Origin of the sequence: Mesoflavibacter zeaxanthinifaciens subsp. sabulilitoris (genome assembly GCF_014191595.1) — a bacterium.
Lineage (GTDB): Bacteria > Bacteroidota > Bacteroidia > Flavobacteriales > Flavobacteriaceae > Mesoflavibacter > Mesoflavibacter zeaxanthinifaciens.
Genome location: NZ_JACHWV010000007.1, coordinates 188,576 through 246,246 on the forward strand (window position 1 = coordinate 188,576; position 57,671 = coordinate 246,246).

Annotated in this window: 52 protein-coding genes, 1 other RNA gene and 1 pseudogene (1 of these 54 cut by a window edge); 26 read left to right on the top strand and 28 right to left on the bottom strand. The window is 31.8% G+C overall.

From position 1 onward, the window contains the following. From FHS04_RS11950 to acs, 7 genes are all read left to right on the top strand, one after another. Positions 1 to 671, top strand: the 3' end of a protein-coding gene (locus tag FHS04_RS11950) for a sodium:solute symporter family protein (protein WP_106678443.1). The gene continues 1,096 nt to the left of window position 1, outside the view; 671 of the gene's 1,767 nt are visible here — the last part of the coding sequence; its start codon lies off the left edge, out of view; it ends in the stop codon at positions 669 to 671. Positions 672 to 789: 118 nt separating this feature from the next. Further along, positions 790 to 984 carry a hypothetical protein gene (locus FHS04_RS11955; RefSeq protein ID WP_106678441.1) on the top strand — a complete coding sequence of 65 codons (195 nt, stop codon included), beginning with the start codon at positions 790 to 792 and terminating at the stop codon, positions 982 to 984. After that, positions 977 to 3,667 carry a sensor histidine kinase gene (locus tag FHS04_RS11960; protein WP_106678439.1) on the top strand — a complete coding sequence of 897 codons (2,691 nt, stop codon included), beginning with the start codon at positions 977 to 979 and terminating at the stop codon, positions 3,665 to 3,667. Before FHS04_RS11955 ends, FHS04_RS11960 begins: the two co-directional genes overlap by 8 nt. An 18-nt stretch (positions 3,668 to 3,685) precedes the next feature. Continuing rightward, positions 3,686 to 4,051: a response regulator transcription factor gene (locus FHS04_RS11965; RefSeq protein WP_027879892.1), complete on the top strand. Its 366-nt coding sequence runs from the start codon at positions 3,686 to 3,688 to the stop codon at positions 4,049 to 4,051. A gap of 85 nt (positions 4,052 to 4,136) precedes the next feature. Next, positions 4,137 to 4,355 carry a hypothetical protein gene (locus FHS04_RS11970; protein ID WP_106678437.1) on the top strand — a complete coding sequence of 73 codons (219 nt, stop codon included), beginning with the start codon at positions 4,137 to 4,139 and terminating at the stop codon, positions 4,353 to 4,355. A gap of 2 nt (positions 4,356 to 4,357) precedes the next feature. Further along, entirely contained in the window at positions 4,358 to 6,250 is a 1,893-nt protein-coding gene (locus tag FHS04_RS11975) for an acetate--CoA ligase (protein ID WP_106678435.1), read from the top strand. 199 nt (positions 6,251 to 6,449) lie between these two features. Continuing rightward, complete coding sequence (gene acs / locus FHS04_RS11980) at positions 6,450 to 8,357, top strand: acetate--CoA ligase (RefSeq protein WP_106678433.1); 1,908 nt, start codon at positions 6,450 to 6,452, stop codon at positions 8,355 to 8,357. Positions 8,358 to 8,911: 554 nt separating this feature from the next. Here the strand turns inward: acs and FHS04_RS11985 are convergent. Next, positions 8,912 to 9,106: a cold-shock protein gene (locus FHS04_RS11985; protein WP_027879896.1), complete on the bottom strand. Its 195-nt coding sequence runs from the start codon at positions 9,104 to 9,106 to the stop codon at positions 8,912 to 8,914. 1,030 nt (positions 9,107 to 10,136) lie between these two features. Here FHS04_RS11985 and FHS04_RS11990 point away from each other — a divergent pair. Then, a pseudogene (locus FHS04_RS11990) lies at positions 10,137 to 10,676 on the top strand (type I restriction endonuclease subunit R); the annotation flags it as partial. Between the two features lie 339 nt (positions 10,677 to 11,015). Next, positions 11,016 to 11,324: a GIY-YIG nuclease family protein gene (locus tag FHS04_RS11995; protein ID WP_106678431.1), complete on the top strand. Its 309-nt coding sequence runs from the start codon at positions 11,016 to 11,018 to the stop codon at positions 11,322 to 11,324. Between the two features lie 100 nt (positions 11,325 to 11,424). Here FHS04_RS11995 and FHS04_RS12000 read toward each other — a convergent pair whose 3' ends face one another. The 4 genes from FHS04_RS12000 to FHS04_RS12015 form a co-directional block, all read right to left on the bottom strand. After that, complete coding sequence (locus FHS04_RS12000; RefSeq protein WP_106678429.1) at positions 11,425 to 12,066, bottom strand: 3'-5' exonuclease; 642 nt, start codon at positions 12,064 to 12,066, stop codon at positions 11,425 to 11,427. Positions 12,067 to 12,068: 2 nt separating this feature from the next. Then, positions 12,069 to 13,985 (bottom strand): DUF294 nucleotidyltransferase-like domain-containing protein, encoded by a 1,917-nt coding sequence (locus FHS04_RS12005; protein WP_106678427.1) that lies wholly within the window; start codon positions 13,983 to 13,985, stop codon positions 12,069 to 12,071. Between the two features lie 245 nt (positions 13,986 to 14,230). Continuing rightward, positions 14,231 to 16,057, bottom strand: a complete 1,827-nt coding sequence (locus tag FHS04_RS12010) for a cytochrome-c peroxidase (protein ID WP_106678425.1) — start codon at positions 16,055 to 16,057, stop codon at positions 14,231 to 14,233. Positions 16,058 to 16,134: 77 nt separating this feature from the next. Beyond that, positions 16,135 to 17,631, bottom strand: a complete 1,497-nt coding sequence (locus FHS04_RS12015; RefSeq protein WP_106678423.1) for a PhoX family protein — start codon at positions 17,629 to 17,631, stop codon at positions 16,135 to 16,137. 261 nt (positions 17,632 to 17,892) lie between these two features. On the opposite strand from FHS04_RS12015, the gene FHS04_RS12020 reads away from it, so the two are divergent. Then, positions 17,893 to 18,525 (top strand): MarC family NAAT transporter, encoded by a 633-nt coding sequence (locus FHS04_RS12020; protein WP_106678421.1) that lies wholly within the window; start codon positions 17,893 to 17,895, stop codon positions 18,523 to 18,525. Here FHS04_RS12020 and FHS04_RS12025 read toward each other — a convergent pair. Beyond that, a complete protein-coding gene (locus FHS04_RS12025; protein WP_106678419.1) occupies positions 18,517 to 19,725 on the bottom strand; it encodes a multidrug effflux MFS transporter in 1,209 nt (402 codons plus the stop codon). The genes FHS04_RS12020 and FHS04_RS12025 overlap by 9 nt on opposite strands. Before the next feature lie 345 nt (positions 19,726 to 20,070). Here FHS04_RS12025 and FHS04_RS12030 point away from each other — a divergent pair, with 345 nt between their 5' ends. Together FHS04_RS12030 and FHS04_RS12035 are read left to right on the top strand one after the other, a co-directional pair. After that, positions 20,071 to 21,345: a ribonucleotide-diphosphate reductase subunit beta gene (locus tag FHS04_RS12030; RefSeq protein ID WP_027879903.1), complete on the top strand. Its 1,275-nt coding sequence runs from the start codon at positions 20,071 to 20,073 to the stop codon at positions 21,343 to 21,345. Then, entirely contained in the window at positions 21,346 to 23,142 is a 1,797-nt protein-coding gene (locus tag FHS04_RS12035; RefSeq protein ID WP_106678417.1) for a ribonucleoside-diphosphate reductase subunit alpha, read from the top strand. It abuts the gene before it with no gap. A 65-nt stretch (positions 23,143 to 23,207) separates the two neighbouring features. Here the strand turns inward: FHS04_RS12035 and FHS04_RS12040 are convergent, their stop codons facing one another. From FHS04_RS12040 to FHS04_RS12065, 6 genes are all read right to left on the bottom strand, one after another. Further along, positions 23,208 to 24,749 carry an acyl-CoA carboxylase subunit beta gene (locus FHS04_RS12040; protein WP_106678751.1) on the bottom strand — a complete coding sequence of 514 codons (1,542 nt, stop codon included), beginning with the start codon at positions 24,747 to 24,749 and terminating at the stop codon, positions 23,208 to 23,210. A gap of 124 nt (positions 24,750 to 24,873) precedes the next feature. Continuing rightward, on the bottom strand, positions 24,874 to 26,316 hold the full coding sequence (gene accC, locus FHS04_RS12045) for an acetyl-CoA carboxylase biotin carboxylase subunit (protein ID WP_106678415.1): 1,443 nt from the start codon (positions 26,314 to 26,316) through the stop codon (positions 24,874 to 24,876). Between the two features lies 1 nt (position 26,317). After that, positions 26,318 to 26,803 carry an acetyl-CoA carboxylase biotin carboxyl carrier protein subunit gene (locus FHS04_RS12050; protein ID WP_106678413.1) on the bottom strand — a complete coding sequence of 162 codons (486 nt, stop codon included), beginning with the start codon at positions 26,801 to 26,803 and terminating at the stop codon, positions 26,318 to 26,320. Positions 26,804 to 26,896: 93 nt separating this feature from the next. Then, positions 26,897 to 27,580 (bottom strand): PrsW family intramembrane metalloprotease, encoded by a 684-nt coding sequence (locus tag FHS04_RS12055; protein ID WP_221184984.1) that lies wholly within the window; start codon positions 27,578 to 27,580, stop codon positions 26,897 to 26,899. Next, on the bottom strand, positions 27,581 to 28,132 hold the full coding sequence (locus FHS04_RS12060) for an NUDIX hydrolase (RefSeq protein ID WP_106678411.1): 552 nt from the start codon (positions 28,130 to 28,132) through the stop codon (positions 27,581 to 27,583). Between the two features lie 32 nt (positions 28,133 to 28,164). Then, positions 28,165 to 29,253, bottom strand: coding sequence for a M42 family metallopeptidase (locus tag FHS04_RS12065; protein ID WP_106678409.1), 1,089 nt, complete (start codon positions 29,251 to 29,253; stop codon positions 28,165 to 28,167). 120 nt (positions 29,254 to 29,373) lie between these two features. Here FHS04_RS12065 and FHS04_RS12070 point away from each other — a divergent pair, with 120 nt between their 5' ends. Further along, positions 29,374 to 30,063: a DUF4294 domain-containing protein gene (locus FHS04_RS12070; RefSeq protein WP_027879913.1), complete on the top strand. Its 690-nt coding sequence runs from the start codon at positions 29,374 to 29,376 to the stop codon at positions 30,061 to 30,063. Then, positions 30,063 to 30,689, top strand: coding sequence for a PAQR family membrane homeostasis protein TrhA (trhA, locus tag FHS04_RS12075; RefSeq protein ID WP_027879914.1), 627 nt, complete (start codon positions 30,063 to 30,065; stop codon positions 30,687 to 30,689). The genes FHS04_RS12070 and trhA overlap by 1 nt, the downstream gene beginning before the upstream one ends. Before the next feature lie 47 nt (positions 30,690 to 30,736). Here the strand turns inward: trhA and FHS04_RS12080 are convergent, their stop codons facing one another. The 5 genes from FHS04_RS12080 to FHS04_RS12100 form a co-directional block, all read right to left on the bottom strand. After that, the gene (locus FHS04_RS12080) at positions 30,737 to 31,756 is read right to left on the bottom strand and encodes a TQO small subunit DoxD (RefSeq protein ID WP_027879915.1); all 1,020 of its coding nucleotides are present in this window, start codon (positions 31,754 to 31,756) and stop codon (positions 30,737 to 30,739) included. A 62-nt stretch (positions 31,757 to 31,818) separates the two neighbouring features. Then, positions 31,819 to 32,193: a hypothetical protein gene (locus tag FHS04_RS12085; protein WP_106678407.1), complete on the bottom strand. Its 375-nt coding sequence runs from the start codon at positions 32,191 to 32,193 to the stop codon at positions 31,819 to 31,821. Between the two features lie 70 nt (positions 32,194 to 32,263). After that, complete coding sequence (locus FHS04_RS12090; protein WP_027879917.1) at positions 32,264 to 32,692, bottom strand: DUF4268 domain-containing protein; 429 nt, start codon at positions 32,690 to 32,692, stop codon at positions 32,264 to 32,266. 15 nt (positions 32,693 to 32,707) lie between these two features. After that, complete coding sequence (locus FHS04_RS12095; protein WP_106678405.1) at positions 32,708 to 33,382, bottom strand: ZIP family metal transporter; 675 nt, start codon at positions 33,380 to 33,382, stop codon at positions 32,708 to 32,710. 27 nt (positions 33,383 to 33,409) lie between these two features. Next, the gene (locus tag FHS04_RS12100; protein WP_106678402.1) at positions 33,410 to 34,141 is read right to left on the bottom strand and encodes a class I SAM-dependent methyltransferase; all 732 of its coding nucleotides are present in this window, start codon (positions 34,139 to 34,141) and stop codon (positions 33,410 to 33,412) included. Positions 34,142 to 34,311: 170 nt separating this feature from the next. Here FHS04_RS12100 and FHS04_RS12105 point away from each other — a divergent pair, with 170 nt between their 5' ends. Continuing rightward, entirely contained in the window at positions 34,312 to 35,469 is a 1,158-nt protein-coding gene (locus tag FHS04_RS12105) for a THUMP domain-containing class I SAM-dependent RNA methyltransferase (protein WP_106678400.1), read from the top strand. On the opposite strand, the gene FHS04_RS12110 is transcribed toward FHS04_RS12105, so the two are convergent. Genes FHS04_RS12110 through rlmD form a run of 3 tightly spaced genes read right to left on the bottom strand, consistent with a single transcriptional unit; the run spans position 35,462 to position 38,219 of the window. After that, entirely contained in the window at positions 35,462 to 36,229 is a 768-nt protein-coding gene (locus tag FHS04_RS12110; RefSeq protein WP_219885245.1) for a DUF6048 family protein, read from the bottom strand. The two genes, FHS04_RS12105 and FHS04_RS12110, sit on opposite strands and share 8 nt — an antisense overlap. Next, the gene (locus tag FHS04_RS12115) at positions 36,195 to 36,764 is read right to left on the bottom strand and encodes a DUF6452 family protein (RefSeq protein ID WP_106678398.1); all 570 of its coding nucleotides are present in this window, start codon (positions 36,762 to 36,764) and stop codon (positions 36,195 to 36,197) included. The genes FHS04_RS12110 and FHS04_RS12115 overlap by 35 nt, the downstream gene beginning before the upstream one ends. A gap of 3 nt (positions 36,765 to 36,767) precedes the next feature. Beyond that, positions 36,768 to 38,219, bottom strand: a complete 1,452-nt coding sequence (gene rlmD / locus FHS04_RS12120) for a 23S rRNA (uracil(1939)-C(5))-methyltransferase RlmD (protein WP_106678396.1) — start codon at positions 38,217 to 38,219, stop codon at positions 36,768 to 36,770. A gap of 241 nt (positions 38,220 to 38,460) precedes the next feature. Between rlmD and rocD the strand changes: the two genes are divergently transcribed. Beyond that, positions 38,461 to 39,741 carry an ornithine--oxo-acid transaminase gene (gene rocD / locus FHS04_RS12125; protein WP_106678394.1) on the top strand — a complete coding sequence of 427 codons (1,281 nt, stop codon included), beginning with the start codon at positions 38,461 to 38,463 and terminating at the stop codon, positions 39,739 to 39,741. 64 nt (positions 39,742 to 39,805) lie between these two features. Here rocD and FHS04_RS12130 read toward each other — a convergent pair whose 3' ends face one another. The 3 genes from FHS04_RS12130 to FHS04_RS12140 form a co-directional block, all read right to left on the bottom strand. Beyond that, the gene (locus FHS04_RS12130; RefSeq protein WP_106678392.1) at positions 39,806 to 40,147 is read right to left on the bottom strand and encodes a CCC motif membrane protein; all 342 of its coding nucleotides are present in this window, start codon (positions 40,145 to 40,147) and stop codon (positions 39,806 to 39,808) included. 1 nt (position 40,148) lies between these two features. Next, positions 40,149 to 40,439, bottom strand: coding sequence for a DUF2752 domain-containing protein (locus tag FHS04_RS12135; RefSeq protein WP_106678390.1), 291 nt, complete (start codon positions 40,437 to 40,439; stop codon positions 40,149 to 40,151). A gap of 85 nt (positions 40,440 to 40,524) precedes the next feature. After that, entirely contained in the window at positions 40,525 to 42,303 is a 1,779-nt protein-coding gene (locus tag FHS04_RS12140) for a T9SS type A sorting domain-containing protein (protein WP_106678388.1), read from the bottom strand. 194 nt (positions 42,304 to 42,497) lie between these two features. On the opposite strand from FHS04_RS12140, the gene FHS04_RS12145 reads away from it, so the two are divergent. Beyond that, a complete protein-coding gene (locus FHS04_RS12145) occupies positions 42,498 to 42,698 on the top strand; it encodes a hypothetical protein (RefSeq protein WP_027879928.1) in 201 nt (66 codons plus the stop codon). Between the two features lie 2 nt (positions 42,699 to 42,700). Further along, entirely contained in the window at positions 42,701 to 43,252 is a 552-nt protein-coding gene (locus tag FHS04_RS12150; protein WP_106678386.1) for a Smr/MutS family protein, read from the top strand. Here FHS04_RS12150 and FHS04_RS12155 read toward each other — a convergent pair whose 3' ends face one another. Continuing rightward, positions 43,253 to 44,200, bottom strand: a complete 948-nt coding sequence (locus tag FHS04_RS12155; protein WP_106678384.1) for a hypothetical protein — start codon at positions 44,198 to 44,200, stop codon at positions 43,253 to 43,255. It abuts the gene before it with no gap. 109 nt (positions 44,201 to 44,309) lie between these two features. Here FHS04_RS12155 and FHS04_RS12160 point away from each other — a divergent pair, with 109 nt between their 5' ends. The 3 genes from FHS04_RS12160 (at position 44,310) to FHS04_RS12170 (ending at position 47,934) form a co-directional block, all read left to right on the top strand. Beyond that, positions 44,310 to 45,449: a cysteine desulfurase family protein gene (locus FHS04_RS12160; protein WP_106678382.1), complete on the top strand. Its 1,140-nt coding sequence runs from the start codon at positions 44,310 to 44,312 to the stop codon at positions 45,447 to 45,449. Positions 45,450 to 45,463: 14 nt separating this feature from the next. Continuing rightward, complete coding sequence (locus FHS04_RS12165) at positions 45,464 to 46,246, top strand: alpha/beta fold hydrolase (protein WP_106678379.1); 783 nt, start codon at positions 45,464 to 45,466, stop codon at positions 46,244 to 46,246. A gap of 251 nt (positions 46,247 to 46,497) precedes the next feature. Next, entirely contained in the window at positions 46,498 to 47,934 is a 1,437-nt protein-coding gene (locus FHS04_RS12170) for a hypothetical protein (protein ID WP_106678377.1), read from the top strand. Here FHS04_RS12170 and FHS04_RS12175 read toward each other — a convergent pair. After that, a complete protein-coding gene (locus tag FHS04_RS12175) occupies positions 47,931 to 50,396 on the bottom strand; it encodes a TonB-dependent receptor (RefSeq protein WP_106678374.1) in 2,466 nt (821 codons plus the stop codon). The genes FHS04_RS12170 and FHS04_RS12175 overlap by 4 nt on opposite strands. Before the next feature lie 12 nt (positions 50,397 to 50,408). Next, positions 50,409 to 52,040: a M23 family metallopeptidase gene (locus FHS04_RS12180; protein WP_244906274.1), complete on the bottom strand. Its 1,632-nt coding sequence runs from the start codon at positions 52,038 to 52,040 to the stop codon at positions 50,409 to 50,411. 232 nt (positions 52,041 to 52,272) lie between these two features. Here FHS04_RS12180 and FHS04_RS12185 point away from each other — a divergent pair, with 232 nt between their 5' ends. The 4 genes from FHS04_RS12185 to rny all read left to right on the top strand — a co-directional run bounded on the left by FHS04_RS12185 (position 52,273) and on the right by rny (position 54,674). Continuing rightward, the gene (locus FHS04_RS12185) at positions 52,273 to 52,563 is read left to right on the top strand and encodes a hypothetical protein (RefSeq protein WP_027879936.1); all 291 of its coding nucleotides are present in this window, start codon (positions 52,273 to 52,275) and stop codon (positions 52,561 to 52,563) included. Between the two features lie 13 nt (positions 52,564 to 52,576). After that, positions 52,577 to 52,870, top strand: a complete 294-nt coding sequence (locus FHS04_RS12190) for a cell division protein ZapA (RefSeq protein WP_027879937.1) — start codon at positions 52,577 to 52,579, stop codon at positions 52,868 to 52,870. A 63-nt stretch (positions 52,871 to 52,933) separates the two neighbouring features. Then, positions 52,934 to 53,052, top strand: a non-coding RNA gene (gene ssrS, locus FHS04_RS12195) — 6S RNA. A gap of 50 nt (positions 53,053 to 53,102) precedes the next feature. Next, complete coding sequence (rny, locus tag FHS04_RS12200) at positions 53,103 to 54,674, top strand: ribonuclease Y (protein ID WP_106678372.1); 1,572 nt, start codon at positions 53,103 to 53,105, stop codon at positions 54,672 to 54,674. 39 nt (positions 54,675 to 54,713) lie between these two features. Here the strand turns inward: rny and FHS04_RS12205 are convergent, their stop codons facing one another. Continuing rightward, the gene (locus tag FHS04_RS12205) at positions 54,714 to 55,865 is read right to left on the bottom strand and encodes a sensor histidine kinase (protein WP_106678370.1); all 1,152 of its coding nucleotides are present in this window, start codon (positions 55,863 to 55,865) and stop codon (positions 54,714 to 54,716) included. A 108-nt stretch (positions 55,866 to 55,973) separates the two neighbouring features. Next, entirely contained in the window at positions 55,974 to 56,870 is an 897-nt protein-coding gene (gene xerD, locus FHS04_RS12210) for a site-specific tyrosine recombinase XerD (RefSeq protein ID WP_106678368.1), read from the bottom strand. Positions 56,871 to 57,025: 155 nt separating this feature from the next. Between xerD and FHS04_RS12215 the strand changes: the two genes are divergently transcribed. Next, positions 57,026 to 57,571 (top strand): hypothetical protein, encoded by a 546-nt coding sequence (locus FHS04_RS12215; protein WP_106678366.1) that lies wholly within the window; start codon positions 57,026 to 57,028, stop codon positions 57,569 to 57,571. Positions 57,572 to 57,671: the final 100 nt, after the last annotated feature.

Consider the following 57,671-nt stretch of genomic DNA (forward strand, 5'->3'; position numbering starts at 1 on the left):
GTATGGTAGCTAATGTAAGTGATGCCTCTAACGAGCTATATGTTGATAGAGATATTATGGTATTAGCAAATCCTGAAATTGCAAACCTTCCAAACTGGGTAATTGGTTTAGTAGCAGCTGGTGGATTAGCAGCAGCTTTATCTACAGCAGCAGGTTTACTATTGGTAATTTCTACGTCAGTATCTCACGATTTAATTAAAAAGCAATTAAAACCAGATATCTCTGACAAAGGCGAATTAACTTGGGCTCGTGTATCTATTTTTGTAGCTATATTAATTGCTGGATACTTTGGTATTAATCCTCCAGGGTTTGTGGCAGCTGTCGTCGCACTAGCATTTGGTCTAGCAGCAGCGTCATTCTTTCCAGCGATTATCTTAGGTATTTTTGATAAGCGTATGAATAGCAAAGGTGCTATCTCAGGAATGGTTGTAGGTATCGTAATTATGTTATTCTACATGATGAAATTTAAATTAAATATGTTTGGTGGTGGTACTGCAGAAGACTGGTGGTTTGGGACATCTCCAGAAGGGTTTGGTACTATAGCAATGCTAATAAACGTAGTAGTTTCGGTAGTAGTATCAAGGTTAACACCTGCACCGCCTCAAGATGTACAAGATATGGTGGAAAACATTCGTATTCCATCGGGAGCTGGAGAAGCTTCTTCACATTAAAACATTGTTCTTTATCTTAAAATAATTAAGAGCATATTTTAATTTAGTTAGTTAAAATCAGCATTACAAACTGTAATGCTGATTTTTAATTATATTAGTATTCTATTTAAATATTTATATGAAAAAACGCCACGAGCAAAAACTAATCGTCCTCTCCATAGCATTATTTTTAATGTTTAATATACCTTTTGTACTTATTTTTAATGTTAATGGACATGTGTTTGGCGTGCCTTATTTTTATGTGTTTATATTTTCTACTTGGTTACTTTCAGTAGTAATTTCGTTTATAGTTTTAAAACGTCATTATGAGTAATTATGCGTTAGTAGTTATAATTGTATTGTATTTAGCAGTGTTGTTTTACATTGCTTTTATTGCTGAAAAAAAACGACAAAGCAAATGGGTTAACAACCCTTATGTCTATACGTTATCTTTAGCTGTTTATTGTTCTGCATGGACCTATTATGGTAGCGTTGGTATTGCTGCAAATTCTGGTATTAATTTTTTAACTATCTATTTAGGACCTGTTATTGCTGCGCCTTTATGGATTACGGTATTGCGCAAAATTATTCGTATTTCTAAGCAACATAAAATTTCGTCTATAGCAGATTTCATTTCTGTACGTTATGGTAATAATAGGTTTTTAGGCGCTTTAGTAACTGGTATTTGCTTAATTGGTACCTTGCCTTACATTTCTTTACAACTTAAAGCAGTATCTGAGACTTTTGAAATAATGTCTGATGATACAAGCTATATTTCTACGTCAATAATAGACGACTCTACGTTTTATGTCGCCTTGCTATTAGCCATTTTTGCTGCTTTTTTTGGGACACAAAACACCGATGCATCCGAAAAACATAAAGGGATTATTGCTTCGGTAGCTTTTGAGTCTATTATAAAACTCTTATTCTTTTTAATTATTGGTGTATATGTTACGTTTTACCTGTTTAATGGCACTACAGATATTTACAATAAAATATCCAAAATAGACAATTTAATACCGCTAACCACTATAGATAGCTTAGAAGAAGGTTTTAATTGGCTTTTTACTATGGGATTGTCATTTATGGCTATATTCTTGTTACCAAGACAATTTCAAGTAGCAGTACTAGAAAATAATAGAGAAAAACACCTTAAACATGCTATCTGGATGTTTCCGTTGTACTTATTACTGTTTAATGTATTTGTAATCTTTATTGCTTGGGCAGGAAAATTAAGTTTTGGTAATACTCAAAATGCCGAATATTACACACTGTTCTTGCCATTAGAGCAAGGTCATTCGTTTTTAGCAACGCTTGTTTTTTTAGGTGGTTTTTCAGCAGTAATTTCAATGGTTATTGTATCTACTTTAGCATTATCAACAATGGTTAGTAATAACTTAATTATACCTTATGGGTTTTTAGATAAATTCATTAAAAATCAACCTGAACGAAATTCTAAATACATTAAAAATATAAGACGCATATCAATATTCTCCATAATAATTGTAGCGTATTTTTTTTATATATCGTTTTCTAAAGAGCTTTCCTTATATTCTATAGGGTTAATATCCTTTACTATTATAGCACAATTAGCACCGTCATTTTTTATTGGTTTATATTGGAATCGTGGTTCTGCAAGAGCAGCTATTATAGGCATGGTTGTTGGGACTTTAACAGTATTGTATACCTTGGTATTACCTTTTACTTTGGATGCTTTTGTAGGTAAAGATTCTTTTACTCAGTTGGGGCTTTTTGGTGTAGAAGCATTGAAGCCTTATGCTTTATTTGGATTAGACTTTTTAAGTCCACCTGCACATGCATTTTTTTGGAGCATAACTTTTAATGTTATGTTTTACTTAGTATTTTCATTAATCTATAAAGGTAATTATAGAGAACGTAATTATGCCGAGATGTATGTAGATAGTAAAAACTTTACAACCTTACAAGACAGCGCTTTAGTATGGAAAGGAGAAGCGTACGTTAATGATATAAAAAATGTATTAATTCGTTTTTTAGGAGAATATAGAGCCAACCGTGCTTTAAATATCTTTTTTACTAAATATAAACTACCTCAAGACACACAGTTAGCAGATGCTAGATTAATTAATTTTTCAGAAAAACTACTAACCGGTAGCATTGGTGCTGCTTCAGCTAAAATATTAATAGCAAGTGTAGTCAAAGAAGAACAAATTAGTTTGGTAGAAGTGCTTAAAATTTTAGAAGAGTCTAAAGAAAATATTGTAAACAATAAAATGTTGCTAGAGCAATCTCAAGAGTTATCTCAGTTATCATCACAATTAAAACAAGCTAATAACGAGCTTATAGTAAAAGATAGACAAAAGGACGAGTTTTTAGACACTGTAGCACACGAGCTTAAAACACCAATAACAGGTATACGTGCAGCAACCGAGCTATTAATGGATGAAGACGATGATATGCCTAAAGAGATAAAACAACAGTTCTTAAAAAATATACTTCAGGATTCAGATCGTTTAGGACGCTTAATTAATAACATTTTAGATTTTGAAAAACTAGAAACCGGACGTCTAAATCTAGATGTTAATCGTAACGACATATGTAGTACTATATCAAAAGCAATTTCTAGTTTAAACCATATCGCAGCAAAAAAAGAGATACGTATAATTAATAAAAACAAAAGCCAACTGTATTTAGAGTATGATGAAGACCGCATCCTACAAGTACTTACAAACCTATTATCTAATGCGTTAAAATTTTGTGCTCCTAAAACAGGAGAAATAGTTGTAGATTACTCGGTTTTTAAGCAACATATAGAAGTCTCTGTAAGTGATAATGGTAAAGGGATACCGGAAGAAGATCATGATTATATCTTTGATAAATTTTATCAATCTCAACACCAAAACACAATAAAACCACAAGGAAGCGGATTAGGTTTGGCTATTACAAAACAAATCATAGAAAAACATCACGGAAAAATCTGGGCTAAAAAAGGGTTAAAAAATGGCGCAAGTCTTGTTTTTACGCTACCTTTTAAGTAAATTGTACAACATTTTTATATGAAGAAGAAGATTTTAATTGTAGATGATGAGCCTAACATTGTAATGTCTTTAGAGTATACCTTTAAAAAACAAGACTTTGAAGTGTATATAGCAAGAGATGGAAGTGAAGCGTTAGAGATATTAAAAACCCAAACGCCAGACGTTATATTGTTAGACATAATGATGCCTAATGTAGATGGTTACCAAACATTGTCATACATAAAATCAGATAAAAATTTAAAAGATATAAAAGTGGTTTTTTTAACCGCTAAAAATAAAGCGTCAGATATAGAAAAAGGACTAAATTTAGGTGCAGATAAGTATTTAACCAAACCCTTTTCAGTAAAAAAAATAGTTTCAGAAATTATGGAACTCGTCGCTTAAAAACATAAAAGTTAGTCTTAATATGACTAATTAAATATTGGTTTTGTGTGCAAACAAGCAAGTATTTAATTAAAATATAAAGACAATGAAACTTCGTATCAATCCACTAGCATCAGATATAATAATATGTATCTACGTTGTTGCTACGTTATACCTTAGATTTAAATGGCAAAGCCAAACTATTGTAACTCCAATGTTATCTATTGTTATTGGTTTATCTTTTGTAGCTATAATTTGGGCTTTAATTAAACTTAAAGTGCTTAACCCTAATTGGTTCGGTCTTTTTAACTCTAAAAAAGCTTAGTTATGCTGTATCAAGATTTCTATAAAAAAAGTATTAAATATCCAGAACAATTCTGGAAAGAACAAGCGCAACAATTAGACTGGTATAAACAACCAAATACTATTTTGTCTAAAGACCAACATGACTATTTTCAATGGTTTGAAGACGGTCAACTTAACTTAAGCTATTTGTGTATAGACAAACATATAAAAGATGGTTATGGTAATCAAAATGCAATAATTTATGACTCGCCAGTTACCAATACCAAACAGCATATAACCTATAATCAATTACACAAAGAAGTCTCTAAACTTGCTGGCGGATTACTAAGTTTAGGACTAAAAAAAGGCGATACTTGTATTATTTATATGCCTATGATACCGCAAGCCTTATATGCTATGCTAGCATGTGTAAGGATAGGAGTCATACATTCGGTAGTATTTGGTGGTTTTGCACCGCATGAGTTAGCCATTCGTATTGACGATTGCAAACCAAAAGCTGTCATTACCGCTTCAAATGGAATCGAAATACAGCGTATCATTCCATATAAACCTTATGTAGACGATGCTATTGCACAAGCCAAAAACAAACCAGAACATGTTATTGTGTTTGATAGAGATCAAGAAGTAGATATTCCTAAAAAAAGTTATGATGTAGACTATAAAACTTTAGTAGAAACATCGTTAGCAGTAGATGCAGTACCTTTACCAGCAACACATCCATCTTATATTTTATATACTTCCGGCACAACAGGAAAACCAAAAGGCATCATTAGAGATACTGGTGGCTATGCTACTGCGTTAAAATTCTCAATGAAAAACGTATATGGTGTTAATGAAGATGATGTTTATTGGGCAGCTAGTGATGTAGGTTGGGTTGTAGGTCATAGTTTTATTGTGTACGGACCGTTATTAAACCGAAACACAACTATTCTCTTTGAAGGTAAGCCTATAAAAACACCAGACGCTTCAACCTTTTGGCGTGTTATTAGCGAGCATAATGTAAAAGTCATGTTTACAGCACCAACAGCCATTAGAGCGATAAAAAAAGAAGATCCCGAAGGACAAATGATTAAAAACTATGATTTATCCTGTCTAAAATATCAATTCTTAGCTGGCGAACGTTGCGACGTAGCAACTTTAACTTGGACCCAAGAAAAATTACAAGTTCCGGTAATAGATCATTGGTGGCAAACAGAAAGCGGTTGGCCAATGCTAGCAAATATGGTTGGTGTACAATTACAAGAAGTAAGACCTGGATCGGCAAGCTTTCCGGTAAGTGGTTATGATATTCAAATTTTAAATGAAGAAGGTCACGAAGTAGAAGCAGGAGTAGAAGGATATGTTGCTGCCAAATTACCATTACCACCAGGAACATTAATGAATTTATGGGGAAACACAGAACGTTTTAAATCAGGATATTTAAACAAATTTCCAGGGTATTATTTTTCTGGCGATGGTGGTTATAAAGACGAAGATGGCTACATATTTATAACAGGTAGAGTAGACGATATTATAAACGTTGCTGGTCACAGATTATCTACTGCCGAAATGGAAGAAATTGTAGCCTCTCATAAATCTGTAGCCGAATGTGCTGTATTTGGAGTGCATTGCGATATAAAAGGACAAAAACCTCTAGGCTTAGTAGTTTTAAAGTCAGATAACACAAATGATAATGATACCATTCAAAATGAAATTATCAAAGATGTGCGTCATGAGATTGGCGCAGTCGCTTCCTTTAAAGACGTATTGGTAGTTAACCGATTACCAAAAACTAGAAGCGGTAAAATTCTTCGTAAATTGTTACGAAATATCGCAGACGAACAACAATACAACATTCCATCAACCATTGATGATGTTACAATTATAGACGAAATAAAAACAATTTATCAAACCCATCATATTGGGATTCATTAGTTCTCGATACAATACGCTTAGGCGCATCACTTGAACAGACGATAACTGTTACATCGAGTATAGTCAAAGAGTAATGGTCACTGAGCGTAGTCGAAGTGAGTCGAAGAAAATAAAAATAATAACATAAAATAAAATATCTGGTCGAGCGCAGTCGAGACCTATTATAATTAAAACAAAACTAAAATAACATATAAGCATTATGAGTAATTATCATATCAAACACTTAGAAGAATACTACCAAGTCTACCGTAAATCAGTCAGAAACCCTGAAGTGTTTTGGGAAGAAATAGCAGAAGAGCATTTTTTATGGCGAAAAAAATGGGACAATGTTTTAAGTTGGGATTTTTCCAAACCAGAAGTAAAATGGTTTGAAGGCGCTCAACTAAACATTACCGAAAATTGCATAGACAGACATCTATACACAAGAGGCGATAAAACCGCAATAATTTTCGAACCTAACGATCCTAAAGAAGAGGCAGAACATATCACATACCGCCAATTACACGACCGTGTGTGTCGTATGGCAAATGTATTAAAAGATAAAGGCATTGGTAAAGGCGATCGTGTTTGTATTTATTTACCAATGATTCCAGAATTAGCCATTTCAGTATTGGCTTGTGCGCGAATTGGTGCGATACATTCAGTAGTTTTTGCTGGGTTTTCTTCTACAGCATTAGCAACGCGTATTAACGACTCAGAATGTAAAATGGTTATTACCAGTGACGGATCGTATCGTGGTGCAAAAACCATAGACTTAAAAGGTATTGTAGACGAAGCTTTAGAAGAATGTAATTCCATAGAAAGCGTTTTGGTAGCAAAACGAATTAATAGTGATATTAACATGAAAGACGGTCGCGACCATTGGTTACAACCTTTATTAGATGACGCTTATCACGATTGTGTGCCAGAAATTATGAATGCAGAAGATCCGTTATTCATTTTATATACTTCAGGTTCCACAGGTAAGCCAAAAGGCATGGTGCATACTACAGCTGGATACATGGTGTATACAGCTTACACGTTTAAAAACGTGTTTCAATATCGAGAAAAAGATGTGTATTGGTGTACAGCAGATATAGGTTGGATTACAGGACATAGTTACATTGTTTACGGACCATTATGTAATGGTGCTACAACCGTAATGTTTGAAGGTGTACCAAGTTATCCAGACTTTGGTCGTTTTTGGGATATTGTAGAAAAACATAAGGTTAACCAATTCTATACAGCACCAACAGCTATTCGTGCATTAGCAAAAGAAGGTGTAGACCACTTAGAAAAACACGATTTATCATCTTTAAAAGTATTAGGAACCGTTGGCGAACCAATAAATGAAGAAGCTTGGCATTGGTATGATGATAACGTAGGAAAGAAAAAAGCACCTATTGTAGATACTTGGTGGCAAACCGAAACTGGTGGAATTATGATTACACCAATAGCATTTGCAACACCAACAAAACCAACCTATGCAACGCTTCCTTTTATCGGAATTCAGCCAGCGTTAATGGATGAACACGGACAAGAAATTAAAGGCAATCAAGTAGATGGTCGCTTGTGTATAAAATTCCCTTGGCCAAGTATGGCGCGTACTATTTGGGGCAACCATCAGCGTTATAAAGACACGTATTTCTCGGCTTACGACAACAAATATTTCACAGGTGATGGCGCGTTAAGAGATGAAGTAGGGTATTACCGTATTACAGGTCGTGTGGATGATGTTATTATCGTATCAGGTCATAACCTTGGTACTGCACCAATAGAAGATGCTATTAATGAGCATCCAGCAGTAGCTGAGTCTGCAATTGTAGGTTTCCCTCATGATATTAAAGGAAATGCGTTATACGGTTACGTGACGTTAAAAGAAACAGGCGAAGGACGTGATCATAACAATTTACGTAAAGAGATTAACCAATTAATCACAGAGCAAATAGGACCAATTGCTAAGTTAGATAAAATTCAGTTTACAAATGGATTGCCAAAAACACGAAGCGGAAAAATTATGCGTCGTATTTTACGTAAAATAGCAAGTAAAGACACTGGTAATTTAGGTGATACTAGTACATTACTAAATCCAGAAGTCGTACAAGAAATTATGGATAATGCTTTATAAATTTTTAATCTAAGAAGACAAACTAACTAACAAACTATTGTTTGATTTATTTGATTATTTAAGTGTGAAACACCTTCAATTTTGGAGGTGTTTTTTGTTATTACTAGCATCGTCAAGTCATTATAAATATCCCATTGTCATTGCGAGCGCAGCGAAGCAATCTCTTTTTAATGACTATTAATTAATGACTAACTAACCAAGACATAAATTACCCTTAAACCAGAAAAAAAAATCTATAGTCACTTCGATCGCAGAGAGAAGTCACATAATTAATCATTAACAACTAGTGAGATTCCTTCAGTCGTACCTCCTTCGGAATGACATTAAGGTTGTCATTACAAGCGTCCTATTGTCATTGCGAGGACGCAGGACGAAGCAATCTCTTTTTAATGACTATTAATTAATGACTAACTAACCAAGACATAAATTACCCTTAAACCAGAAAAAAAATTCTATAGTCACTTCGATCGTAGAGAGAAGTCGCATAAAAAAAGACCGTTTATTTAAACGGTCTTTTACAATTTTATCTTAGAAGATAAATATGTTTTTTTTGATTAAAAGATTACTTCTACGTTAACCGCATTTAATCCTTTTTTTCCTTGTTCAGTATTAAACTGTACTTTGTCATCTTCTTTAATATCATCTCTTAAACCAGAGTTGTGAACAAAAATGTCTTCTCCTGTTTCTGATGATTTAATAAATCCGAATCCTTTTAAATTGTTGAAAAATTTTACTGTGCCTTCTTGCATCGTTACTTAATTTTAAATTACTAATAATGTGTTTACAATAAAGAACGTCCTAGTTAAGAAAAGCATACTAAAGATTAATAATTAGATTGCATAAACAATCTATTAACTTAAAAACACTATTGAAAAGTAATTGAAAAATAAAATTGGAAAGAAGAGAAAAACTCGTAAAACTAATTGTACTATATACTACCTTAAACCTCTATAGGTATCTTTTATTGAGTTGCAAACATAGACTATTTAATTAACACCACCTAATTATTTGATACATAATAAAATAATAATAGTTTGATAATATGTTTGAGATACTATAATCGATATACAAAGCACGGTTTTATTTTCATTGCCAGCATTATCCTATTGTCATTGCGAGCGCAGCGAAGCAATCTCTTTTTAACGATTAATGACTAACTAAGACACAAATTTCACTAATTACTACTAATCCATTACAAATTTTAACCTACCACGTCACTTCGAGTGATACACGACGTAAGAAGTGTATTGTATCGAGAAGTCATATTAGTTGTATACAATGTAGTGTTTGATTTTTTTTGAAGCACATGAACAATACTTCGACAGGCTAAGTATGACAACCTATTGTCCAATCTATAGTCTTACTTAAGGATTGTCATTACAAACATCCCATTGTCATTGTAAGTAACCTATAGTCATTGCGAGGACGCAGGACGAAGAAATCTCAATGTTTATTGCTAATTGAGAATAATGCACAAAAAAAGCCTAAAACACCGCTAGAACTCCGTTTTTAGGCTAAATTTTATAAGGTCTTGAGTGTTTCTTACTCACTCGTCATTGTATATACAAAGTAAATACTTAACAAATGTATGTAAAATAAATGTAGATTTTTGTAAAAAATCATTAAATTTTTAGGAGTCAATACTTTAGCTAGCTGTTATTTAAACCAACTTAAATTTATCTTTATTTTTTATTGAACAGGGTTTCAAATTATTAAAAAGTTGGTATATTTAAACTCTCCCAACTTTGATATAGTAGATTGATAATTGAATTCAATTAAATGACAAAACACATTTCAGAATCTGATACTAGAGCTAATTTTATAGATCAAAAATTGGCAAAAAGTCAATGGGAAGCTATCCATATAATTAGAGAGTATTGCTTTACAGGTGGTAGGAAGTTGATAGGTAATAAACGCGGTAAGCGCTTGTTCTTAGACTATCTTCTTAAGTTTAATAATACCAATTTAGCTATTATTGAAGCTAAAAAGCTCGGTGACCATCCAACCAAAGGTTTACAACAGGCTTTAGATTATGCTGACAAACTAAAAATAAACTTTGTTTACGCTACTAATGGTAAGCAAATTTATGAGTTTGACAAAAGAACAGGTAAGGGAGATTATATTAATCAATTTCCAACACCTCAAGAACTTTATAATAAAGTTTACGGTAAACAGAATGCGTTAAAACAAAAACTACAAAATATTCCATTTTTATTGATAGGTAATTTCGGACCAAGATATTACCAAGAGATTGCCGTAAATAAAGTCATGGAGAATATTGCAGATGGAAAGGATCGTATTTTGCTAACTTTATTAACAATAAGCAATTAACAATAATTAATGAATAATGAGATTACTTTGCTACGCTCGCAATGACAGACTAATTGTCACTGCGATGAGGTACGAAGAAGCAGTCTAGTTGGACAATTAGACAATAATCAATAATCAATAAGATTGCTTCACTGTGCGCGCAATGACGTTACAGTTGTCATTACGAGGACGCAGGACGAAGTAATCTATTTTAATCAATGAGTATTTAACAATTAGCAATACAAAAAGAGATTGCTTCGCTACGCTCACGATGACATGGGATGCTAGTAATGACATGAGATGCTCATAATAACAATAGGACGCTCGCAATGACATAAGAATAAAATAATGAAACCTGGCTTTACTTACATAATGACCAACAAAACTTACACGACTTTATACGTTGGTGTTACCAGTAATATTGTAAAAAGAGTACAACAGCATAAGGATAAAGTAAATATGAAATCTTTTACTGCACGTTATAATTTAAACAAGTTGGTTTATGTTGAAGCGTTTCAAAGTATAGGTGATGCCATAGCTAGAGAAAAGCAACTTAAAGCGGGTAGTAGAGCTAAGAAGATAGCTTTAATAGTAGCGACTAATCCTGATTATACTGATTTGTTTGATAGGGCTAAGGAAGTGTATGGTGATATGTGAGTATGAGTTAGATTGCTTCGCTGCGCTCGCAATGACATTGGATGCTCGTAATGACATTGGATGCTCGTAATCACATTAGAATGCTATAAATAACTATATTCTAATACCTCCTCAATACATCCCTTAGTGTTAGTCTTTTATTTTTCGCTTTAAGTAAGGCGCAGAGTTTTAAAAATAGAATAGCGGTTAAATAGGCATCACCAGATGCAGTATGCCGATCGTGCATGGTAATATTAAATTTGTTGCACAAATCGTCTAAGCTGTAATGTTTATCTGTTTTTATGTATTTTGTTTTGCGGTACAAAATGCCTGTATCTACAGTTTTATTTTTTAGTTTGGGTAAACCTAAACGCTTTAACGCTTCATTAATCATTGCAACATCAAAGTGTACGTGATGTGCAACAAGAATAGCACCTTCAATATGTTTTAAAAACTGTTTGATAGCTTCCTTTTCTTCTATTTTATGAAGAGATCCTTCTTTTAAAATACCATGTATTTCAACAGTTTTTGTATTAAAATGTTCTTGTTTGATGTAGCACTCTAGTTGGTCTGCAACATCAATTTGAAAGTTTATGATGGTTACTGTACCTATTGATAATAATCGATCCTGTTTAGGATTTAAACCTGTGGTTTCGGTATCAAAAACCACAAAGCGTGTATCTTCTAGGCTGTATTTTTTATGAAAGCTATTGGCATAGCTATTCCAAAATTCGGGATATGTTTTTGATTTAAACCAACGCATAATTACATCATTTGCGATAATTTAAAACGGACTTGCACCAAGGTTTGAATATCTTTTACAGGTTTAAAGCAGCCTTTTAATTTTAAACGATCGGATTTACTTAGACTTTTTACATCTACAAATTGACCTGAATCTTTATGTTTTAAACCTTGATTTGCTCTAAATCGTAGCAAAATTTTAAAAGCATTAATGCAGGCATCATATAAATCTGCATTTTGAGGCTCTAACTCTTGTAGCTTTTTGTAACGAGCAATAGTACTATTAAAGTCTTTAACGTGATGCGACAGTATTAATAACCTAGCAGCGTCTACTAGTGGCATTATTGCTCTTTTTTTAATATCAAACTGGTCTTTATGCTCGCCAGAGTCTTCTACTAAAAATTGTCTAAAAAAACTTAATGGTGGCGGATTTTTAAGTGCATTTAAAGCTAAAAAATTAAGGAATATTTCATATTGCTCTATAGATTTAAAAATACTATTAGACATTTTATGCACTAGTTTTTTGTTGCCATAAATTAGATTGTAATCAAAAAAGATATTGCAAAGTAAAATCTTTTCTTGTGTTGGTTGTGTAATCCAATTATTAAATTTTGCTTTCCATTCGGTTAACGTTAAACACCAATCTGGGTTACGTGCCATCATATTGGCAGGACAATAGTCAAAACCAATATGATGTAATTGGTCATTTATAGTATTAGCTAATTTTAAAAAGTAGGCTCTAGCGGTTTCAATATCAGACTCATGTAAATTTTTATCACTAAAAACTAAAGCGTTGTCTTGATCGGTCATTAATAGTTGTTCTTTACGACCTTGACTGCCTATGGCTAACCAAGCAAATTTGGCTGGTGGTTTTTGGTTAAGCTGAATAATACTTAACTCTATAACCTGTTTGGTTACCGCATCATTTATTGCAGAAATAATATTAGCGGTAAACACCATAGGTAAACTTTGGTCTAAATAATTTTTAAGTAGTGTTTGTGCTTTTTCTCTAATATACTTTAAACTTTCTGCAGTTTTTGCGCGTTTAATTTCTTTAATTAATACGGCTGGGTTATTACCATGAACAACAATAATATCATGCTCTGATAACATGCCTATAATTTTAGACTGATCAGTACCGTCTTCGGTAATGCATAAGTGTGAAATTTGATGTTTTAAGGTAGCTATTTGAGCTTCGGCAACCGTGATTGTTGGTGGAAATGATAATACAGGTGAAGACATAATTGCTGTTACAGGCTCGTCTATATGATGAATACCGGTAGCAATTTGATTACGTAAGTCTTTATCAGTAATTATACCTATAGGTTTTTGATTTTTAGTAATTACAATAGAACCTACATTGTGCTCTTTCATGATTAAAGATGCTGCCTTAATACTAGTTTCTGGAGTACAACATATCGGGTTTTTAGAATATATAGCAGATTGTGCTTCTGTAAAACCTGAAGCATCAGGTTTTAAAAACTCAAGGTTACCTAATAAAGTACCTTTATCGTCTTTTGCGTATGGGTTACGCGTATTAGTTGCAAAGCTAGCCATGATAAATTGGTTAGCTTTTGGATTACTAATAATAATGTCTTGCAATAGGGTAGAAGAGATACTGTAAATGATACTTTCTTCTATAGCTTTAGCATCTAAAAAATATTGATCTTTACGTATTAAGGCACGTAAGCCAAAAATATCGCCTTCATCACATTGATCTACTAATTTGTTTTCATGATATACACCAATTGCACCATTTTTTACTACGTAAAATTCATCTTTAATACTAGTTCCTTGTTTAAAAACAAAATGGTTAGGCTCTACATATAATACTTTAACTTGAGAAGATATAGTTATTAATTGCTCATAAGTTAACGCATCAAAAGGAGGAAAACCTTTAAGGAAATCTAGTATACGTTCAGCAATTGTGTTTTTATTCATCTTACTAATTTAGAGAAAAAATAAATGCTGAATGTTGTATTGGGTTTATAATGTGCTAATTATATATAGCTTGCTAATGACTATTGAGATTCGTTCAGTTCTTACTAAATTTAACTAAGTACTTCGATAATACTTCGACAGGCTCAGTATGACAATTCAGTGAAGAACTAAGTAAACATCGGAATGACATATGAGTTGTTATTATGAGTACGAAAGGACGAAGCAATCTCAATACTATTAATTACTTAATAACCGTCTTCTGGTACGCTAGTTAAAGTCTTTAAATAAGCAATAATAGCTTGTTGTTCTTCTGTGGTTAGGTTAAGCTCATCAAAAGGTAAGGTTTGATGAGGTAAATCAAAACCAAGTCCGCCGCCACCACCACGATTATAAAAATCCATGACTTGTTCTAAACTATCATAAACGCCGTTATGCATATATGGCGCTGTTAATGATACGTTACGCACGGTTGGTGTTTTAAACATCCCTTTGTGCAAGTTTTCTTTATACTTAAAATAAAACCCTAAATCGTCATCATTTTCTTTATTTGCAGCAGTTTTAGGAACACCAATAACTTCTTTTTCTGTTTCTGAAAAAAATGGAGGTACAGTACCATTAGTTAAAGGCATAAAATGGCAGGTAGCACACAATGCTTTTCCCATAAATAGATTGTAACCTAAGCGTTCTTGATCTGTAAAATCATTAATTTCTCCTCTAATATTTTTATCAAATCTAGAGTTAAAACTATTTAAAGTTGAAATGTAAGATGAAAGTGCTTTTATAACTTCAGTATTTTTCTTCGGAATTTTTCCATATGCAGCTTTAAATGCTTTTATGTAAGAAGAATCTTTAAGGATATCTTCTGAAAATTGATGCACATTGGTATTAAATTCCTTTTCGTTTAAAAACACAGAAGCTATTTGTTCTATCATCGTTTCTGAGCGTCCATCCCAAAAAAAGCTACGCTGAAAAGCACTATTAATTAAGGTTGGTGTATTACGATTTAAAGGTTTACCATTGTTATCAAGACTAGTTGTCAATCCGTCTGCATATCCTTTATTTGGAGAATGACAAGTTACGCAAGCCATATTGTGATTAGCCGATAGGTTAGGATCAAAAAACAACTTTTTACCTAAGTCAATTTGAGCTTTAGAAGGATTACGATTATTAACAGCAGTAAAATGATTAAGATTAAAACTGTTATTTTCAAAAAAAGTAGGTGCATCAAAATTGAAAGGATCTGTAGTTGTTGGTTCCCAAATATCTGCAGTTTTACGAATATTTACCCATTGCGTAGTAATAGGATTAAGGTAATCTCTTGTAAAAGTAAAACGATCAAATGTATCAAAATTGGTGTTGTTTTCAACGTACTTTACTGCGTTTTCAATACTGTTTTTAAATTGTTGATCTAAAAGTGCATCTTTTTTTATAATACTAGGTTGAAGGGTAAACTCATACACCTTATATAAGCTATTTAAAGACGTTGCTGTTTCTTTAATACCTAGATGGCTAACAGGTGTATCAAAACCAGAAATAGCTAAACTAACTAGTCTAAACAACTGCTGATGTGTAGCTCTAAAAAAGCGTTGAGGTGTAAGTTGACGTTTGGTCATATCACCTTTTAAAACTAGCATTAATCCTTGTGTGATTTTAATTTCTTGATCAAAGTCTTTGTCTGTAATGTCTTGTTCGTATACGCTTTCTTCAATTTTTTGAAGACCGATAGGATATAATATCTTACCTGTGTCTTCTTTATACACAGGTAAAGCAGGACCGTTGGTACGATGACCAACTTCTGGATTAAGGTAAGACGCAAAAGGTTCGGCAATTTTAAAAGCTTCTCTTGCTTTAGCAAAATAGTATTTAGATTTTGTACCGTTAACACCAGTTTGTTTTAAGCTGTCAAGATAGTTTATGGCTTTATCCATATGTTGGATGTAATACGTTTGAGCTTTTTGCCATGTAATAACATCTACAGTTTTCATTGCTGTAGTTGCGCTATTGCTTTTCTGTTTACAAGCAATAAAAAGTAGAGTAGTGGTAAGAATAGAAAGTTGAATAAGTGTTTTCATCTAAAAACGATATAAATAATAAAAATGAATCTTCACAAGACGTGAAGATTCATTTAGGATTAAAATAAAGGGATAATTTATCTTGGTAATCCTTTTAACAACACAATTTGTCCACCTTGGTTATGTGGTAAGTTATTAGATACAAAATCACTGCTTTTCCAGTAATGTGGTTGTAGATTAAGTAAAAAAGTATCTGGTTCTCCTATTTTATCAGAGATGTCAATTAAGGCACCAAATTCACCAGAAAATGCATCGCTTCCGTTAGGTTCTAAATTAGCTTCAATTTTTAAATCTAATACTGCTAATGGGTTGCTTCCATTTAAATCTGTTTGATAAATTCTTGCAGCATGGTTACGGCTAAAAGAGTTTGGATCTTCTTGAATATATACATAGTTTTCTGTAACACAAATGTTATCAGGACTTTGTAGGGTAGATAAATTTCCATCCATATTGTTAGTATCTGTATTACCGCTAACAATTTGTGTTAATTGACCTTGTAAAGGGTTGTCTGCATCTAATTGTAATTTATAAACGGTTCCCCAATCGTTGTAAGTACCTTGTCCTGGACCACGACCTGTAACAGCAAAGTATACGTTACGTCCGTTATCATCACTTCCTTTTTGGTAGTCTACATCTTCTACACGCATAAATTGAGAGGCGTATACGTTAGAGCAAGCCGTTTCCATTTCGTTTTTAGTTAAGCTAGCACCGTTAACAATTTCTACAAACTCTACATCGTAAGTCATACCAAAATCTAAGTCACCTTCGTTATATACAGTGTTAGCAGCTACGTCTTGTACGCCACCAGATCCGTTAGAAATTTGCTTAAATCTTAAAACGTAAATTTTACCATTATCTAAATCTGCATCACCGTTTTCTGATAAGTACATAGTTACCTGACCTTCAGATCCGCTAGAGTCATCATCACCACCAATAATTACTGTTTTACCAGCGTAAGCATTTTGAGGTAATGGCACAGCATTTTCCCATGAAAATTCACCTAAAGCATCTAATCCAAAATCTGCAGTAGGCGTAGGAGTTTCAATCCAAGGGTCAATACCTTTCACGTCATAAGAAATACTTTCTGAAGCCGATAGGAATAAATCTTGAGATCCACCATGTACAGCTGCTTCCCACATAGTACCAGAGCATTGTCTTGCATAATCTGCAACACCAGCGTTAAGTAACCATTCACCTTGTATAGGATTCATGTATTGATCAAAACGAATTCTAGATACACTATAATCATCTTCTGCATTAACAACATAAATATATTCGTCTCCATCTTTTAAAAATCCAGCACCATCTTGTGCGCCAACTAAACGGAAACCGTTAGATAATACGTCTGTAGAGCTAATTAAAGAGTAAGCATTTACGTTACTAAAATTAGGGTTAATATTTACTAACGGGTTTAAAGAAGATTTGTTAGAAAAAATGGTTTCTGTAGGCGTAAAGTCTTGACCATCTTGTCCGTCTTGACCGTTTAATCCATCTTCGCCATCACATGCAAAGAAAGAGCTTCCAACAGCAGCTACTAAGCTAAATTGTAAAAATAGTTGTTTAAATGTGTTCATTTTAAGGTTGTTTAAAATTTGATTTTGAACAAAACTACTCTGACATTATTCTTTATAAGTTAACTTAAATTAATGCTTAGATTAATTAAATTTTACGCTAATGTTACTAAGTTAAGTAATTGTAAAAACGGGTTTAAGTTGCTTGTTTTTAGGTGTTTAAAACTGTATTGTGGTTTTTTGTAGTTAATCTACTTTTAAAGATGATTTAAGTTTAAGATAACTTAAGCCATTAAAAAATAGAGTGAATTTGCAGAAAAAACAATGGACTTATTTTTAATTGCTTTTGGCGCTTTATTCTCTATTATTAATCCCTTAGGGACAGTGCCTGTTTTTGTGGGATTAACGCAAGAACACTCTAAAAAAGAACGAGCTAAAATTGCGTTTTGGACTGCTTTAGATGTATTAATTATTCTGTTTTTATCCTTTTTTGCAGGACAATATATATTATCGTTTTTTGGGATTACATTAAATGCACTAAAAATAGCAGGTGGATTAATTATAACCTCTTCGGGTTTTGCTTTGTTGACAGGTAAATTTAGAGAGCATAAAGGTATGAAGCGCAAACGTGTACAAGAAGATATACATAATAGAGACGCTATTAGCTTAACACCTTTAGCAATACCAATGTTAGCAGGACCAGGAACAATATCTTTATTAATAACCTACAATCAAGAGTATACATTAACTAAAGACGTTTTAATAATCCTATCTGCAGTACTACTTGTTACCATTGCAATATATTTAATACTTAAAAGTGCACATTTTATAGTAAAGTTTTTAGGCGCGTCTGGTATTAATGCTTTATCAAGAATTATTGGTTTTATTGTTATATCAATAGGTGTGCAGTATATAATTTCTTCAGTAGAAAACATTGTTATAAATCTATTAAGCTAATTTTCTTTGTGTACTGTATTTTAGAACATAAAAGGTTATTAACGATAGTAAACCAAATACAGAAAACCCTATAAATAAAGGAAGTACAGATGTGTGTACAAAGCTACCAATGTAATTAGCAATTGGTACCGCCATAACTGTAGATATAAACCCGTTAATTGCTGCACCAATACCGGCAATATGCCCTAAAGGCTCCATTGCTAAAGAACGGTAATTACCAAAAATAAACCCAACAGCAAAAAACTGAATTAAGAAAAAAGAAATTAAAACTCCAATACTTGGGTTGTTTCCAGATATAAATAAAATGACATATAAAATTGAGATTAAAAAGTAGGCAACAGTAGCATAAAATGCAATGTTACGCGACCCAAAACGCATAACCAATCTACTATTAGTAAAGGTAGATAACCCAATAGACAACGCAGTACTAGCAAAAAAGTAAGGAAACAATTCGCCTAAATTATATTGATCTTGATAAATCTGTTGTGAAGTGCTTAAATACACCATAAAAGATCCAGTAATAAAACCAGAAGTTAGTGTAAAAGCTACCGCTTCTTTGTGTTTAAAAAACTCCTTTGTGCCAGTAATAAAAATGCTAGGAGAAAATTTAATACGTTTACTTTTATCTAATGTTTCTGGTTGACGTTTCCAAAACCATAACATAACAACAGATCCAAATATAAGATTAGCATTAAAAATAGCACGCCAATCAAACCATTCTAATAGTATTTGGCCAAAAGTAGGAGCTATAACAGGTACCAGAATAAAAAACATAACAATTACAGATAGCAGTTTTGCCATAAAATCTCCACTAAAAGAGTCTCTAACCATAGCAATAGATATTGTCCTTGGCGCAGACAACCCAACACCTTGTAATACTCTAGCAAACAACATCATTTCGAAGTTTTTTGTAGTAACACAGATAATACTAGAAATAATAAAAATAAAAAAGCCTATGTAAACAATAGGCTTACGACCGTAACTATCAGACAACGGTCCAAATATTAACTGCCCAAAACCAATCCCTAAAAATATCATGGTAATTAACCATTGTGTACTATTAGGATCTGTAATGTTTAAATCTTCGGCAATGTTAGGTAAAGCAGGTAATAATGCATCTATGGTTAGTGCAACAATAGACATTAAAGATGCCATTAATGCTACAAATTCATTCTTAAAAGCAGGGTTAGAGTTTTGCATCTTGCAAAATTAGCTAATGCTTAAAAGGTGTCATATTTTATAATGATAATAGAATGTTAATTTTTAAAAAATAAGCTAAGCAAAACAGCGTAAATTATTTCAACTTCAAAAGTCAAAAATGATCTATTTAGCGTTTTATTACTCTTAAAATTCACCGATAAAAACTTCGGTTTTTAAGTTTTTTTTACAAAAAATTAACAGTAAATTTTTATCATTTCAGTAATAGTAAGGGATAACCAATTGTTGATAATTATGTGGAAAAACTAAATGGTATTTTTTGAATACGCTCGAAATAAAATCGCAATTTTATAATCCTTTTAAGACACAAAAAAATCAATTACCATCATGCAAATTAATCACATTATCAAGAGGGATTTTACGACTGTACCTTTTCAGCTTAGTAAGATTACCAATGCGATTCTAAAAGCGATGACCGCTTTAGAACACGGGAGTTTAGAAGATGCAGAGCGTGTATCTCAACTAGTAGAAACTAGCCTTTTAAAGCATAAAGAGAATGATCCAAATTACATTCCTACGGTAGAAACTGTTCAAGATGCAGTAGAAAATGCTTTAATGGAAAGTCATTTTTTAGATGTAGCAAAAGCCTACATATTATATAGAGATGAACAAGCCAGAAAGCGTAAGACAAATATCTTTGAAAAACGTATAAATCTTAAGCCATATGAGTATCCACAATTATACGAATATGTTCCAGCAATTAGACACTCATATTGGATACATACAGAGTTTAACTTTACAAGCGATATTCAAGATTTTAAGGCAGGATTGAATGAAGTAGAGCGTAGTGCGATTAAAAATACAATGTTAGCTATTTCTCAAATAGAAGTTGCAGTAAAATCGTTTTGGGGAGATATTTATCACCGTATGCCAAAACCAGAAATTGGATCTGTAGGCGCAACATTTGCTGAAAGTGAAGTAAGACATCATGATGCATACTCACATTTATTAGAAATTTTAGGATTAAACAATGAGTTTAAAACCTTAAAGAAAAAACCTGTGATTATGAAGCGTGTGCAGTATCTTGAAACTGCACTAAAAAACGCAAAAAGTGAAGATAATCAAGAATATGCAGAGTCTATCTTGTTATTTTCATTGTTTATAGAACACGTGTCTTTATTCTCACAGTTCTTAATTATCATGGCGTTTAACAAGCATAAAAACGTATTAAAAGGAATATCTAACGTGGTAGAAGCAACTTCTAAAGAAGAGCAAATACACGGAGATTTTGGAATTGATATTATAAAAATTATAAAAGACGAAAATCCAGAATGGTTTGATGCAGCGTACGAGCAAATGATAAAAGATATGTGTCTTGAGTCTTTTGAGTCTGAAAGCAAAATAGTAGACTGGATTTTTGAAAAAGGAGAAATTGACTTTTTACCAAAAGCAGTGGTTAATGAGTTTATAAAAAACAGATTTAACAACTCCTTAGAAAGCATAGGTATTGATAAAATATTTGAAGTAGACGAAAAACTACTAGCAGAAACAGAATGGTTTGACGATGAAATTATCGGAACCAAACATGGCGACTTTTTTGTAAAGCGCTCTATAAACTATAGTAAAAGAACCCAAAGTATAACCAGTGATGACCTTTTTTAAATGATAGAACAAAATAAAAACCAGACCCAGGAAGCTCAAAACCAAGAAAAACAAACGGAAGCTAATCCATTAATAGATGCAAGAAAAAAGTCGTTAAACCAAATAAAAACTTCTGGAACAGGAGGATTTAAATGGTTAACAGATCATAGTAGACAGTTTTTAGCAGCAGGCTACTTAACTGAAGGCGTAAGCGCAGAACAGCGTATAAGAGAAATAGCAGATAGAGCAGAACAAATTTTACAAATACCTGGTTATTCTGATAAGTTTTATAACTACATGTCAGAAGGATACTTTTCTTTAGCATCACCAGTATGGTCAAACTTTGGAAAAGAAAGAGGTTTACCAATTAGCTGTTTTGGATCGCATGTAGATGATGATATGGGTAACATACTTTACTCACAATCAGAAGTAGGAATGATGTCAAAATTAGGAGGTGGTACCTCTGGCTACTTTGGAAAAATAAGACATCGTGGATCTGAAGTAAAAAACAATGGTTATGCTTCTGGTGCAGTACATATCATGCAGTTATTTGAATCTATGGTAGATGTTGTTAGTCAAGGGTCAGTAAGACGTGGACGTTTTTCGCCATACTTACCAATAGAGCATCCAGACATTAATGAATTTTTAGAAATTGGTACAGAAGGTAACCCAATACAAGAGTTAACACATGGTGTAACTGTTACCAACCAATGGATGCAAGAAATGATAGATGGTGATGTAGACAAGCGTAGCACATGGGCAAAAGTATTACAACGTAGAGGTGAAATGGGTTATCCTTACATTTTCTTTACAGATAATGCTAATAACAACGCAGCAGATGTCTACCAAGACAAAAAGTTACCAATCTATGCAAGTAACTTATGTACAGAAATTATGTTACCATCAAATGACGACTGGTCTTTTGTATGTGTATTATCTTCTGTAAATGTGTTACACTATGATAAATGGAAAGATACAGATGCAGTAGAAACTATGGTATACTTCTTAGATGCAGTTATTACTGAATTTGTTGAAAAATTAGAAGTATACAGAGACTCTCCTAATCGTGATGACAGACAAACATTTATGTTTATGGAGCGCGCCTACAACTTTGCTAAAGAAAACCGTTCTTTAGGTTTAGGTGTATTAGGATGGCACTCGTTATTACAATCTAAAATGTTACCATTTAACAGTCAAGAAGCTTTTAGTTTAAACAGTGAGATCTTTAAAGTAATTAAAGATAAATCTTACAAAGCTTCAGAAGAGTTAGCAGAAAAATTTGGAGAACCAAAAGTATTAAAAGGTTACGGAAGACGTAATGCAACCTTAAATGCGGTAGCACCAACAACATCTTCTGCATTTATCTTAGGTCAAGTATCACAAGGTATTGAGCCAATTTGGTCAAATATTTATGTAAAAGATATCGCTAAGATTAAAACCACTATTAAAAACTCTTATTTAGAAGACTTATTAGAATCTAAAGGTAAAAATACAACCGAAGTATGGAGAAGTATTAGAGATAACGACGGATCTGTACAGCATTTAGATTTCTTATCAGAATTAGAAAAAGATGTATTTAAAACTTATTCTGAAATAGACCAAATGGATATTATTTATCAAGCAGCAAACCGTCAAAATCATATTGATCAAGGACAGTCTGTTAATATTATTATTCATCCAGATATGCCAGTAAAAGAGATTAATAAAATACATGTTACAGCATGGAAATTAGGATTAAAATCGCTTTACTACCAGCATAGTATGAATGCTGCACAAAAATTTAAACAAAAGAAAGATTGTGCTAGCTGTGAAGCTTAGTCTATCAATTTACAATTAAGTGTTATAAAAAAAATCCCGATGTTTTACATCGGGATTTTTTAGTTTTATAAAGGAATATTACCATGTTTTCTATTAGGTAATACTTCTTCTTTGTCTTCCAACATGGTAAACGCTTTAATTAATTTACGTCTGGTATCTTTTGGTAAAATCACTTCGTCTATAAATCCGCGTTCTGCAGCTTTATAGGGATTAGCAAATAAATCTGCATATTCTGCTTCTTTTTCTAACAGTTTTTCTTCAGGATTATCGGCTGCTTTAATTTCTTTTCTAAAGATAATTTCACTAGCACCTTTTGCACCCATTACAGCAATTTCGGCACTTGGCCAAGCGTAATTTAAATCGGCACCAATATGCTTAGAATTCATTACATCATAAGCGCCACCATAAGCTTTACGCGTAATAACAGTTACTTTTGGTACAGTTGCTTCACTTAATGCATACAGTAATTTTGCACCATGTACAATAATTGCATTCCATTCTTGATCGGTACCAGGTAAGAAACCAGGGACATCTACTAATACTAATAACGGAATATTAAAGGCGTCACAAAAACGAGTAAAACGTGCTGCTTTACGCGAACTATCTACATCTAAAACTCCTGCTAAAAATAAAGGTTGATTGGCTACAATACCAACGCTTTTTCCACCAATACGAGCAAAACCAACAATGATATTTTCGGCAAAATCTTTATGAATTTCAAAAAAGGAATCTTCATCAATAATACCGTTAATTACCTCATGCATGTCGTAAGGTTTACTAGCATGATCTGGTATAATATTCATTAATTGCTCTCGAGTTTCTTCACCTAAATCATAAGGAAGATCTCTTGGTTTTTCTAAGTTGCTTTGTGGTAAATAACTTAGTAGACGTTTAACATCTTCTAAACATTCAACATCATTTGCAGAAGTTGTATGTGCTACACCAGATTTTGTACTGTGTGTACTTGCGCCACCTAATTCTTCACTAGTAACGGTTTCGTTAGTAACCGTTTTTACAACGTTTGGACCTGTTACAAACATGTAACTTGTATCTTCTACCATCATGGTAAAGTCGGTCATTGCAGGAGAGTATACTGCACCACCAGCACATGGTCCCATAATTGCTGAAATTTGCGGAATAACACCAGAAGCTTTTACATTACGGTGAAAAATATCTGCATAACCACCAAGCGATCTAACACCTTCTTGGATACGTGCACCACCAGAATCGTTAAGACCGATAAATGGTGCACCAACCTTAAGTGCCATATCCATGATTTTACAAATCTTTTCGGCATGTGTTTCTGATAGCGCACCACCAAAAACAGTAAAGTCTTGTGCAAATATATAGACAAGACGTCCATCTATTGTACCGTAACCAGTTACGACACCATCACCATAAAACTTTTGGTTTTGCATCCCAAAATCTACCGTACGATGTGTGACTAAAGCACCGATTTCTTCAAAAGAACCTTCGTCCATTAAGTACTCGATACGTTCTCTAGCGGTTAGTTTTTTCTTTTCGTGTTGTTTATCTATTCTTACTTGTCCGCCTCCTAATTTGGCAAGTTCAAGTTTTTCGTTTAATTCTTTTATTTTAGATTCCATAATTGAAATTTTATCTTTTTTTGTCATTCTGCGCTACAATGCAGCGTCTATTTTAAATTATTAGATACCACATCTTACTTTGACTGCGCTTAGCACAAGCGTACAAAATGACATAAAACTCATATTAATTAGTTGGTACTCTTAATTGTTTTTGATCTTCTAAATACTGTTTTACAGCAATTAAAGCGGCTATTTTAGCTTCTTTTTCTGTTTGTTGCTGTAAGGCTTCTGGCGAATAGTATTTTTTTACGAAGTGTGTATCAAAGTTTCCAGAGGTAAACGCTTCATGTTGACAAACAAATGCACCAAAAGGTAAAGTGGTTTCTATCCCTTTTACTTTATATTCTGAAATAGCTTTAAGCATCAGTTGTATAGCTTCTTCACGTGTTTTACCATAAGTAATTAATTTGGCTAACATTGGATCATAATAAATAGGAATGTCCATACCTTCTTCAAAACCGTTATCTACACGAATACCATCACCAACAGGAATTTGGTATTGCTCTAAGTGACCAACGCTAGGTAAGAAGTCGTTTAAAGGATCTTCAGCATATACACGAAGCTCTAAAGCGTGACCATTTATTTTTAAATCTTCTTGTTTTATAGGAAGCTTTTCGCCACGAGCAACTTGTATTTGAAGTTCTACTAAATCTACACCAGCAATAATTTCGCTTACAGGATGTTCTACCTGTAATCTGGTATTCATCTCTAAGAAATAAAAGTTATGTTGATCATCTAATAAAAACTCGACTGTACCGGCACCAACATAGTCGCAAGCTTTGGCTACTTTAATAGCAGCTTGTCCCATTCTTTCTCTTAACTCAGGAGTTAATACAGCACTTGGTGCTTCTTCTACTACTTTTTGATGACGACGCTGAATACTACACTCGCGTTCAAAAAGGTGAATGACATTACCGTGTGTATCTGCCATTACTTGAATTTCGATATGTCTTGGAGAGGCTACATATTTTTCAATAAAAACAGAGCCATCACCAAACGCGTTAACCGCTTCACTAATGGCGCGATTCATCTGTGATTCAAAATCGGCTTCTTTTTCAACAATACGCATTCCTTTACCGCCACCACCAGCAGATGCTTTAATTAAAATAGGAAAGCCAATGCCTTGTGCTATCTTTTTAGCTTCAGAAATATCTGTAATAGCCTGGTCAGTACCAGGTACCATTGGGATATCGTAGGCTTTAACGGCATCTTTAGCTGCTAATTTGCTACCCATCACTTTGATGGCGTATGATTTTGGACCAATAAAAGTAACGTTGTTAGCTTCGCAAAGCTCTGCAAAGTCTGCATTTTCACTTAAAAATCCATAACCAGGATGTATTCCGTCTACGTTAAGTTGTTTTGCAACTTCTATAATTTTTTCGCCTAATAAATAAGATTGGTTAGAAGGAGCTTCACCAATTAAAACTGCTTCATCAGCAAATTTTACATGAGGTGCATTACGATCTGCAGTAGAGTAGACTGCAACTGTTTTAATACCCATTTTTTGGGCAGTTTTCATGACTCTTATTGCGATTTCGCCACGGTTGGCGACTAATATTTTTTTCATTTTATTCAAATTCAATTAATAATTCGCCTTTATCTACAGTAGTACCTTTTCCACCAGATACAGATTTTATAATACCTTCACGAGGCGATAGGATACTGTTTTCCATTTTCATGGCTTCAAGGATTAAAAGTGGTGTATCTACTGAAACTTCGTCACCAGGTTTTACCATGACGTCTAAAATAAGACCAGGCATTGGCGCTTTAATTTCGTTTACTTTTTTAGAAGCACCAATTTCAAAACCTAAAGATTTTATTAGTTGATCTAAATCGTTTTCGATATTTACCGTGTAATTATTATTGTTAATATTAACGGTATAGGATTTTTTATTGAAGTTAGATGCTAAAATTTCAGCTTTATAAGATGTGTTGTTGTCAAGGATATGGTAAGATTGATTGTTAACCTTAACGCTATCTAATGCTGAAATATCTTGGGAAGTTACCTCAAATTCGGAGTTGTTATTAACTTTAACTTTGTAGGATATATTCATTGTTTTATTTGTATTTAATTACTTGTAAAGATACTGATAAATCCATTTTTTATCCCAAGTTATAAAGTATTATTTGCTAAAAAGACATAGTTGTTAGTTTTTAAAAAAAGATCCTTTTTGGTGACGTTTTATAGCTTTTCTAGACAAGAATAGACCTAAGGCTAGAGATACAAATGCTCCAACCCAAATACCAGGTATAAAATTTATAAATAAAAAGAAATCGTAAGCACCATGAAAAACAATAGCTAACAACAAACCACAAAGGTTTAGAAAAAGCTTATTAGGTTTAAATTTTGCCATACCCATAAAATATCCCATTAAAATACCAAATGTAGCGTGAGCAGGTACAGCTGTAAATGCCCTTAATAGTGCAGTGCTAGCACCGTGTTGCAGTACATACATTATGTTTTCGGTTGCAGCAAATCCCATAGAAACCATAACGGCGTAGACTATGCCATCAAAAGGCTCGTTAAATTCTTTATGACGCTGTGCAAATAACAATACAATTAGGTATTTACTTAACTCTTCGGAGAAGCCAACAACAAAAAAGGCTTGTTTAAACTGCTCCCAAACACTTAATTTATCTTCTAAAGGTAAAAAGTTATTAAAAAATATATAAAATATTGTGGTAATGATTACACTTACAATAGCACCTAGTAAAAATGAAATTATCAGTAATCTAGTTGGTTCTTTTTCATATTTATCTTTAAAATAAATATATGCCACTATAGTTGCAATTGGTGCTAGTGCCATAATGATAAGTTGGATAACAGTCATTTAATTTATTTTTTTGGTTATAGCTTCTAAAACTTTAATGTAATAATCATAATTACTAGATACAAAATGTCCGTTTTTATCGCTATTATCTAATAAGTCTTTAAATTTAGAAATGCTTACCAATTTTAAAGCTTCAACTTCTTCTTTTCGAGGCGTTAATTTGGATAAGTCAACGTTTAATTGTGCTATAAATGTATGATGAAATTCGTTGTCAATTATCCCGTTTGGATAGGTTTGAAAACAAGGAAATACACCAATTTTTTCTAAGTAATCTTCTTGTATTTTAAGCCCAATTTCTTCTTTAATTTCTCTAATGGCTCCGCTTTCAATAGTTTCACCTGCATCAATATGTCCGGCAACACTAACGTCCCAAAGTAACGGACAAATAGCTTTACTAGCAGCACGTTGCTGTAGTAAAATTTCTCCTTTAGAAGTATATAACCAAATGTGTACGGTATTATGATACCAACCTTTTTTGTGTATTTCGGTTTTAGTAGCAGATTTACCTGTTGGTTTACCTGATTTGGTGACTATGTCTATGTATTCTTCCATTAAAAAAAGATTCCCACTTTCGTGGGAATTTATTATTTAAAGTAACTAAATGTTTCTCCGTCTTCAATTTTAAGTAACGTTTCGTAAATTAACTTGATTACGTTTTCTACATCATCTTTATGTACCATTTCTACAGTAGTATGCATGTAACGAAGTGGTAAAGAAATTAATGCTGAAGCAACGCCACCATTACTATAAGCAAAAGCATCTGTATCTGTACCAGTAGCTCTACTTAAGGCACTACGTTGGAATGGGATTTTTTTAGCTTCGGCAGTATCTGTAATTAAATCTCGTAATTTTTGTTGTACTGCTGGTGCATAAGCCACAACAGGACCAAGTCCAATTTCTAAATGACCTTCTTTTTTACGATCTATCATTGGTGTTGTTGTATCGTGCGTAACATCTGTAACGATAGCAACATTTGGTTTAATGGTTTCTGTAATCATTTGTGCACCACGAAGTCCAATTTCTTCTTGCACAGAGTTAGTAATATATAAACCAAATGGTAATTCTTTCTTGTTTTCTTTAAGTAAACGCGCTACTTCTGCAATCATAAATCCTCCCATACGGTTATCTAAAGCACGACATACAAATTTATCTTCATTTAAAATATGGAACTCGTCTGGATAAGTAATTACACAACCCACGTGTACGCCCATTTTTAAGACTTCTTCTTTGTCTTTTGCACCTATATCTATGGTAATGTTGTCAGGTTTTGGCGCTTCTTCTTTAGATTTGTCACGTGTATGTATTGCAGGCCAACCAAACACACCTTTTACGATACCGTTTTTGGTATGGATATTAACAATTTTACTCGGAGCTATTTGATGGTCGCTACCACCATTTCTAATCACGTAAATTAATCCGTTATCAGAAATATAATTAACATACCAAGAGATCTCATCTGCATGCCCTTCTATAACAACTTTGTATTTAGCGTCTGGATTAATAACACCAACTGCAGTACCGTAAGTATCCGTGATAAATTCATCTACATAAGGTTTTAGATAATCCATCCATAACTTTTGTCCGTCCCATTCGTAACCTGTAGGCGCAGCATTATTTAAATATTTTTCTAAAAAGTCCATCGACTTTTTATTAAGTATCGATTTTTTTGCCATTTTTAATTTAATTTTTGTCTAAAATAACAATATTCACAGTTATTTAATAGTTAGTGAAGTGTTAATTATTAATTTTGTATTAACATCTATATTTGGAATGGTTTTAGCAGTATTGTTACTATGAAAAAATTGCTTTTTTTAATTCTTATATTTCCTTTTTGTCTTTTTGCACAAGAAGAAGAGGAGATAGTTAACGATACTACAGATGTTGAATTTATAATTATAAAAGGCGACTCTATACCGCAAAAATCTATTTATTTAGATGAAATACTTTTACTACCTAGTCTGCATTTTAACAGTAAAGAAGAAAAATATAAGTACTATATTTTAAAACGAAAAACACTTAAAGTTTACCCTTACGCAAAATTGGCTGCAGAACGATTAGAAACCTTAACAGCGCGTTTACAAACACTAGATAAAAAAGGTCAAAAGCGTCGTTATGCAAGAAAAGTACAAAAATATATAGAAGAAGAATTTTCTGAAGAGCTAAAAAAATTAACGCGTACCGAAGGTCAAATTTTAGTCAAATTAATACACCGACAAACGGGTCAAACTACATTTGATTTAATTAAAGAATTACGTAGTGGTTGGAGAGCATTTTGGTTTAATACCACAGCAAGTATGTTTGATATCTCTTTAAAACGAGAATTTGATCCAATAGATGTTAAAGAAGATTTTTATATAGAAGATATTTTAATAAGAGCTAAACAACAAGGCTTATTAGAACTACGTGCGCCATCTGTAGAGTTTGATTATTTTGAACTAAGCGATAAATGGGCAGATAAAAAACCAGCATCAACAGAAAATTAATGAGGAAACAAACACCTTTTGAAGAAAAACTTAACGCTTTAACACATGCAATTGGTGCTGTTTTTGGTATTGTAGCATTAGTTTTATTGATCATTTTTGAAACTAAAAAAACAGAGTTTAGTTTATTTAGTGTTGTTGTTTATGGTATTTCAATAATTATATTGTTTACAGCGTCTACAATGTACCATAGTTTTACAGACGAGAAAAAGAAACACTACTTCAGGATAGTTGATCACATTAGTATTTATCTATTAATAGCAGGAACTTACACACCAGTTTTACTTATTACATTAGAGCAGAGTAAAGGTTGGTTGCTATTTTATATTGTATGGGCTATTGCTGGATTTGGTGTGATTTTAAAATTATTTTTCACAGGTAAATTCGAAGCCTTTTCAACCATTTTATATTTAGTTATGGGTTGGCTTATTGTATTTGATTTTTCAACTTTAAATAGTCTGATGCCTGCAAACGGAATAGTATTATTAATGGCTGGCGGATTAGCTTATACCGTTGGTATTGTTTTTTATGCGATAGAAAAAATACCTTATAATCATGTAATATGGCACCTTTTTGTGTTGGCTGGTGCTATTTGTCACTTCTTTATGGTATTGTTTTTTGTGGTTTAAAAACAACGATTTACAATATGTAAACCGTTGTTTTCATTATAATGATACTATTTGTTTTTTATAGAATATTCCCAGAAAGCACCGCTAATATCTGTTAGTTTGATAGTGTAGTTTCCTTTAGGAAGTTTAGTAAAAATATCATCTTTAAAAGTCAATTTAGCTTTGGCGCCTAACGGTAGGATAAGGCTATGTTTGCCAGGTTTGACTTTGGCTATGTAGTAATTAGAAATGTTTTTATCATTTAGTTGTGATAAGGCATTTTGGTCTAGTTGATATATTTTTTGGTTTTGATTATCTAATAGTTCTAACTTAATAATCCAAGCACCATAAACATCAACACCTTCAGTTCTAAATACATCAAAACTAATTGTATTATGGTTAAATAATCCTTCTGTAATTTCAACTTTAGGTTTTATAGATTTATTATGAAGTGTTCCCCATAATCCACCATGAAAGATTTGATTTGTAGCTAATGTTAAACCAAAAATAAATATAGATCCAATTAAAACAACTTTAGAGAAGTTATTATTTTTAATAGGAATGTTACCAGACCCTAGCCAATTAAACCATTTCTTTTTAGTAAAAGATATATTCTTATTTAATAAATAATTGTCTAATGCATATTTACCACCGCCAGTTAGAAATAGAACAAAACCTGTAGCAATACCTAAAATACCTATTTGCCATTCGTCTAAACATGTTGTACCAATCCAACCTGATGCTAAAAGAATACCTAAAGCTAAACTAAAGACACCAATACTCATCAATCTTGTAAATAGACCAAACATGATAAATAATCCAACAATACCTTCAATTATGGTAAATACAACCATATTTATCCATAGTGCATCTGGATTTTCAACTAGATATTTAATAATAGGTTTTATGCCCAACGCATGTGGTAAAAAGTGATTAAATTTTACACCAATATATCCAGCTAATTCTGGATCCAGTTTTTCGGCTAATACAGTTCGTCTCCAAAATGCAGAAAAGTAGGTCCAACCTACAACAAGTCGTAATGCTAAAGCCATTAGCCCAGCATCATTTTTTAAATTTATTTTATTCATTTTTATTATCAGTAAGTTATTATTTATGATTCACGATCTAACGTCTTTTGTGTCATAAACAATTACAGATAATCTTTAAAATTTTGGTATAAAATATAAAGAGGAAGCGGAGCAGTAGAAGTAGTTTGCGCTGCTTGCAGTTTTGTGTCTACAGTTATATTTTCAACTAATGCGAAGTTATAGTTTAATACATCAGGAAATATTGCTATCTGTTTCGAATTACTTTTAGATGTTGAAAGTTTTATAACGTTAACCTCTAAGTTGTCACAACTGTAACTGCTAAAAGTAGATTTGTTTTTGTTAGAAACTTCAGTTTGTGGTAAACCAAGTTCTGCTTGAAAAAAATTACGAACCTTACACGGCGATACTAATAATAAAAAAGCAAGGCTAACTACAGATAACCATGATATTATTTTATTAGTTGCGCTTATTTTCATATCGTAAAAGTAATAATAAGGTTTTGTGCCGCTTATTAAACTTTTCTTAATATTAGGTTATTGATTAAAATTACCCTTCAATAATATCCTTATACTCTAAAAAGAAGGCTTCAAAACGACTCATAATGTCATTAAAAAACACCATAACTTCCTGCCATGTGTTTTTGTTATGGATAGATACTTTATGCCCTAAAGGGACATAGACACGAGAGATTTCTTTTCCGTTTTCTAAAAAAAACTCTTCTTCATATATGGCTTCTGGTAAAAACTCATCTTTTAAAATAGATTGAAGTGCTACCAGTTTTTCCCAATATTTAATACGATGTTCTAAGCTATCTTCAAGATCTAATGCAACTAAAGCTTTTTTGTTATCAAAATGAAATTTAAAGCTAACACCTTTAAGTTTGGTGTTGTATAAAATCCATTTTCTAGGAAAAGATTTACCAAAACTGGTCCAAAATTCTTGTTTTAATTGCCTTGATTCTTCTTTAGAAAACATAGTTAAAGTTGATTTTTAGACAAAATAAGCAATAATAATTGCTAAAACAATGGTACTTAATTTAACGATATTAAATTTATGTCCTTCATTACTTTCAAATAAAATTGTGGTACTAATGTGTAAAAAGATACCAATAACTAAAGCTGAAATTTCATAAAAATAAGTGGTGAAAAACTCAAAATTTTCTGATAAAAATGTACCTAATGGCGTCATAATAGCAAACAAACCTAAAAACAAAAAGATTTTTGGATTACTTATTTTAGAGCTAATAAAAAACGAACTTAAAATGATAGCAACGGGTAATTTATGAATAATAACACCGTATAATAATTGCTCGTGCGCATGGATAGGTACACCTTCTAAAACGCTATGCATACTTAAGCTAATAAATAAAAGCCACGGAAAATCAACACTATCTTTATGGATGTGTACGTGTCCGTGTTCAGCACCTTTTGAGAAAAATTCTAATACAATTTGCAATAAAATACCTGCCATAATAAATAGACCGATAGGCTTATCATGGTTATGATGGTAAACTTCTGGCAAAAAGTTAAAAACGGTGATTGATAATAAAAAAGCACCGCTAAAAGCTAACAATAGCTTAAGGTTAGCCGATTTTTTAGGTTTAAAAATTAGTATAATTAAAAAACCTAAAACAACACTTAATATGGGTAATATAATATTTAACATAAAGAAGACTTAGCGGTCGTGTTTAGATTATTTAAAAATCATGATTAATCTTTCAGAGTTTTTAGCATCAAATTTATTTAGCTTATAATCTCCAAATACGTCTAATAAATATACACCAGCTTTTTCAAATAATTTTTCAAAATCATTAAGAGTAAAGGCTTTTACACGTTCTTGAAAATGGTAATCTTCATCTTCAAAAGTAAAAGAAATATCTTTAACAATGTAACCGTTTTCAACACGACGTTCTTGTAAAAAATCAATACCATCAACAGTTTTGGTGTTTTTTTTAACCAAATTATCAATAACGTAGTTGCTATTCATAAAATCAATAACACCAAAACCAGATTCGTTTAAATTAGCTTTAATAGCTTTTATGGTCGATAGATTATCAATTTCATTTTCAAAATAACCAAAACTTGTAAATAGATTAAACACAGCATCAAAAGTTTCGCCGTAAGGCTTACACATATTGTGTACATTAAAATGTAAAGTCTCATTTTCAAACTGTTTGGCAAATGCAATACTATTTTCAGATAAATCTGCACCAATAACATTGTAGCCAAGCGTATTTAAAAAGATACTATGTCTGCCTTTACCACAAGCTAAATCTAACACCTTTGCTTGCTCTGGTAAATTTAGATAGTTGGTTAAATTGGTCATAAAAGTTTCCGCTTCGGCATAATCGCGGTCTTTATAAAGTATATGATAAAATGGAGTGTCAAACCAAGAGGCATACCATTTTTTAGTACTATTTGTCATAAAATTAATTTTGGGGTTTAAACTTTCGCTTAAGCTACAGTTTATCAGGCTTTCGCAACTCGCTCTTTTCAAGGAGCTCAAACAAATTGCTCAATCCTTAACCCATTTATCAACAAAGGTTATGTTTCCGGCAAAAATACTCTATTTTTGCAAAGTATTAGACGTTTATAATGGAAGAAAATTTCAACATGGTAGCCAAAACCTTATTTGGTTTTGAAGATTTATTAGTAAAAGAGTTAAAACAACTTGGCGCACAAGATGTTAAAGCAGGTGTACGTAACGTATCTTTTGTTGGTGATAAAGGCTTTATGTATAAAGCCAACTTGGGTTTACGTACAGCTATAAAAATCTTAAAACCAATAAAAACGTTTAGAGTATCTAATGAAGACGATTTATACAAACAAGTTTATAATATTAAGTGGGAAAAATACTTAAAAGCTACAGGTAGTTTAGCAATTGATGCTACAGTACATTCTAAACATTTTACACACTCAAAATTTATTGCTTTAAAAACAAAAGATGCTATTGTAGACCGTTTTAGAGATAATGGCGGTGTTAGACCAAATGTAGATTTACGTTTTCCTGATTTAAAAATTAATGTACATATAGATCGATCTGTTTGCACAATTTCTTTAGATAGCTCTGGTGAGTCTTTACACAGACGTGGTTATAAATTAGCAACTAATATTGCGCCTATAAATGAAGTTTTAGCAGCAGGTTTAATTATGTTATCTGGTTGGGATGGACAAAGTGATTTTATGGATCCAATGTGTGGTAGTGGTACTATGTTAGCCGAAGCAGCTATGATTGCTTGTAATATTCCACCAAATTTAATGCGAAAAGAATTTGCTTTTGAACGTTGGGAAGATTGGGATGTTGATTTATTTGAAAAAATTGAAGAATCTTTATTGAAGAAAACAAGAGATTTTCATCATAAAATTATTGGTTACGATAAGTCACCAAGTGCAGTGCATAAAGCCAAAGAAAATATTAAAAATGCACATTTAGATGAGTTTATATCTATAAAACACGAAGACTTTTTTAAAACACAACGACCAGGAGAAGCACGAAAATTGCATATGGTTTTTAATCCTCCTTATGGAGAGCGTTTGGATATACAAATGGAGCAGTTTTACAAGCAAATAGGAGACACCTTAAAACAAAATTATCCAAATACAGATGCTTGGTTTATTACTTCTAATTTAGAGGCTTTAAAACATGTAGGCTTAAGACCTTCTAGAAAAATTAAATTATTTAACGCAAAACTAGAGTCTAGATTAGTTAAATATGAAATTTATGCAGGAAGCAAAAAAGCTAAGTTTAATTAGTAGTATCTTCCTCGGTATTTTCAGGTAATTCTTTAGTCTTCTTTTTCTTTGTGTTATCCTTTTTAAATAAAGGTATCATGTAAGAAATAGTATACCCATAACCAACACCAATACTGTTAGAGTCAAAAGTCTTATAAAAACCTGGGACATATAAGTTTTGCATGTTTTCAGGTTCATCTTGACTAATCATACTTTTTAATTGACCGTTAATACCAACGTATAAATTGTTTAGTACTTCGGCCTTAATACCTAATTGAAGTTCTATCCAAATAGCAGATAAACCACTAAATTTTACGCTTTCGTTGGATGAGTTTTGTTCGCCCCAATATTGATTTGTGTTATACACTGTGTAATTATTTCTGGTTTGGCTAAATGTGCTAGCTCCAACTCTAAAACCAGCATAAATCATATTATTCATTCCGTACCAGTTATCGTACATATTATAATCTGCACCAGCTTTAAAATAACTACCGGAAGCAGTCACGCTTAGATAATCGTTGGTGGTAGTTTTTTCTTCATTACCTATTTCACCTGCTAGATACCAGCTTTTTGTTAATCGGTAATCCCCAACAATTTCAAACCCTTTATACTCATCATCTACAGCAGACCTAATTAATTTTCCTGCATCTAGACCAATACGTAAACCGTATTCTAGCTTGTTTTTGTTTTCTGTTGGTATTTGTATTGTGTCTTGAGCGTTAGAAGACCAAACGCTACAAACAAGACTAATGAGAAAAAGTGTAGTGTGTAATAGTTTCATCTTCAATTGTTAAATTATCGTTTTGTGGTATTGTTTGAAAAATCCATTGACCATCAGTACCTTGATCTATTGTTGCATTTGTATTAACAAAAATAGTTTTGTAGCCACAAGCTCTAGATACATAAACATCACTTCTTGAATAGTCAATTGTGACTAGATCTTGGTTTCCTGTAAAGAAATCGTCAGATAAATCATCAGGTGTCCCATTGTTATCTATTTCAAAATCACTAATTAATATAAAGTAAGTTTGATCGTTAGTTGTTCTTAAAGGTAAAAATACTTGGTTAGTATCTTCTCCTGTGGCGCTTCTTAAATTTGAACCTTCTGGAACACTTGTATCTAAAGGAAACACGCTTGGGTCTTCAATACCTAAAACAACTAAATTAAATACATTTTTAGAATTTTCTAAAATGCTATTGTCTACAAAGTCAACAATCATATTTGGTGTTGTAGGAGAACTTTCTGGACATAAATCGTCTCGTTCACAGTTAGTTAAAAGCGGTAACACCAATAATAGCGTTAATAATTTTTTCATAATTTATTTTTCAAAAAGTACAACCGTTTCTATGTGTGATGTATGCGGAAACTGGTCGACTAAACTTATCTTTTTTAGTTTAAAACCTGCATTAATCAAGGTTTCTGTATCTCTTGCTTGTGTTGCAGGATTACAAGATACATAAACCATGCGTTTTGCATTTAAATTTATGATTTTATTTAAGGTTTTTGGTGCAATGCCAGAACGAGCAGGATCTAATATTATTGTCTGAATTTTGTTTTGGTATTGTGGATATTTGCTTAAAAATTTACCTACATCTTCAGCATAAAACTCAAGACCTTCAATATTATTTCTTTTAGCATTTAGTTTAGCATCTTCTATTGCAGAAGCTACAATATCTACACCAATTATTTTAGTATTATTACTTTTTGAAGCAATAATTTGTCCAATAGTACCAGTACCACAAAACAGATCTAAAACTACAGAGTTATCTACAGCTTCTTTATCTTCTAAAGCATAATCGACAACTTTTTGATATAATTTTTCGGCAGATTTTGGATTGGTTTGAAAGAAGCTTTTCATGCTAATTTCAAAGTTTAAGCCAAGTAATTCTTCAACTATTTTGTCTTCACCATAGATAAGTGTAATACTACCAGATGTTGCTATTGTACGATCGCCTTGTTCATCATTTATAGTATGCAAAAGTCCGGCAACTCTATCATTAAAAAGTGATACTAAAAAATTAGCAAATGCATCTAAATCAAATTGATCTAATCCATCAGAAGTGGTAACCAAATTAAATAATAGTTGATTAGTTTTATAAGATTTTCTAACCACTAAGTATCTGAAAAAACCTTCACGCTTTGGAGCATGCCAAGGAGCTAAATGTGTAGCTTCGCAATAATCTTTAATTTTTATTAAGTTGTCTTCTAATTCTTTATCAAAAAGACCGCTATCTTTATCAAGATTATCACCTATCCACCATGTACCACGACGTTTAAAACCAAGAGTAAACTCGTCTACGTCTGTGTTTTTATCATGATCGTATCCAATTGCAGAAAAGCTATATTCCATTTTATTACGATAATGGAATAGGTTAGGAGACGCCACAAACTCATCAAAATAGTCTTCAATTTCAGGTACTTTTCCAATTTTTTTAAACAAATCCATTGTACTGGTGTACTTGTATTGGTGTTGTTTTTCGATTGGTAAATTAATGTATGGCGCACCAGAAATTTCATGATAGTTTAATTGAACTTCATCTGGAGATTTTTGTAGCACATCAATCAACTTACATTCGGCATATTTCTTTTTAGATTTTACCACACGCGCTTTAACCTTTTGACCAGGTAAAGTGTTAGGTACAAAAAGTACAAAGTTTCCTAATTCGTTACTTATACGGGCAATTCCTTTACCTCCAAATGCGTAGTCTACGATATCTAAATCGATAAGCTGACCACGTTTTACAAATTTATTTCGATCTCTTCTAGACATGCTGCAAAAGTAAGCAAAGCAATTTCGATTTTGGAAATTAGAATTATGATTTTTTAACTTTTTTAGATTGAACACCAGAATATCGTTAAATCCAACTAAAAATGTTTTTAAAGGCAGGTAATATTTATTATTTTGCAACTTCTAGGGATGATTTCTTTCCCACGCTGAATTTTCGAGACTTTTCGAAAGGATAAAGGTAGATAAGGAATGGTTATTTTTTTCACTTTAAAAATTTATAAAAATGGCTGTTTTAGACCAATTAACGTCGCAAGAAGCGATGGATTTAGAAAACAAGTATGGAGCGCATAATTATCATCCATTACCAGTAGTATTAAGCAAAGGCGAAGGTGTTTACGTTTGGGATGTAGAAGGTAAGAAATATTACGATTTTTTATCGGCTTACTCTGCTGTAAACCAAGGACATTGTCACCCAAAAATTGTAGGAGCAATGACCGAGCAAGCAAAAAACTTAACCTTAACCTCAAGAGCATTTTATAATGATATGTTAGGTCGTTATGAAAAATATGCGACTGAGTATTTTGGTTTTGATAAACTATTACCAATGAATACAGGAGCTGAAGCTGTAGAAACTGCTTTAAAAATCTGTAGAAAATGGGCTTACGAAGTTAAAAACATCGATGAAAATGAGGCTGAAATTATTGTTTGTAAAAACAACTTTCATGGACGTACAACAACGATCATTTCATTTTCAAACGATCCTGTAGCACGTAAAAATTTTGGTCCATATACCAATGGATTTATTAAAATTGATTACGATAATTTAGAGCAATTAGAAGATGCTTTAAAAAATAACAAAAACGTAGCAGGGTTTTTAGTAGAACCAATACAAGGAGAAGCTGGTGTGTATGTACCAAGCGAAGATTACCTGTCAAAAGCAAAAGCACTTTGCGAAAAATACAATGTATTATTTATTGCAGACGAAGTACAAACAGGTATTGCCCGTACAGGAAGATTATTAGCAACTTGTGGTAACTGTACTTGTGAGGATAAAAATTGTTCTGGTACACCAGAGGTAAAACCAGATGTTTTAATCTTAGGTAAAGCGTTAAGTGGTGGCGCATATCCAGTAAGTGCTGTTTTAGCAAATGATAATGTGATGAACGTGATTAGACCTGGTAATCACGGAAGTACTTTTGGAGGTAATCCAGTTGCAGCAGCAGTAGCAATAGCAGCTTTAGAAGTTGTAAAAGAAGAAGACTTAGCGCAGAAAGCTTTTGATTTAGGTGAATTATTTAGAGCAGAAATCAATAAATACATAGAAACTAGCAATATTGTTAATTTAGTAAGAGGAAAAGGTTTACTAAACGCGATAGTGATTAATGACGATGAAGACAGTGATACCGCTTGGAATATTTGTCTAGCATTACGTGATAATGGCTTACTAGCAAAACCAACACATGGAAACATAATTAGGTTTGCACCGCCATTAGTAATGACTAAAGAACAATTATTAGATTGTGTATCTATCATTACAAAAACTTTAGAAGCTTTTGAAAAATAGAGCTATATTTCTATAAAAAAGGCGACCCATTTGGTCGCCTTTTTTATTTTATAAGAATATGTAATTATTGAGCAGCTTGTTGTGCTTCATACTGTTCCATTGTTTGTCTAAATTGTTCTTGTATCTCGTCCCATCCAACAGTGTAAATTCTGTAAATTGTAACTAATAAATAGATAACGTTAATAATAGTAATTATTAAAGCTACCGTTTTAGCTGTTTTCATTTGGTTATATTGTTTAGGACCTGCTTCGTAATCTTCAGGGTTTAATTGTGCATTTTTTAAGGAGTTATTAGCTACTAAAAATCCTGAACCAGATAGGATAAAACCTAATCCGCCAAAACAGCAGCATAATAAACCGACAATTGAAAGTACATAAACTAAGGTTGGGTTGAGTCTTTTTTTCATTTTAAGTGTGGTTAATTAAATTATATATAAAGTTGGTTAAAATTAAAACAATACTAATAATAGCTAATATAGAAATGATTTTTGTTGAATATTTAAATTTATAAAAAACAGATATCAATATAACTACACCAAGAAGAGATAGCGTGTAGATTGCAGGATACATCAAAAAACCATCTACCAATTTACCTTGAGATACTAAAGTGACAGATCTTTGTATACCACAACCAGGACATTCAAATCCTAAGACTTGCTTATTCATACAAGGCAGCATGTAGTTATTTAAATCTTCCATTTTACTATTTAAAATTTAAATTTAGTAAAATAAAAAAGGCTTTTACAATTTGTAAAAGCCTTTTTAAATAAAATTTTATGTTTATCTATTTTTTATTAGCTACAATAACCTTTTTAGTTGTTGTATTACTGTTAGAAAGTGTAGTTTGTACTAAATATACTCCATCACTTAAGTTTTTAGTAGAATAGCTTAAACGCTCGTTGTTGTTTTTTATAATTTTGTTAAAGATAATTTTACCAGAAACATCGTATAGTTTAATATTTTCTATATCAAGTTTTTTAGGGTTTAAAACGATTAACTCAGATGTATTGTTGTTTTGAATCACGTTAAAGTTGTTCTCTGCAAACTCATCTGTAGATAACGTATTAGCTTCTACAAAAACAACTTCAAATCTATCAGTATAATTACCAGCAGGTAAGTTAATTTCAAAGTTTTGAGACTGTAAGTTTACGTAAGTATCATTCACTTTATCATGTATGTAAATAGGTTGATTGTTATCAAAATTTTGAACATCAAATAATCTAAATCTAATTAATTGTTGATTATTAAGATTTAAAACTACAGGAATAGCTAAATTTAAATCATAAGCATTAGCTTGAGTTACTAATTTTTTACTGTTTTGAGTCCAATACGCATCAGAGTTTAACGTACTGTACATATTACTTTCTAAACCATAATCCTCGTTTGGTGTTGCAGTATGATGAAAGTTTTGTAATAATTGGCGTGTATAGGTTTCGTTAAAATCTATATTTAATCTAAAACGTTTGTAATCTGAAGGTAAAACATCAGATCCGTTAGTTGTAGATTGACCATTTTGATTAGTAGCAGACTCATTCTGTTGTGCTGTTCTAAAAAATTCACTGTTAGCACCAGATTCTCTGTAATAAGTACGATGGCTATCAGAAATTAATAAATTACCATTAGCGCTACCTTTAACCATAAACCCTTGTCCAATAGGTATATATCTATATACTTCTTTACCTGATGTAGAAGGTGATCCAATAGTATTTACGGTACCATCTCCATTGTAAGTTTTAAATGTGGCAGGTGTAAATGACCTAACATCTCCAGCAGCATTTATAGTAAACGATGCATAACCACCTGAATAAGATGTCAAATTATGAGATGCAATAGATTGGTCTTGCTCCCAAAAGTATAAAGAGGCAGAATCTAAAAAACCAGTATTGGCAGGATCATGTATAAACGCTACTGCATCTAAAGCAGAAGGGTAAGGGTTACCAATTAAAGTTTCTTGACCAGTAAGAACAGCAACACTTATTTCACCTTCGTTAGGTTTTCCTCTAAAGTCATATTGTTGGTTACCTGCATCTGTTCCTTTCATAGTAAAACCATAACCAGCATCTACTGTACCAGATTCTCCAACAAAAATCCAATCAGCATAATCAGTACCTGGATTATATTTCCAAATCCAATAATCTTCTATATTTAAAGGAGAACTTGTTCCGTTATATCCTGTTGTACTGTAACCAGCAAGATTACTGTTAGTTAGATCCGCAACGTCGTAAATGTTTTTGTTAGGTGTGAACGCTCTGTTACCAGTACTGTTTGCATCAACGTTTCCTACAGGAGAAGCCCAATAATTGTAGGCATATTGATTTACAGTACCTTCTTGATAGACACTAAGTTTACCAACACCGGAGTTACCAGTGTTACCAGACCCTTGTAATAATTGTGCTTCGTTTCTTAAATAGAACGTTGAGTTTGCTTCTGTAAGATTAACATCATCTTCTACATAAACTTCGATATCTGAAGCAAAAATGAAAGCATCATTTCTAACCGTTAATTGTGCTAAAGACAATTGACAGAATGTAAATGATAAAAAAGTTAAATAAAATAATTTCATAGTAATTTAAATTTGGCACACACAAAATTACTAAAAACAACTCTGGTTGAGCATTTTAGTCGGTCAATTAAAGCTATTTTTAGACGAAATACGAGTTTTATAGGTTTAATGTATTAATTGACTATTCTTATTAACATCTTTTAATAGTAGTTTCTTTACTTAAATCTTTTATTTTTGTTTTAAGTTATATTTAAATGAATAAAAATTACCTTTTTATAATTATCGGAGGCGCTATTTCTTTCTATGCAAATGCTACGGAAAAACAAAACGTATTTTTGTTAGTGATAGGTATTGTAATTTTAATGTTTGGTATCTATAAGCTACAAGCAACAATACCAAGTAGAAAGAAAAATGAAACTTATATAAAATCTGAAAAAATAGACGAAGAAGAATAGTAATGCTAAAAATTGGCGATAAAGTAGATGTTTTAGATGATGTACTTTCTGGTACTATAGTTGCTATTAATGGCAACATGGTTACTATTGAAACTAATGAAGGTTTTGATTTAGATTTTAAAGCTAATGAATTAGTTAAAATTGGTTCAAAATCTATAAATCAAGATGCTTTTAAATTAGCTAGTGTTAATGAGATTTTAAAAGAAAAAACTGAAAAGAAACGACACAACAACACACAAAAAATAAAGCCTAAACAACGTTATCAACCAAAACTAGAAGTAGACTTACATTTGCATAAATTAATAGATAACGAACGAGGAATGAGTAACTATGATAAGTTAAATCTTCAACTAGATACTGCAAGGCGACAATTAGAATTTGCTATAAAAAAACGCATTCAAAAAGTAGTGTTTATTCACGGAGTTGGTGAAGGCGTTTTAAAAATGGAGTTAGAAACTCTTTTTAGTCGTTATGACAATATTAAATATTACGATGCTGACTATAAGAAATATGGTCTAGGTGCAACAGAAGTTTATATTTATCAAAATGCATAATTACAATTCTGGTTGTAATGTTCTACTAGTACTTAAGTCTACATCTGTAGCTTGAGTTAAAGTCCCAAAATCATAAGTTTGATATTGAAAAGAGCCAAAGTCAATATTATAGGCTGTCATAGTAATTGTAAACGTATCGTAAACCGTATGTTGTCGGTATGATGTTGCAAGTAAAGTATCAAAGACTTCGTCATTTAAATAATCAGGACCAGCGTTAGGATTTGTTATATCGTTTGTTGGGTTATTGTCTTGCGTCGTAGCGTTTTCTTCATTAATGGTTAACACACCATCATCATCATCATCATTATCTCTGTAATTAGGTATACCGTCTCCGTCTGTGTCTAACGCATTTGCATCTAGGTCTGCTAAGGTCATACCGTCTTCAAAAGTAACACCTTCACTAACAGTTAAAACATTATCACCATCATCGTCAACATCCATATAGTTTGGTATACCATCACCATCTGTATCGTCGTCATTTAAATCTCCATTTCCATTTAAATCTTCTAAATACGCAGGGATACCATCGTTATCATCTTCGGCTAATGCAACAAAAAATGTAAAATCGCCACTTGAAGAATAATCTTCGGTAATTTGAATGTTATCAGGTGGTACATCGTTACAAAAAATTCCATCTGTAGAAGATGCGTAACTTCTATATCTAAACGTACGGTTTCCTCCAACATCTGCTTGAGTATACTCTGTATTAGATAATTGTAGTCTGTTTGGATTGTCAGGATGTTCAATAACTTCAATTAAGTCGTTCATAACAAAATTACTACCAGTAATTTGTAGTGATAGGCTTTGGCTAGTATTAGTTTTAAAAATAACTAAATCACCACAAGCTTCAAAAGTTTCATCAAACTCTAATTCGCTAGTAATTATATCTCCATCATCACAGTTAAATAAAGATAAACAAAGTATAGATAAAGCAACTATTTTGCGCATAATTTCAATTTTAAAAAACAAAAATAACAGAATTACCAAACTAATAACGTAACCATTAACAATTAATTTTATTTAAAGTATTTTTGCACATAATTAAAGTGAATTTTAGATGAAATCTGTTTACCTAGATAATGCCGCTACGACTGCAATTTTACCAGAAGTTGTCAATACAATGACAGAAGTTTTAACAAACACCTTTGGTAACCCATCTTCTACACATAATTATGGTCGTAATGCTAAAGCAATTGTAGAACAAGCAAGAAAAACAATAGCAAAGCAATTAAATGTGTCTTCTTCTGAAATTATTTTTACTTCTGGTGGTACCGAAGCTGATAATTTAATACTTCAAAGTGCGGTTAAAGATTTAGGTGTAAAAACTATAATTACTACAAAAATCGAACATCATGCTGTTTTAAATACAATTATTTATTTAAGTAAACATTATGATGTAGAAATAGTCTATTTAGATTTAGATGAAAGCGGGCAAATTAATTACAATCAGTTAGGTGAGTTTTTAAAAAGTAAAGACAATGTTTTAGTTAGTCTAATGCATGTTAATAACGAAATTGGTAATATTTTAGATATTAAAAAGGTTGCCAATTTATGTCAAGAAAATAAAGCATTATTCCATAGTGATACGGTACAATCTATAGGGCATTACAATTTAGATTTACAAGACATAAAAGTAGATTTTGCGGCAGTAAGTGCGCATAAATTTCATGGACCAAAAGGTGTTGGTTTTGCTTTTATTAGAAAAAACTCAGGATTACATCCGATTATTTTTGGAGGCGAACAGGAGCGAGGACAACGAGCTGGTACAGAAGCCTTACATAATATAGCTGGATTAGAAACAGCTTTTAAAATAGCTTATCAAAATCTTGAAACAGATAAAACATATATAACAAATCTTAAAAGTTATTGTTTAAAACAATTAAAAAAAGAAATTCCTTCGGTAAAGTTTAATGGGCTTAGCGATACTTTAGAAAATAGCGCTTACACTATAATAAATATGCGCTTACCAGAAATTTCTAAAGATGCAACTATGATTCAGTTTCATTTAGATTTAAAAGGAATAGCTTGTTCGCGTGGTAGTGCCTGTCAAAGCGGAAGCACAAAAAATAGTCACGTTTTAGAAGCAATATTAGCTAAAGAAGCGTTAAAAAAAGCATCATTACGTGTCTCTTTTAGTAAATTTAACACCAAAGAAGATGTTGATTATCTGGTTAATGTCTTAAAAGAATTATTTTAATATATTTAAAAAGATTGCTTCATTATTCTACATTTATACATGGATCCTCTAAGGAATGGGTCACTTTTGTTCACGGAGCAGGAGGAAGCAGTTCTATTTGGTTTAAACAAATACGGTCTTTTAGCAAAGAGTTTAATGTATTAATCTTAGATTTAAGAGGTCATGGAAATAGTAAACCGAAGTTAAAAGATACGTTTAACTCTAAGTATACGTTTGATAATATTACAGATGATATTGTAGAAGTTTTAAACCATGCGCAAATTAAAACGTCTCATTTTGTGGGTATTTCTTTAGGTGCCATTTTAATAAGAAATTTAGCCGAAAAGCATCCTCATAGAGTAAAAAGCATGATTATGGGTGGCGCTATAATGAAATTAAATACGAGATCTCAGTTTTTAATTCGTCTAGGTAATTTTTTTAAAAGTGTTGTACCTTACCTATATTTATACAAGTTTTTTGCATTTATCATAATGCCAAGAAAAAACCATAAATCTTCAAGGCTATTGTTTGTTAATGAGGCTAAAAAGTTATGCCAAAAAGAATTTATTAGATGGTTTAAGTTAACTTCAGAAATTAATCCATTGTTGCGTTTCTTTAGAGCCAAAGACACAAAAACACCAACACTTTATGTAATGGGTGAAGAAGATCATTTGTTTTTACCTTCGATTAGAAACCTAGTCTTAAATCAATCACATTCATCTTTATTTATAGTTGAAAATTGTGGACATGTTGTTAATGTAGAACAACCAGAAGTCTTTAACGCTATTACAATTCAATATATCAAAAATAAAATATAGCGTATAAAATTTTTACTAAGTAAACAAACGTTAATTAGCAGATTATTCAATGTTTGATTATTAGAAAATCCACAAATTAATAATTAAAGTTTTTTCTTACATATACCATTTAATATTCTTGTAATTTTGTTAAAATATTGATAAAAACTAGTGTTTATAGGTGTTTGTAAGGATAATATGACATTTTTTTTTCTTTAAAAAAAGTAGTGTTTTGTAATTTTGTATCCCCTAAATTTTATAAATCTACAGCTATGAGAAAAAAATTACTTTTTTTTATTTTTCTATTAACTTCTTTCTTTAATTATGCTCAGGTTGGAATAAATACATCATCTCCAGATCCATCATCTGTGTTAGATATTGTATCTACAACATCAGGAATGTTAGCACCAAGAATGACTACAGTACAGCGTAACGCTATAGCTAGTCCTGCTAATGGATTATTAGTTTATGATACAGATTTAGGATTATTCTATTTTTATGATAATTCTTCTTGGAAACCTTTGTCTTCCTCACAACGTAATAATTACAAATTAATTAAAAGTGAAGCCGATTTAGCTGCTGAGTTAGTTGCTGGTAGTGGCACAACTTATCTTCTAGACTCAAACACATATTACGAAATTAATGGACTTATAACGCTGTCTTATCCAATAGAGCTAAATAACGCCTATGTAGCAGGAGAAGATACTAATAATGATATTTTATTAAGGACTACAGGAAATATATTTGAAGGAGATACTGGTGGATCTGTTAGAAACTTAACTTTACAAGCTACTGCAGGTTCAGTTTTTAATTTATCTGAAATAACTAATACCCAAAATTTAATTTTAAGAGATGCTTTTATTGTTAATTCTGCTTCTGTTGGTAGTATTTCAGGATTTAATTTAGTCTTTTTTAGTATTGTACAATATGTTGGTAATACTACAGGTATAATTTTTACAAATATAAATCAATTACTTCTTAATTCTGAAGGTTGGGATGGGAGTAATTCAGGCACTTATCAAACCTTTGTTGGTAATTTTGAAGTTATAGCAAAACAAGGTGGTTTTAGTGAAGTTGTAGGTGCTACAGCAGCAATAGATGTGCTAGGTATAACATCTTTAACTGGAGGAGGCACATTAAGAACTGTAGACTTTTTTGGAGGCGGTAATTATATAAATGGACCTGGAACTTATACTAATTATAATTTTAATACCGATTGGGATGTTGATTGTGCAGGAATACCAGTAGAGAAAGATGCAGTTGCAGCTGGTAATTTTTATTATAATGATGTAAATCCTTCTCCCACGGGTTTTACACAAACAATTAATAATAACACAGAAGTAGAAATACAAGGTACAGGTCTTTTTTTAACGACTAACTTATTTAGGTTTGCTGCATCAGGAGGTAACAATAGATTGACTTATGAGGGATTAAAAAATCGTCAATTTCAAATAAATGCAAGTTTATCCATTAGAGTGACAGGAACATCAGGTGATTTTTATGCTTTCTATATCGCAAAAAATGGAGGTATATTAACTGAGTCTAGAGCTATTGTATATGTTGATAATAGTAGTACAATACAAAATATAGCTTTAAATGAGAATATTGATTTAAGTACTAATGATTATATAGAGTTATTCGTACAAAGATTAACTGGTTCAGGAAATGATAATTTAGTTGTATTTGCTGAAAATTTAAGTATAAACTAAAATCTCATAGTTGTTCTTACATTAAACACTCTTGGTGTTAAATAATTGGGTATAGCATATTGACGTTTACTGTACACATCTCTAACCCATGTGTTGGTTATAGAGTTTTGTACATTAAATACGTTAAATATTTCAAAGCCAAAAGACAATTCTTTAAACGGTTTTTTCCAACCACTATCAAATTGTTTGTCTTTATCAACTAATACAAATTGTAATCCGACATCTGCACGTTTGTAGTCTGGTAAGCGGTTTTGGTATACGTAAGGATCTGCATAACTTGGTGATCCGCCAGGTAAACCTGTATTGTATACTAAATTTAAGTACATTTTCATACTAGGTATGTTTGGTACATAATCTTGAAATAACGCAGCAAACTTTAGTCTTTGATCTGTTGGTCTAGGTATGTAGCCTCTATCATTAATATTTTCTTCGGTTTTTAAATATCCAAAACTAAACCAACTTTCGGTACCAGGAACAAACTCACCATTAAGACGTAAATCTAATCCATATGCATAAGCTTCTGCATTATTATTTGCTCTGTATCTTATTCTAACATTTTCTAATGTATATGGATTAACATCGGTTAGTTTTTTGTAATAAGCTTCACTAGTCAATTTAAAAGGTCTATCCCAAATTTTAAAGCTATAATCATTACCTACAACTAAATGAACCGATTTTTGCGCTTTAACATCAGTGTTAACTACACCAAATCGATCACGTAATTCTCTGTAAAATGGTGGTTGGTAATATAATCCTCCACTTATTCTAAACAGCATATCTTTGTCCCAGTTAGGTTTTATGGCGAATTGCGCACGCGGAGAAAATACAGATTGACTAACAGATTGGTTGCTTAGCGCATCATCTACTGTCCAACTATGACTTCTTACACCAGCATTGTACCAAACATCATGTTCGCCAATTTTACTGCGTAAACTCCATTGTACGTATGCTTGCAAACGATTTATAACTGTACTATTAGTAGCTCTTACATTTTGATAAGCTTCTAAAGGACCTTGGTAAGGCTCATAAGGTTGCTCATTAAACGCATCAGAACTTGGTGGATTAATAGAAAAGCCTGCAGAATCTATGACTTCCCATTCTACTAAACGGTCTCTAATATCTTCATTTGTATATTTAATTGAAAACTTAAATTCGTTTTCATTTTTAGTATATGTTCCTTTTGCTTCAATTGTTGAAATTAGTGCATCTAAATCGTTACGACCATGATTAAGTTGGCTTCCAATACCTTCTGCGAATTCTACTTCACCAAAATTATCATCACCAATATTACTGTTTACTTCACCTAAAGCATATTGTGCTAAAATGTCAAAATACTCTTCTTCAGTTGTGTGGTAAGTAGAGGTAACAAGACTTAAGTCTAAATCGTCATTTACTTTATAATTAGCACTTAAAGCACCAAATAGTGTTTGGTATTGATCTTTTTCTTGACCTTCATATCTAACAACTAATGCTAATGGATTATCTAATGTACCAAAGTTAGTTTGACGTGTAAGTGGAATGTAATTGTATTTATTTAATGATGCATTACCTAAAAAACTAAGTTCAAATTTATCAGTAAATCTATAAGTGAAATAACTTTGAAGGTCTGCAAAAGTAGGGGTGAAGTTAGTTTCTGTTTCTTGAGCATCTACCAATAAACTATTATCGCGGTATCTTAAACCTACAATACCTGTAAATTTTGAGTCATTACTTGCAGTTTCAACCGCTAAACTACCACCTAGAAGACTTAAATTTGCAGCTACACCAAAGTCTGTAGGTTTTTTGTAGGTGATGTCTAATACAGAAGATAATTTATCACCATATTTCGCTTGAAAGCCACCAGCAGAAAACTCGATATTACTAACTAAATCAGAATTAACAAAACTTAAACCTTCTTGTTGTCCAGATCTAATTAAAAACGGACGATACACCTCAATACCATTAACATAAATAAGGTTTTCGTCATAGTTTCCACCACGTACAGAGTATTGTGTGCTTAACTCGTTGTTGCTACTTACGCCAGGTAAGGTTTTTAAAAGATTTTCTACACCAGCTTGTGCACCAGGAATTTTAATTAATGCATCTGGAGCTATTGTAATAATACCTTCTACATCTTTTCGTTTTTTACCATTTAAGACAACTGTAGATATTTGTACAGCATCTTGTTTCATTATAGGATTAAATTCAAAAATCTCACCGTTTTTTAGATTAAATGTAGCTTCTACATTTTTAAATGATACATGAGAAAATACGACGGTAACATCTGTATTAGCAGGTATTTTTAAAGAGAAAAAACCATTACTGTTAGTTTGTGTTCCTAAATCTCCACTTTTAATATTTACAGCATCTATGGGTTGATTAAATTCATCTAAAATCACTCCATTTATAGTGGCTGTTTGCGCTAAAGCAACTATTGGTAGTAAGACAAAAAGAAGCTTTAAGGTTAGTTTTAGTTTTTTCAAAGGTTTAAAAATTTATTTTCGATGGAAAGTTGCTTCAAATGTAGTGCTATTTCCAACATTATCTGTTACAATAACTTTTAAATTGTTATTAGTCTCTTTAACGACGTTGTCTTTAAAATCGTGTACAAGCATATTGGTTTTATAGTCATACTCCATTAAAATCCATTTTCCATTAACGGTTGCTCTGTAGTTAGAAATACCACTTTGCTTATCTTCAATTTTAAGTTTTAAAAAACGATATTTACTCATCCATTTACCATCAGTAAAATTTACTGGTTTTATTGTTGGTGCAACAGTGTCTCTTGCTAAGCAATATGTCCCTAAGTTTTTAGTCCTAGTGTATAAAACGTTGTCTTTTTGTTTTGTAGAAGAGTAGCTAGGAAAGTTATTCCATCCAACTAATCTGGCAATATAAACTTGTTTTAAATCTTCTGGAGAATAATTTGAAATATCATACTTTATTGTAAAGTACTTATTAGCAGCTCTGTTTTTATCGTGTACTTTTACAGTATCGGAATGTACTTGAAAGTCTATGAAAAAACTGTCGTAAAATGTTTCTTTAGGAATATTAACGCTAATTTTATCCTTTTCTAAAATCACATTTTCTTCTCTGTTAATATAATAATGAGAGGTGAAGTTTGTCGAGGTTTCAGAAACTGGAGTTGTGTCTCCATTAATATTTAAGTCAATAATTGTGGTGTTACCTTCAAAATCTTCAACTTTAATTTTGTACAAAGACGCTATAGAATCGTAAACCATAACATATCCATCATCTACTAAATTATCATACATACTTAACGGGTTATTAGTATCTAAAAATAATTTTTGAAGGCGTTCTTTTTTTTCAGAATAATGAGGATAATCGATTAAACGGTTAAGATGCTTGGTTTCATCAAAAGAAAAACGCTTAAAATTAATAGTAAAATTAGGCATACCATTTAAAGCAGTTTCAATTTTGTAAACCCCATTTTTATTTGCGGCTAGGTCTTGTCTGTCTATAGTATTTATTGCAAAACCAATTTTGCCGTAAGCTTTTATGTCTTCAACTTTATAATCGCCATTTTGAAGCGGAATTAGTCGTAGTTTTTGTTTTAAATTTGAATTATTAACATGTGATAGTTCGTTAATAGGGTAGGCGTAGATGCTTTTAACAATTGGCTTTTTAGTGTCTTTAACTTTAATGCCAAAAAGTAAAGGATTTATTGGGCGTTCTTGATTATCTCTAATTTCGTAATGTAAATGTGGTCCACCAGAGCTACCGGTATTACCAGAAAAAGCAATGATTTCTCCTTTGGTTAAAATGAGTTCGTTGTTAGAAGGAAAAACTTCAACCTCAAAAGATTCTTGTTCGTATTGTTTCTTTTTTATAAAGCTTTCAATTTTATCAGAAAAGCGTTGTAAGTGTGCATAGACAGTTGTGTAACCGTTGGGATGAGTAATATAAAGTGCTTTACCATATCCAAAATGAGCAATTTTAATTCTGCTAACATATCCGCTTGCTGCAGCATATACTTTTAAACCTTCTCGCTGTTTAGTTTTAATATCTAATCCAGAATGAAAATGATTGCTTCTAAGTTCTCCAAACGTACCAGCTAAAATAGTTTCGCCATCCAAAGGTGAAGCAAAATAATCTTGCGGGTACATATTTTGAGCATTGATAAAACTTGAAAAAAATAAAAAGAGAAATGTTATAAATCGCATAAAATACATGTTACTGCTAAAATAGAAATAAGGTTTTAATTAGCAAACAAAAATCAATAACTAGACCAACCAATTGATTTTTAAATACTTTTTTAAAAATAAAATTTTATGAAAAAACAATTGTATAATCCTACGGTTTGATTAACTTTGTAAGATAAGTATAGGTATTAGCAGAATGAGTAAAATTGAAGACATTGTTGATAATCTAGAGCAAAAAATTAGCAAAGTCTTAAAGAGACAGCAAGTTTTAAAAGCAGAAAATGCTAAGCTAAAAGAAGCATTGCAACAATCTCAATCAGTGTTAAAAGCCAAAGACCTAGAATTAGATAATTGGCAAGAAAAATATAATACACTTAAAATGGCTAACACCATACTTGGCAGTGACAATGATAAACGAGAAACAAAGCTCAAGATAAATGCATTAATTAGAGAAATTGACCATTGTATAAGTCAATTATCTAGTTAAAATATTAAGATTAATGGCAGACACACTAAAAATAAAGTTATCAATAGCAAATAGAGTGTATCCATTAACAATTGCACCAAGCCAAGAAGAAGGCTTAAGACTAGCTGCAAAAAAAATTGAAGCTATGATAAAGCAATTTGAGCAAAGTTATTCTGTTAGAGATAAGCAAGATGTATTGGCAATGTGCGCATTACAATTTGCTAGTCAAGTAGAGCAGAGTATATTAGATAAAGAGTACGTGTCAGAACATGTTGAAGAAAAATTAAAAGCCTTAAACAATATGTTAGACACACATTTAAGTTTATAAAGTAAAACGTTCATAACACATAAAATAATAGGTTACTGCCTACATTGATTATCTTTTTGAGAAACTCAACGTTAATTCTTTAAAAAGGGTGAGTTTAAGCTGTAAAAGCATGCTGCTAATACTACGTATTTGGGCAGATCCTTGATCAGTTTGTTAGCCCTAAACTTGTTTTTAAGGAGTTTTTTTCAAAACAAAATTAATGTAGGCTTTTTTTATATATAATTAATCAACAATGGATAATACAATTTTAATAATTGCTGGTATTGCAATTGGAGCCTTAATAGGTTTTATTATTGCAAAAATGCTAGAACGAAGTAATGCATCAAAGCTAATTAAAAGTGCAAAAAAATCTGCAGCAGCTATCGTAAAAGAAGCAAATGCAGAAGGAGAAAGCATTAAAAAAGATAAAATTTTACAAGCTAAAGAAAAGTTTTTAGAGCTAAAGGCAGAGCATGAAAAAGTAATCATGAGCAGAGACAAGAAAATGTCTGATGCCGAAAAACGTATTAGAGATAAGGAATCTCAAGTATCAAGTGAGTTATCAAAAACTAAAAAACTTAATGCTCAAATAGAAGAAAAATCTATTGATTTTGATCACCGATTAGAAGTATTAGAAAAGAAACAATCAGAGCTTGATAGACTACATAAAAGTCAAGTAGAACAATTAGAAGTCATCTCTAGTTTATCTGCAGACGAAGCAAAGCAACAGTTAGTAGAGTCTTTAAAAGGCGAAGCTAAAAGCGATGCTATGGCTTATATCCAAGATAAAATGGAAGAAGCTAAATTAACAGCTCAACAAGAAGCCAAAAAGATCATCATTAATACTATACAACGTATTGGTACAGAAGAAGCAGTAGATAACTGTGTGTCTGTATTTAATATAGAAAGTGATGACGTTAAAGGACGTATTATTGGTCGTGAAGGAAGAAATATTAGAGCAATAGAAGCAGCTACTGGAGTAGAAATTATTGTAGATGATACACCAGAAGCAATTATACTTTCTTGTTTTGACTCTGTAAGACGTGAAGTTGCACGTTTATCTTTACATAAATTAGTCACAGACGGACGTATACATCCAGCACGTATTGAAGAAGTAGTTAAAAAGACACAAAAACAAATAGAGCAGGAGATTATAGAAGTTGGTAAGCGTACTGTTATAGATTTAGGTATTCATGGATTACATCCAGAATTAATTAAAATGGTTGGACGCATGAAGTATCGTTCTTCTTACGGTCAAAACTTATTACAACACTCTCGTGAAGTTGCTAAACTTTGTGGTGTAATGGCTGCAGAGTTAGGATTAAACCCTAAATTAGCTAAAAGAGCAGGTTTATTACATGATATAGGAAAAGTGCCAGATGCAGAAGCAGATATGGAAACACCTCATGCTATATTAGGTATGCAATGGGCAGAAAAATTTGGAGAAAAACCAGATGTATGTAACGCAATTGGTGCTCACCATGACGAAATAGAGATGAAATCTTTATTATCTCCAATTATACAAGTTTGTGATGCTATATCTGGAGCTAGACCTGGAGCAAGACGACAAGTGTTAGATAGCTACATCCAAAGATTAAAAGACTTAGAAGAAATTGCTTTTGGTTTTAATGGCGTTAAAAAAGCTTATGCAATACAAGCAGGTAGAGAGCTACGTGTTATCGTAGAAAGCGAAAAAGTAAGCGACCAAAATGCTGCTGATTTATCGTTTAATATTTCTCAAAAAATACAAACAGATATGACTTATCCTGGTCAAGTTAAAGTTACTGTTATTAGAGAAACTAGAGCAATTAATATTGCTAAATAAAAAATAATCTAATAATTAATAGATATAAAAAAATCCAGCTTAATGCTGGATTTTTTGATTTGGTAAGTGTAGCATAAAAGTTGTACCAACATTAATTTTGCTTTTAACATCTATAGTACCTCCAAAGGCTTCTAGTTGGTTTTTAACTAAATATAATCCAACTCCTTCTGCTTCTGGATTGTTATGAAAAGTCTTATATAATCCAAATAGATCTTTTTCAAATTTATCTAAATCAATTCCAATACCATTATCTTTTACTGTTAGATTAGTATAATCATCTAGACATTCAGCAGAAATTAAAATTTCAGGATTTCTATCAGGATGTTTATATTTTATTGCATTAGTTACTAAATTTTGAATGATACTATATAGGTAAGACTTATTGAAATTGACTGTGCATTTATTAGAAATGTTCACTGTAATATTAGCATGTTTTTCGGCAATTAAGTATTCTAAATCTTTTAAAACATTATTGACCTTTGTAACTAACTTAATGTCTTCTGTGGTTTCTTCTGGTTGGGATTGTATTGAAACGATTTCACTTAAATCATTAATAGTTTTTGTTAATGATTTTGATAAGGTTTTCATGTAACCTAACATTTCTGTTTTTTCTTTTACATCTTCAGCTTCATCATAAAGATCTAGTAAACTTTCAAAATTTCCAGCATGTTGTTTTAGGTTGTGGGTAACAATGTGAGCAAAGTTTTGAAGTTTGCTATTTTTTTTAGCTATTAAATCTAATGTTTCTTTAATTTTCTGTTCATTATCAGCATAATCTGTAATGTCTACATGGGTACCAATAACTCTAGTAGCTTCTCCTAAACTGTTTTTTTCTATATATTGACCGCGATCTAAAACCCATCTGTAAGTACCATCTTTATGAAGTACACGATGTTTGTTTTCGTAATCAGGAAGTAAACCGTTAAGATGATCTTGAAAGTCTTTAAAATATTGCTCTCTGTCTTCTGGATGAACACGATCATTCCAATCGTTTACATTAAAGCCAAAGGAATCATCATCTTCAAATCCTATTATAGCTTTTGAAGGTTTAGAAAAGAAAACTTTGTTTTCTTTTGCATCATAATCCCAAATACCAACTTTTGAAATCTCTAAGGCTAATTGCCATTTTACATCTTCAATATATTGGTTATTAGATTGTTTTAACTTAAGTTCTTTTAATAACTGTGACATACAGGTTGTACTGTTGTGTTAAATTTAAGAATAAGTTAGTGTAAGGGATTCTGAACAAATATATTCAACATATGTTGAAATTCAAAAAATAATCGATAAAGTGTAACTTTACTTTCTTGGATGAAAATTGTTAATTACTTCTGTTAATTGACTTCTGTCTATATGTGTGTATATTTCGGTAGTTGTTATACTTTCATGACCAAGCATTAATTGTATAGCTCTTAAATCTGCTCCGTTTTCTAATAAATGTGTAGCAAAACTATGTCTAAATGTATGAGGTGAAATTGTTTTTTGAAGATTGATTGTTTTTGCTAAATTTTTGATGATGGTAAAAATCATAGCTCTTGTAAGCTGTTTACCTCTTCGGTTTAAAAATAATATGTCAGAATGTTCTGGATCAATGTTTAAGTGGTTTCTTATTTCGTTTTTATAAATGTCAATATATTTTTGAGTATGTTCCATTATAGGTACAAAACGTTGTTTGTCTCCTTTACCTGTAACTTTTATAAACCCTTCATTAAAAAATAAATCAGATATTTTTAGGTTTATTAGCTCGCTAACTCTTAATCCACAACCGTAAAGTGTTTCTAAAATAGCTTTATTGCGTGTGCCTTGCGGATGACTTAAATCTATAGCGGCAATTAGTTTGTTAATATCATTTAAAGATAAGGTGTCGGGTATTTTTCTTCCTATTTTAGGCGCTTCTATGTGGTCTATAGGATTGTTATCTCTGTAATTTTCAAAAACTAAATAATTAAAAAAACCTTTTAAACCAGAAATTAATCTAGACTGTGATCTAGCATTAAGTTGTTTTGCAGTTTGATATACAAACTCTTTAATAGTTTCTTTTGAAATATGTACTGGGCTTTCAGTATTATTGTTTTCTTTTAAAAATACTATTAGTTTTTCAACATCTAAGAGATAACTATTTATAGTGTTATCTGATAAACCACGTTCTATTTTAAGATATGTAGAAAAATCTGTTTTAGCTTGTGTCCAATTCATTATGTAAAAATAAGTATAATAATAATATATACTTTATTTGTTTGTTGTATTGAAGAAATGTTAAAAACTTTGTTAATTAATTGTGTAATGTTTAAAAAACTATAGAAAAAAATTAATAGATTAGTATTATTAATCAAATTATTAAATCATTAATTATGAAAAAATTATTTTTTTTAGCTGCTTTTGCAGTATTCGGATTATCAACGATGAATGCACAAGATTCTGACAACGGATCATCTGCTTTATCAGAAGGATCGTGGTTAATTGAAGCTAACACAGGATTTGGAGCTAGTGATTTTGGTCATACAGCTAACACGGGATTTGGCTTAGTGTCTATAGATGACACTACTATTTGGTCTATTGGAGCAGAAGCTGGTTATTTTGTAATGGATGACTTAGCTGTAAAGTTAGGTTTAGGTTACAATGATTTTGATGGAGCATCATCATTTAGCTACAAGTTAGGAGCTAAATACTACATTGAAAGTATGATTCCTGTTCAATTGGATGTAACGGGTGCTTCAGGAGATGATGTTTTTGGAGACGAAACTCCATTATGGCTTGGTCTACAAGGAGGTTATGCATGGTTTGTAGCAGATAATATCTCTATTGAACCAGGATTAAGGTATAATTTATCTTTAAATGAAGACTTTACAGATGAAGGTATTTTAGAATTCAGAATTGGATTTGCATTACACTTCTAATCAATTAGATAATAATAGGTTAAAAACCGAAGCAATCGCTTCGGTTTTTTTATTTATATAACCAAGTATATTTTGACATATTTTTAAATTAGAATCATAA

Bases quoted from the DNA above. Each gene is read 5' to 3' on its own strand.
- FHS04_RS11955 (WP_106678441.1), top strand. From the start codon at position 790: ATGAAAAAACGCCACGAGCAAAAACTAATCGTCCTCTCCATAGCATTA.
- FHS04_RS11960 (WP_106678439.1), top strand. From the start codon at position 977: ATGAGTAATTATGCGTTAGTAGTTATAATTGTATTGTATTTAGCAGTG.
- FHS04_RS11965 (WP_027879892.1), top strand. From the start codon at position 3,686: ATGAAGAAGAAGATTTTAATTGTAGATGATGAGCCTAACATTGTAATG.
- FHS04_RS11970 (WP_106678437.1), top strand. From the start codon at position 4,137: ATGAAACTTCGTATCAATCCACTAGCATCAGATATAATAATATGTATC.
- FHS04_RS11975 (WP_106678435.1), top strand. From the start codon at position 4,358: ATGCTGTATCAAGATTTCTATAAAAAAAGTATTAAATATCCAGAACAA.
- acs (WP_106678433.1), top strand. From the start codon at position 6,450: ATGAGTAATTATCATATCAAACACTTAGAAGAATACTACCAAGTCTAC.
- FHS04_RS11985 (WP_027879896.1), bottom strand. From the start codon at position 9,106: ATGCAAGAAGGCACAGTAAAATTTTTCAACAATTTAAAAGGATTCGGA.
- FHS04_RS11995 (WP_106678431.1), top strand. From the start codon at position 11,016: ATGAAACCTGGCTTTACTTACATAATGACCAACAAAACTTACACGACT.
- FHS04_RS12000 (WP_106678429.1), bottom strand. From the start codon at position 12,066: ATGCGTTGGTTTAAATCAAAAACATATCCCGAATTTTGGAATAGCTAT.
- FHS04_RS12005 (WP_106678427.1), bottom strand. From the start codon at position 13,985: ATGAATAAAAACACAATTGCTGAACGTATACTAGATTTCCTTAAAGGT.
- FHS04_RS12010 (WP_106678425.1), bottom strand. From the start codon at position 16,057: ATGAAAACACTTATTCAACTTTCTATTCTTACCACTACTCTACTTTTT.
- FHS04_RS12015 (WP_106678423.1), bottom strand. From the start codon at position 17,631: ATGAACACATTTAAACAACTATTTTTACAATTTAGCTTAGTAGCTGCT.
- FHS04_RS12020 (WP_106678421.1), top strand. From the start codon at position 17,893: ATGGACTTATTTTTAATTGCTTTTGGCGCTTTATTCTCTATTATTAAT.
- FHS04_RS12025 (WP_106678419.1), bottom strand. From the start codon at position 19,725: ATGCAAAACTCTAACCCTGCTTTTAAGAATGAATTTGTAGCATTAATG.
- FHS04_RS12030 (WP_027879903.1), top strand. From the start codon at position 20,071: ATGCAAATTAATCACATTATCAAGAGGGATTTTACGACTGTACCTTTT.
- FHS04_RS12035 (WP_106678417.1), top strand. From the start codon at position 21,346: ATGATAGAACAAAATAAAAACCAGACCCAGGAAGCTCAAAACCAAGAA.
- FHS04_RS12040 (WP_106678751.1), bottom strand. From the start codon at position 24,749: ATGGAATCTAAAATAAAAGAATTAAACGAAAAACTTGAACTTGCCAAA.
- accC (WP_106678415.1), bottom strand. From the start codon at position 26,316: ATGAAAAAAATATTAGTCGCCAACCGTGGCGAAATCGCAATAAGAGTC.
- FHS04_RS12050 (WP_106678413.1), bottom strand. From the start codon at position 26,803: ATGAATATATCCTACAAAGTTAAAGTTAATAACAACTCCGAATTTGAG.
- FHS04_RS12055 (WP_221184984.1), bottom strand. From the start codon at position 27,580: ATGACTGTTATCCAACTTATCATTATGGCACTAGCACCAATTGCAACT.
- FHS04_RS12060 (WP_106678411.1), bottom strand. From the start codon at position 28,132: ATGGAAGAATACATAGACATAGTCACCAAATCAGGTAAACCAACAGGT.
- FHS04_RS12065 (WP_106678409.1), bottom strand. From the start codon at position 29,253: ATGGCAAAAAAATCGATACTTAATAAAAAGTCGATGGACTTTTTAGAA.
- FHS04_RS12070 (WP_027879913.1), top strand. From the start codon at position 29,374: ATGAAAAAATTGCTTTTTTTAATTCTTATATTTCCTTTTTGTCTTTTT.
- trhA (WP_027879914.1), top strand. From the start codon at position 30,063: ATGAGGAAACAAACACCTTTTGAAGAAAAACTTAACGCTTTAACACAT.
- FHS04_RS12080 (WP_027879915.1), bottom strand. From the start codon at position 31,756: ATGAATAAAATAAATTTAAAAAATGATGCTGGGCTAATGGCTTTAGCA.
- FHS04_RS12085 (WP_106678407.1), bottom strand. From the start codon at position 32,193: ATGAAAATAAGCGCAACTAATAAAATAATATCATGGTTATCTGTAGTT.
- FHS04_RS12090 (WP_027879917.1), bottom strand. From the start codon at position 32,692: ATGTTTTCTAAAGAAGAATCAAGGCAATTAAAACAAGAATTTTGGACC.
- FHS04_RS12095 (WP_106678405.1), bottom strand. From the start codon at position 33,382: ATGTTAAATATTATATTACCCATATTAAGTGTTGTTTTAGGTTTTTTA.
- FHS04_RS12100 (WP_106678402.1), bottom strand. From the start codon at position 34,141: ATGACAAATAGTACTAAAAAATGGTATGCCTCTTGGTTTGACACTCCA.
- FHS04_RS12105 (WP_106678400.1), top strand. From the start codon at position 34,312: ATGGAAGAAAATTTCAACATGGTAGCCAAAACCTTATTTGGTTTTGAA.
- FHS04_RS12110 (WP_219885245.1), bottom strand. From the start codon at position 36,229: ATGAAACTATTACACACTACACTTTTTCTCATTAGTCTTGTTTGTAGC.
- FHS04_RS12115 (WP_106678398.1), bottom strand. From the start codon at position 36,764: ATGAAAAAATTATTAACGCTATTATTGGTGTTACCGCTTTTAACTAAC.
- rlmD (WP_106678396.1), bottom strand. From the start codon at position 38,219: ATGTCTAGAAGAGATCGAAATAAATTTGTAAAACGTGGTCAGCTTATC.
- rocD (WP_106678394.1), top strand. From the start codon at position 38,461: ATGGCTGTTTTAGACCAATTAACGTCGCAAGAAGCGATGGATTTAGAA.
- FHS04_RS12130 (WP_106678392.1), bottom strand. From the start codon at position 40,147: ATGAAAAAAAGACTCAACCCAACCTTAGTTTATGTACTTTCAATTGTC.
- FHS04_RS12135 (WP_106678390.1), bottom strand. From the start codon at position 40,439: ATGGAAGATTTAAATAACTACATGCTGCCTTGTATGAATAAGCAAGTC.
- FHS04_RS12140 (WP_106678388.1), bottom strand. From the start codon at position 42,303: ATGAAATTATTTTATTTAACTTTTTTATCATTTACATTCTGTCAATTG.
- FHS04_RS12145 (WP_027879928.1), top strand. From the start codon at position 42,498: ATGAATAAAAATTACCTTTTTATAATTATCGGAGGCGCTATTTCTTTC.
- FHS04_RS12150 (WP_106678386.1), top strand. From the start codon at position 42,701: ATGCTAAAAATTGGCGATAAAGTAGATGTTTTAGATGATGTACTTTCT.
- FHS04_RS12155 (WP_106678384.1), bottom strand. From the start codon at position 44,200: ATGCGCAAAATAGTTGCTTTATCTATACTTTGTTTATCTTTATTTAAC.
- FHS04_RS12160 (WP_106678382.1), top strand. From the start codon at position 44,310: ATGAAATCTGTTTACCTAGATAATGCCGCTACGACTGCAATTTTACCA.
- FHS04_RS12170 (WP_106678377.1), top strand. From the start codon at position 46,498: ATGAGAAAAAAATTACTTTTTTTTATTTTTCTATTAACTTCTTTCTTT.
- FHS04_RS12180 (WP_244906274.1), bottom strand. From the start codon at position 52,040: ATGTACCCGCAAGATTATTTTGCTTCACCTTTGGATGGCGAAACTATT.
- FHS04_RS12185 (WP_027879936.1), top strand. From the start codon at position 52,273: ATGAGTAAAATTGAAGACATTGTTGATAATCTAGAGCAAAAAATTAGC.
- FHS04_RS12190 (WP_027879937.1), top strand. From the start codon at position 52,577: ATGGCAGACACACTAAAAATAAAGTTATCAATAGCAAATAGAGTGTAT.
- rny (WP_106678372.1), top strand. From the start codon at position 53,103: ATGGATAATACAATTTTAATAATTGCTGGTATTGCAATTGGAGCCTTA.
- FHS04_RS12205 (WP_106678370.1), bottom strand. From the start codon at position 55,865: ATGTCACAGTTATTAAAAGAACTTAAGTTAAAACAATCTAATAACCAA.
- xerD (WP_106678368.1), bottom strand. From the start codon at position 56,870: ATGAATTGGACACAAGCTAAAACAGATTTTTCTACATATCTTAAAATA.
- FHS04_RS12215 (WP_106678366.1), top strand. From the start codon at position 57,026: ATGAAAAAATTATTTTTTTTAGCTGCTTTTGCAGTATTCGGATTATCA.